The sequence below is a fragment of the Kitasatospora sp. NPDC059817 genome (assembly GCF_042731835.1).
Classification (GTDB): Bacteria; Actinomycetota; Actinomycetes; order Streptomycetales; family Streptomycetaceae; genus Kitasatospora.
Map to the genome: position 1 here is coordinate 10,622 of NZ_JBHWIR010000030.1, position 42,433 is coordinate 53,054.

36 protein-coding genes are annotated in these 42,433 nt (G+C 73.7%); 15 read left to right on the plus strand and 21 right to left on the minus strand.

What is annotated here, in order from left to right:
• The 5 genes from ACFV61_RS09305 to ACFV61_RS09325 form a co-directional block, all read right to left on the minus strand.
• On the minus strand, nucleotides 1–3,035 hold a 3,035-nt coding region (locus tag ACFV61_RS09305; RefSeq protein WP_380490885.1), incomplete at its 3' end, for an amino acid adenylation domain-containing protein.
• Between the two features lie 172 nt (nucleotides 3,036–3,207).
• Complete coding sequence (locus ACFV61_RS09310) at nucleotides 3,208–4,005, minus strand: SGNH/GDSL hydrolase family protein (RefSeq protein ID WP_063349978.1); 798 nt, start codon at nucleotides 4,003–4,005, stop codon at nucleotides 3,208–3,210.
• A gap of 492 nt (nucleotides 4,006–4,497) precedes the next feature.
• Nucleotides 4,498–5,196, minus strand: a complete 699-nt coding sequence (locus ACFV61_RS09315; protein ID WP_063349977.1) for a hypothetical protein — start codon at nucleotides 5,194–5,196, stop codon at nucleotides 4,498–4,500.
• A 205-nt stretch (nucleotides 5,197–5,401) separates the two neighbouring features.
• On the minus strand, nucleotides 5,402–6,271 hold the full coding sequence (locus ACFV61_RS09320) for a hypothetical protein (RefSeq protein WP_380490887.1): 870 nt from the start codon (nucleotides 6,269–6,271) through the stop codon (nucleotides 5,402–5,404).
• A gap of 668 nt (nucleotides 6,272–6,939) precedes the next feature.
• On the minus strand, nucleotides 6,940–7,221 hold the full coding sequence (locus tag ACFV61_RS09325) for a hypothetical protein (RefSeq protein WP_380490888.1): 282 nt from the start codon (nucleotides 7,219–7,221) through the stop codon (nucleotides 6,940–6,942).
• Between the two features lie 361 nt (nucleotides 7,222–7,582).
• Here ACFV61_RS09325 and ACFV61_RS09330 point away from each other — a divergent pair, with 361 nt between their 5' ends.
• Both ACFV61_RS09330 and ACFV61_RS09335 read left to right on the plus strand, forming a co-directional pair.
• Complete coding sequence (locus tag ACFV61_RS09330) at nucleotides 7,583–8,752, plus strand: exonuclease SbcCD subunit D (protein ID WP_380490890.1); 1,170 nt, start codon at nucleotides 7,583–7,585, stop codon at nucleotides 8,750–8,752.
• Nucleotides 8,749–11,802, plus strand: coding sequence for an AAA family ATPase (locus ACFV61_RS09335; RefSeq protein WP_380490892.1), 3,054 nt, complete (start codon nucleotides 8,749–8,751; stop codon nucleotides 11,800–11,802). Before ACFV61_RS09330 ends, ACFV61_RS09335 begins: the two co-directional genes overlap by 4 nt.
• A 131-nt stretch (nucleotides 11,803–11,933) precedes the next feature.
• Here the strand turns inward: ACFV61_RS09335 and ACFV61_RS09340 are convergent, their stop codons facing one another.
• Complete coding sequence (locus ACFV61_RS09340; protein ID WP_363367075.1) at nucleotides 11,934–12,152, minus strand: hypothetical protein; 219 nt, start codon at nucleotides 12,150–12,152, stop codon at nucleotides 11,934–11,936.
• Nucleotides 12,153–12,302: 150 nt separating this feature from the next.
• Here ACFV61_RS09340 and ACFV61_RS09345 point away from each other — a divergent pair, with 150 nt between their 5' ends.
• On the plus strand, nucleotides 12,303–12,899 hold the full coding sequence (locus tag ACFV61_RS09345; protein WP_380346237.1) for a DUF1990 family protein: 597 nt from the start codon (nucleotides 12,303–12,305) through the stop codon (nucleotides 12,897–12,899).
• A 72-nt stretch (nucleotides 12,900–12,971) separates the two neighbouring features.
• Here ACFV61_RS09345 and ACFV61_RS09350 read toward each other — a convergent pair whose 3' ends face one another.
• On the minus strand, nucleotides 12,972–13,418 hold the full coding sequence (locus ACFV61_RS09350) for a YjbQ family protein (RefSeq protein ID WP_363367071.1): 447 nt from the start codon (nucleotides 13,416–13,418) through the stop codon (nucleotides 12,972–12,974).
• Nucleotides 13,419–13,658: 240 nt separating this feature from the next.
• Nucleotides 13,659–13,925, minus strand: a complete 267-nt coding sequence (locus ACFV61_RS09355; protein WP_063349971.1) for a hypothetical protein — start codon at nucleotides 13,923–13,925, stop codon at nucleotides 13,659–13,661.
• 775 nt (nucleotides 13,926–14,700) lie between these two features.
• On the opposite strand from ACFV61_RS09355, the gene ACFV61_RS09360 reads away from it, so the two are divergent.
• Nucleotides 14,701–16,911 (plus strand): CDP-glycerol glycerophosphotransferase family protein, encoded by a 2,211-nt coding sequence (locus ACFV61_RS09360; RefSeq protein ID WP_380490894.1) that lies wholly within the window; start codon nucleotides 14,701–14,703, stop codon nucleotides 16,909–16,911.
• A gap of 128 nt (nucleotides 16,912–17,039) precedes the next feature.
• Here the strand turns inward: ACFV61_RS09360 and ACFV61_RS09365 are convergent, their stop codons facing one another.
• Nucleotides 17,040–17,252 (minus strand): EF-hand domain-containing protein, encoded by a 213-nt coding sequence (locus ACFV61_RS09365; protein ID WP_063349969.1) that lies wholly within the window; start codon nucleotides 17,250–17,252, stop codon nucleotides 17,040–17,042.
• Nucleotides 17,253–17,426: 174 nt separating this feature from the next.
• Between ACFV61_RS09365 and ACFV61_RS09370 the strand changes: the two genes are divergently transcribed.
• Nucleotides 17,427–18,095, plus strand: coding sequence for a 1-acyl-sn-glycerol-3-phosphate acyltransferase (locus ACFV61_RS09370; protein ID WP_063349968.1), 669 nt, complete (start codon nucleotides 17,427–17,429; stop codon nucleotides 18,093–18,095).
• An 87-nt stretch (nucleotides 18,096–18,182) separates the two neighbouring features.
• On the opposite strand, the gene ACFV61_RS09375 is transcribed toward ACFV61_RS09370, so the two are convergent.
• Both ACFV61_RS09375 and ACFV61_RS09380 read right to left on the minus strand, forming a co-directional pair.
• Nucleotides 18,183–20,024: an ABC transporter ATP-binding protein gene (locus ACFV61_RS09375; RefSeq protein WP_380490896.1), complete on the minus strand. Its 1,842-nt coding sequence runs from the start codon at nucleotides 20,022–20,024 to the stop codon at nucleotides 18,183–18,185.
• A gap of 163 nt (nucleotides 20,025–20,187) precedes the next feature.
• Nucleotides 20,188–20,961, minus strand: coding sequence for an SDR family oxidoreductase (locus tag ACFV61_RS09380; protein WP_063349966.1), 774 nt, complete (start codon nucleotides 20,959–20,961; stop codon nucleotides 20,188–20,190).
• Nucleotides 20,962–21,117: 156 nt separating this feature from the next.
• Here ACFV61_RS09380 and ACFV61_RS09385 point away from each other — a divergent pair, with 156 nt between their 5' ends.
• The 4 genes from ACFV61_RS09385 to ACFV61_RS09400 all read left to right on the plus strand — a co-directional run bounded on the left by ACFV61_RS09385 (nucleotide 21,118) and on the right by ACFV61_RS09400 (nucleotide 24,307).
• The gene (locus ACFV61_RS09385) at nucleotides 21,118–21,318 is read left to right on the plus strand and encodes a hypothetical protein (protein WP_380490898.1); all 201 of its coding nucleotides are present in this window, start codon (nucleotides 21,118–21,120) and stop codon (nucleotides 21,316–21,318) included.
• A gap of 204 nt (nucleotides 21,319–21,522) precedes the next feature.
• Entirely contained in the window at nucleotides 21,523–22,290 is a 768-nt protein-coding gene (locus tag ACFV61_RS09390) for a hypothetical protein (RefSeq protein ID WP_380490900.1), read from the plus strand.
• Complete coding sequence (locus ACFV61_RS09395; protein ID WP_380425463.1) at nucleotides 22,287–23,219, plus strand: DUF6895 family protein; 933 nt, start codon at nucleotides 22,287–22,289, stop codon at nucleotides 23,217–23,219. The genes ACFV61_RS09390 and ACFV61_RS09395 overlap by 4 nt, the downstream gene beginning before the upstream one ends.
• Nucleotides 23,216–24,307, plus strand: coding sequence for a serine hydrolase domain-containing protein (locus ACFV61_RS09400; RefSeq protein WP_380490902.1), 1,092 nt, complete (start codon nucleotides 23,216–23,218; stop codon nucleotides 24,305–24,307). The genes ACFV61_RS09395 and ACFV61_RS09400 overlap by 4 nt, the downstream gene beginning before the upstream one ends.
• A 68-nt stretch (nucleotides 24,308–24,375) precedes the next feature.
• On the opposite strand, the gene ACFV61_RS09405 is transcribed toward ACFV61_RS09400, so the two are convergent.
• Nucleotides 24,376–24,972 carry a LysE family translocator gene (locus tag ACFV61_RS09405; RefSeq protein WP_063351529.1) on the minus strand — a complete coding sequence of 199 codons (597 nt, stop codon included), beginning with the start codon at nucleotides 24,970–24,972 and terminating at the stop codon, nucleotides 24,376–24,378.
• A gap of 231 nt (nucleotides 24,973–25,203) precedes the next feature.
• Between ACFV61_RS09405 and ACFV61_RS09410 the strand changes: the two genes are divergently transcribed.
• Complete coding sequence (locus tag ACFV61_RS09410) at nucleotides 25,204–26,703, plus strand: PLP-dependent aminotransferase family protein (RefSeq protein ID WP_380490904.1); 1,500 nt, start codon at nucleotides 25,204–25,206, stop codon at nucleotides 26,701–26,703.
• 111 nt (nucleotides 26,704–26,814) lie between these two features.
• On the opposite strand, the gene ACFV61_RS09415 is transcribed toward ACFV61_RS09410, so the two are convergent.
• From ACFV61_RS09415 to ACFV61_RS09425, 3 genes are read right to left on the minus strand one after another with little or no spacing between them, the layout of a single operon-like run.
• On the minus strand, nucleotides 26,815–27,720 hold the full coding sequence (locus ACFV61_RS09415; RefSeq protein ID WP_380425469.1) for an SDR family oxidoreductase: 906 nt from the start codon (nucleotides 27,718–27,720) through the stop codon (nucleotides 26,815–26,817).
• Nucleotides 27,717–28,715 (minus strand): alpha/beta fold hydrolase, encoded by a 999-nt coding sequence (locus tag ACFV61_RS09420; RefSeq protein ID WP_380425471.1) that lies wholly within the window; start codon nucleotides 28,713–28,715, stop codon nucleotides 27,717–27,719. Before ACFV61_RS09420 ends, ACFV61_RS09415 begins: the two co-directional genes overlap by 4 nt.
• Complete coding sequence (locus ACFV61_RS09425; RefSeq protein WP_380490906.1) at nucleotides 28,712–30,274, minus strand: flavin-containing monooxygenase; 1,563 nt, start codon at nucleotides 30,272–30,274, stop codon at nucleotides 28,712–28,714. Before ACFV61_RS09425 ends, ACFV61_RS09420 begins: the two co-directional genes overlap by 4 nt.
• Before the next feature lie 436 nt (nucleotides 30,275–30,710).
• Here ACFV61_RS09425 and ACFV61_RS09430 point away from each other — a divergent pair, with 436 nt between their 5' ends.
• From ACFV61_RS09430 to ACFV61_RS09445, 4 genes are all read left to right on the plus strand, one after another.
• On the plus strand, nucleotides 30,711–31,499 hold the full coding sequence (locus ACFV61_RS09430; RefSeq protein ID WP_063349958.1) for a MerR family transcriptional regulator: 789 nt from the start codon (nucleotides 30,711–30,713) through the stop codon (nucleotides 31,497–31,499).
• Between the two features lie 59 nt (nucleotides 31,500–31,558).
• Entirely contained in the window at nucleotides 31,559–32,563 is a 1,005-nt protein-coding gene (locus tag ACFV61_RS09435) for an ABC transporter substrate-binding protein (protein ID WP_380490908.1), read from the plus strand.
• Between the two features lie 336 nt (nucleotides 32,564–32,899).
• Nucleotides 32,900–33,610, plus strand: coding sequence for an MFS transporter (locus tag ACFV61_RS09440; RefSeq protein WP_380490910.1), 711 nt, complete (start codon nucleotides 32,900–32,902; stop codon nucleotides 33,608–33,610).
• Complete coding sequence (locus ACFV61_RS09445) at nucleotides 33,538–34,227, plus strand: MFS transporter (protein ID WP_380490911.1); 690 nt, start codon at nucleotides 33,538–33,540, stop codon at nucleotides 34,225–34,227. Before ACFV61_RS09440 ends, ACFV61_RS09445 begins: the two co-directional genes overlap by 73 nt.
• Before the next feature lie 94 nt (nucleotides 34,228–34,321).
• Here the strand turns inward: ACFV61_RS09445 and ACFV61_RS09450 are convergent, their stop codons facing one another.
• The 5 genes from ACFV61_RS09450 to ACFV61_RS09470 all read right to left on the minus strand — a co-directional run bounded on the left by ACFV61_RS09450 (nucleotide 34,322) and on the right by ACFV61_RS09470 (nucleotide 41,485).
• Nucleotides 34,322–35,959, minus strand: a complete 1,638-nt coding sequence (locus ACFV61_RS09450; RefSeq protein WP_380490913.1) for a M4 family metallopeptidase — start codon at nucleotides 35,957–35,959, stop codon at nucleotides 34,322–34,324.
• Nucleotides 35,960–36,771: 812 nt separating this feature from the next.
• Nucleotides 36,772–37,074 (minus strand): glutaredoxin domain-containing protein, encoded by a 303-nt coding sequence (locus ACFV61_RS09455; RefSeq protein WP_279634944.1) that lies wholly within the window; start codon nucleotides 37,072–37,074, stop codon nucleotides 36,772–36,774.
• A complete protein-coding gene (locus ACFV61_RS09460) occupies nucleotides 37,071–39,338 on the minus strand; it encodes a serine/threonine-protein kinase (RefSeq protein WP_380490915.1) in 2,268 nt (755 codons plus the stop codon). The genes ACFV61_RS09455 and ACFV61_RS09460 overlap by 4 nt, the downstream gene beginning before the upstream one ends.
• Nucleotides 39,339–39,415: 77 nt before the next feature.
• On the minus strand, nucleotides 39,416–40,405 hold the full coding sequence (locus tag ACFV61_RS09465) for an alpha/beta fold hydrolase (RefSeq protein ID WP_380490917.1): 990 nt from the start codon (nucleotides 40,403–40,405) through the stop codon (nucleotides 39,416–39,418).
• Between the two features lie 321 nt (nucleotides 40,406–40,726).
• Entirely contained in the window at nucleotides 40,727–41,485 is a 759-nt protein-coding gene (locus ACFV61_RS09470; RefSeq protein WP_380490919.1) for a dienelactone hydrolase family protein, read from the minus strand.
• Nucleotides 41,486–41,590: 105 nt separating this feature from the next.
• Here ACFV61_RS09470 and ACFV61_RS09475 point away from each other — a divergent pair, with 105 nt between their 5' ends.
• Nucleotides 41,591–41,965 carry a DUF6191 domain-containing protein gene (locus ACFV61_RS09475; RefSeq protein ID WP_380490921.1) on the plus strand — a complete coding sequence of 125 codons (375 nt, stop codon included), beginning with the start codon at nucleotides 41,591–41,593 and terminating at the stop codon, nucleotides 41,963–41,965.
• On the opposite strand, the gene ACFV61_RS09480 is transcribed toward ACFV61_RS09475, so the two are convergent.
• On the minus strand, nucleotides 41,926–42,327 hold the full coding sequence (locus ACFV61_RS09480; RefSeq protein ID WP_380426634.1) for a VOC family protein: 402 nt from the start codon (nucleotides 42,325–42,327) through the stop codon (nucleotides 41,926–41,928). The genes ACFV61_RS09475 and ACFV61_RS09480 overlap by 40 nt on opposite strands.
• Between the last annotated feature and the right edge of the window lie 106 nt (nucleotides 42,328–42,433).

The window sequence follows — 42,433 nt, forward strand, 5'->3', positions numbered from 1 at the left end:
GGCTTCACGTTGGCTCGGTGCTCGGCCCCCGGGCTCGGGGGGTGGGGGGCGTCGCCGAGCAGCTCGCGCTGCCACAGCGTGTAGTCCGCGTACTGCACCGGCAGGGCCGCCCGGCTCGACGTCCGGCCCTCGCAGCGGGCCGCGTACGCCTCGGCCAGGTCACGGGCCAGCGGGCCGGTGGACCAGCCGTCACCGGCGATGTGGTGCATGACCAGCAGCAGCACGTGCTCGTCCGGCGCCAGCTCGAACAGCTCCGCCCGCAGCGGCGGCTCCGCCGCCAAATCGAAGGGCCGCCGGGCGAACTCGGCGAGCCGGTCGTGCAGTTCGGCCTGTGAGACCTCGGTCAGCCCGGCCCGGAGCCGGGCCTCGGCCGGGTCCAGGACCCGCTGGCACGGGACGCCGTCGACCTCCGGGAACACCGTCCGCAGGCTCTCGTGCCGGGCCACCACGTCGGCCAGTGCCTCGTCCAGCGCCGCCCGGTCGAGCGTTCCGGTCAGTTGCAGCGCCAGCGGGATGTGGTAGGTCGCGGCGCTGCCGTCCATGCGGTGCATGAACCAGAGCCGACGCTGGGCGAAGGAGAGCGGCACCGCCTCCGGCCGCTCGTGAACGGTCAGCGCCGGACGGACGCGGCCAGCCCCGGCCAACGCCTCGGCCAGCCCCGCAGCGGTGGGCGCCTGGAAGAGCGCGCGCAGCCCGAGCTCCACACCGAGCACCGAGCGCACCCGCGCGGTCAGCCGGGTGGCGAGCAGGGAGTGCCCGCCCAGGTCGAAGAAGTCGTCGTCGACACCGACCTGCGCCCGGCCCAACACCTCGGCGAACAGCTCGCAGAGGATCTGCTCCTGCGGCGTGCGCGGCGCCCTCCCGACCTCGGCCGAACCGAGGTCGGGAGCGGGCAGCGCGGCGCGGTCCAACTTGCCGTTGGGCGTCAGCGGCAGCACGTCCAGCACCGTGAACACGGCCGGCACCAGGTAGTCCGGCAGCCGGTCGCGCAGGTGCGCCGCCAGCTCCACCGGACGGACGGCCACGTCGGGACGGGCCGCCACGTAGCCGACGAGCCGGTCCTCCCGGGCCACGACGGCGACCTGGGCGACCCCGGGATGCTCGGCCAGGGCCGCCTCGATCTCGCCGAGTTCGACCCGGAAGCCGCGCACCTTCACCTGCTGGTCCGCCCGGCCGACGTACTCCAACTCGCCGTCGGCCCGGCGGCGCACCACGTCCCCGGTACGGTACATCTGGCCGCCCGCCTCGAACGGGCAGGCGACGAAACGACCCGCCGTCAGGCCAGGCCGGTTCAGGTACCCGCGCGCCAGCCCCGGCCCCACGACGTACAACTCCCCCGCGACGCCCGGCGGCACCAGGCACAGCCGCTCGTCCAGCACGTACACCCGGAAGCCCGCGACCGCACGGCCGATCGGCGGCACGCCGGAGCCCGCCGCCAGCGGGGCGCTCATCGTCGCGCACACCGTCGTCTCCGTCGGGCCGTACGCGTTGACCATCCGGCGCCCCGGGGCCCAGCGCGCCACCAGCTCCGGCGGGCACGCCTCACCCGCCACCACCAGGGTGCCGGCCGCGAGGTCGGCGCCGTCCAGCGCGGCCAGGGCCGAGGGCGGCAGCGTCACATGGGTGACGTCGAGCCGGCGGTCCGTCAGGGCCTCCAGCGGGGCCCCGGACGGGGCGAGCACGAGGGCGGCACCGGTCAGCAGGGCGCTGCACAGGTCCCAGAACGACGCGTCGAAGCTGGGCGAGGCGAACTGGAGGACCCGGCTGCCCGGCGCCAGGCCGAGCCGATCGACCTGCGCCGCCACCAGACCCGACACCCCGCCGTGGGCGACCACGACGCCCTTGGGGCGGCCGGTCGAACCCGAGGTGTAGATCACGTACGCCGGATGCCGGACATCGAGCGCGACCACCGGATCCGTGTCCGGCCGGCCTCCGTCGCCCACCATCGCCGGGTCGTCGACCACCACCGAAGGACGGGCGTCCGCCAACATGAAGTCGATCCGCGCCCGCGGGTACGCCAGATCCACCGGCAGGTACGCCGCCCCGGCCTTCAGCACGCCCAGGACCGCCACCACCGACTCCACCGAGCGCGGCAACGCCACCGCCACCAGCTGCTCAGGCCCCACACCCCGCGCGATCAACGCATGCGCGAACCGGTTCGCGCGAGCGCTCAACTGCCGGTATGTCAACTCCTGATCACCGCACGCGAGCGCGACCGCATCCGGCGTTGCCACCACCTGCGCCGCGAAGAGCTCCGGCAGGCTCACCGCTGCCGCCCCGCCCTCGGCGACGGGCAGCAGCTCGCGGCGCTCCTCGGCCGACAGCAGCTCGATCCCGCCGATCGGCTGGTCGGGCGCGGCGGCAACCGCGGCCAGCAGCCTGGTCCACCGGTCGGCCAGGGCCTCGACCGTCGAACGGTCGAACAGGTCGGTGCTGTACTCGACCGCACCGCTGAGCCCGGCCGGCGCGCCGTCGGGCCCGTGCTCCTCCGCGAACCCGAAGGTCAGGTCGAGCCGCGCGGTCCCGGTGAGCACGGTCACCCCGGAGACCCGGAGGCCCGGCAGCTCGAAGTCACCGCCCGGCGCGTTCTGCACGACCAGCCCGGTCTGGTACAGCGGGTGGTGGGAGAGCGAGCGGGACGGGTTCAGCGCCTCCACCAGGTGCTCGAACGGCACGTCCTGGTGCGCGTACGCCGACAGCGCCGTCTCCCGCACCCGCCCCAGCAGCTCCGTGAAGCTCGGGTCGCCGCTGGTGTCCGTCCGCAGCACCAGGGTGTTGATGAAGAACCCGACCAGCTCGTCCAGCGCCTCGTCGGTGCGGCCCGCGATCGGGCTGCCGATCGGGATGTCCGTGCCCGCGCCCAGCCGGGTGTACAGCGCCGCGAGCGCGGCCTGCAGCACCATGAACAGGGTCGCACCCGAGCGCCGCGCCAACTCCACCAGCGCCGCGTGCAGTTCGGCGTCGATCCGGAGCTCCAGCAGGTCGCCGCCGTACGACATGGTGGCCGGGCGCGGCCCGGCCGCAAGCCCCAGCACCGGCGCGGGGCGCCCCGGCCGCCCCCCCCGGCCCCGCGTGCCGGGTTCGGCGGGCGCCCTGGAGCGACGGCCTACCGATGCGACGGTCCCACCTATGTGACAGGCCTGCCTCTGTGACAGGCCTGCCGATGCGACGGGCCTGCCGATGCGATGGCCTACCGGCGCGAAGCCGTTACGACTGGCTGAAGACCGGGAGGTAGCCACCGGACTGGCCGGCGGCCTTCGGGTGGTAGCTCTCGTCGACCGGCAGGGTGGCGCTGTTGAGCCAGGTGGTCAGCGAGCCGCAGATCTCGTGCTCGGTGAAGATGCTGCGCACGTCGCCGAAGCTGAAGCCGGCGTTGGCGACCCGCTTGGCGATGACCTCGTCCAGCGTGTCGGCGGCGCCGTTGATCGCGGCACGCTTGGTGTCACTGATGCCGAGGATGCAGCTGCCGCCGATCTTGTAGAGGTGCGGGTAGCCCAGCACCACCACGTGGGCGTTCGGCGCCTTGGTGTGGATCGTCGAGTACACCTTGTCCAGCTGGGCGGGCAGGGTGTTGCGGGCGTAGTTCTGGGCCGCGCTGACGGCGCTGAGGCAGGTGCTGTCCGACTCCAGCACGCAGGTCTTCATGGTGTCGGCGAAGCCGGCGTCGTTGCCGCCGACCGACAGGCTGACCAGCGTGGTGCTGGAGCTCAGCGCGGAGATCTGGTTGCTGAGGACGTCTCCGGTTCTGGCGCCGGAACACGCGACGAACGAGAAGGACGACGGCGAGTGCGCGTTCTTCCACAGGTACGGGTAGGCGTTGGTGCTTCGCTTGCAGTTGCCGCTGTCGCTCAGGTAGCTGCCGGCACCGACACCGGCGGAGTAGGAGTCCCCGAGGGCGACGTAGTTGACGCTCGCCGCATTCGCGGATGAAGCGGTGAACAACGTGGTCAGAGTGAGCAGAGCCGCTATCGCGGCAACGGACATGGCGCGCGCTGGACGGAGCATGGCACCTCCTGGTGTGGTATGGGTCACAGAAGTGATACCAGGCAGTAGGTGAACCGGGAAGCGGTCATGCCAAGGACATTGACGGGCAGTCCGACAACGCAGAAGTGAACCATCGGCCACAGGGCGTGAGTTGGCGCTGGTCAGCGCCGGTGTACGCCGACCGGCGTCGGTCATCGCGCGTAGACAGTGGTCGGTGAAAAAGTCAGCGAGTGGTCAGTTGGTAGTCAGGGCACGGCCAGGACACCGTCACGACACGGCCATCGCCAGGCCACCCCGCCGTACGACGCGTCGCGTCGCGCCGGTGCTCGCCAGGCACAGCGCGGCGCGAACCGGCACGACACGACCCGACTCCGCGCGAACCGACTTCTCACGCAAGGGCGTCAGCGCACGCGGGCTCCGGCACACGCGGACTCCGGCGCACGCGGACTCCAGCTCGAAGCCCTGACCGTGGATCAGGCGGACGGCGCCGTCACCCGGCAGCCCCTCCTCCGGCTACGTGAGGCCCGGGTGAGGCTCGCTAGGGCACACCGCATCCGGGTGGACGGCCTCCGGGTAACCGGCGTCCGGACACGCGGCATCCGGGTAGACGGCGCCGGGGAAGACCACGCAGCCCTCCACCGGCAGCTCCTCGATCGCCTCGTTCGCGGCGACCGGCACGCCGAGCCGGCGGGCGGCGGTGGCGACCGCCACCCGGGCCTGGCGCAGCCCGGGCGCGCCCCAGCCGAGCAGTTCGACGGCGAGTCCGGGCGCGACCAGCAGCCGCCGGTAGTGCCGGCCGGAGGCCGGGTCGGCCGCGCTCGGGCCGACCGCGCGCAGCGCCGCCGCCATCCGGACCCGCGCGCACTCGTGCCCGCCGTTGGCCGAGCCGACCCGGTCGTAGAGGTAACCGAGGTAGTACGGTCGGCCGATCACGGCCTGGGCCTCCTCGGCCGCCTCCCGGGCCAGCGCGGAGGCCGGATCCCCGGCGTCCTCCGGTTCCAGCGAGCCGCCGGGGAGCGAGCAGATCCCGTCCCTGGGGTTGACCAGGGTCAGCACCCGCCCGTCCGGAGCGAACAGCCACCCCCAGGACTGCTTCACCGGCAGCCCCTCGGGCACCTGCTCGCCCGGCCGCCACGGCCACCCCGCCGTGGGACGCCGGCGCACCCTGCCGAGCAGCTCGGCGATCTCCGCGCTGTACTCGATCCGGCTCATGCGTCCCCCTCTCGCTGTCGGGCTCGCCGGACCGGCAGTGCGCGGGACGGACCTGCGGAGCACGGTACGGAGCGGAGCGGCCGGAGCGGCGGCGTGGGGCACCGCGCGCTCCTGCTGTTGATCTTCTCCGAATCTTCCCCGAACAGGCGGTCGATGAACAGTCCCCAGCGCCGCATGGTGGATGGCAGGAGTGGAAACCCCCTGATCACCCCAGCGGCCCACCCCCCTCCTCCGACGGGGAAGCGGGCTCCGAAAAGCCCGGCAGCGGGAAGCCCGGTCGCGGGACCACCCCGGGCGGGAACGGCAGCCCGCGCGCGGCGTCGTCGGCCAGCTCGTCGAACACCTCGTGCACCGTCATCGGCCGCAACCGCCCGCCGGCCAGCGCCCAACCGCGCACCCACGGCCCGTCCGAGGCCGAGGCCCCGTGCGCCGGGACGCCCGGATCGCCGTGCAGCAGCAGCGCCCCCGCCCCGCCGCCGGCGACCCCCGCCGCCAGCGTCACGCAGAACGCCTCGGTGTCCCGCCCGGCGGGGTAGAGGCCGCCCGCCTCCACGCAGACCTCCACCGCCGAGCTGAGCTGCTCGCCGTCCTCCGGGCCGTGGCAGCGCAGCGTCAGCAGGTGGCAGCCCTCCCCCGCGCCCTCGGCCAGCGCGAGGTAGGCCGACGTCACGTACCCCATCACCGCCGCCAGCCGCCGCTGCCCGTCCGGGTCGTCGCCGACCGCCTCCAGCAGGGCCACGCCCGCGACGGACATCCGCACCCGCGCCCGGTGGTCGTCCAGCAGGACCGGGAGCAGTTCGGCCAGCCGCTCCCCCGCGTAGACGAAGGGCTCCCCGGCCAGCTCCGGATCGCCCGCGTACGCGACCCGGGCGGCGGGCGTCCGGGGGTCGAGGCCGAGCGCCGTGCAGTAGTCCTCGTAGTCACCCGCCTCCAGGACCCGCAGGTGCACCTCCAGGCCCTGCGCGTGCAGGGCCCTCAGCTGCTCCTCCGAGCGCCGCAGGTACTCCTGGTGGGCGAGCCGGCCGAACAGCCCGTACCGCGTGAGGCCGGCGAAGTCGGACGCAGCCGCCGCCACCGCGACCGCCACCGGCTGCGGCGGCGGAGCGCCCCGGGCCCGCCCGCCACGGCGCCCCCGCGCACCGGCCCCGCCCGCACGCCCTCCCGGCGGCCGGTCACCACCGGACGGCCGGGCCCCGCCGGGAGCACCCGGTCCGCCGTCCGCCCCGGCCCGCCGCCCGGCGCGCAGCAGCACCCGCCGGCGGACCCGCGACCGCCCGAAGACATCGACGGCCCCGGAACCCCGGCAGCCTCCACAACGCCCCGCACAACGCTCCGCAACCCCGGAGCCCTCACGACCCAACGACCACACCCGCATGGTTCCTCCCACCGACTAGCCCAGCACCGGACACCGCCGACCGCTCCGACCCTGGAGCCGCCGACGTCGAGGAACATACACAGAGCCACTGACAATCCACCCCAAGTAATCGAACACGCGCGCCCCAGGACCCCTGGGCTCCCGATCCGGACGGGATTGTCAGTACCGGACGTTAGGGTCGGGAACCATGCGACTGCCGCATGGAGACACAGCCCAATAGGCGGCAGCTTTGGGCGCACCAGCAGATCTGGCCGCAAAAGCAGCGAGTTGGATGGACCACTTCTGGACGACGATCCAGCTGTGACCGGGTGCGCCGTACAACGGCGAATGCCCGCCGGTGCAGGGCACCAGCGGGCAATCCCGAAATATCATTCCTCGAAGCGCTTGCCGTTCCAGCCCGCCGGAGTCACAACGGTGTTGCGTGCTCCGCCGTTGACCCAGTGCCAGTTGGCGGTGCTGGCCTCGCCGGTCCGTCCGGGCACGGAGGCCTGAGCGTGGGCCTCCTCGGTGCCGACCGGAACGGCCGCACCCGTCGCAGGGAAAGCCGTGACGACTGCCGTGCTTTCCGCACCCGTCTGGGCAAGCGCCACACCGGCACCGAGGCTGAACAGCGCAGTTGCCGCTACGCCAACTACTACACGCTTGATCACTATGGTTGTCCAAGGACTCGAAGGGGTCAGTTCTCACAGTGGACCAGCGGCCAGTAGACATTCGATCAACGCCAGTTGTGCGGCGAATCTCGGGGGCCTCGTGAAACAAGGAAAGCGGGCCCCACCCGAGAAGGCGGGGCCCGACCCATTTTCCTTGGGATCCACGATCCGGATCACCGCCGACGTCTGCGGCCGCCTGTCCCCTGATGCGGGTGAGAGGCTGAGGGCTGTGATGGACGGGGCTCTGTCGGTGGGTCCTGTGATACTCGGTACTGACCAGGCGCCGGCCGCGTGACCGGTGCTGACTCGGTGCTGACTCGGAGGACATGGAAGTGGCAAACATGCAGGTAGGGGCGCTGTAGTGCGACTGCTGCATACCTCCGACTGGCATCTGGGCCGTTCCTTCCACCGGGAGAGCCTGCACGACGCCCAGCGCGCCTTCCTGGACTACCTGGTGGACGTGGTCCGGGCCGAGCGCGTGGACGCCGTGCTCGTCGCCGGGGACGTGTACGACCGGGCGCTGCCGGGCCTGGACGCGGTCGCCCTGTTCGACGACGTGCTGCACCGGCTGGCCGGGCTGGGCGTGCCGACGGTGTTCATCAGCGGCAACCACGACTCGGCCCGCCGCCTCGGCGTCGGCGCCGGGCTGATCGGCCGGGCCGGCATCCACCTGCGCACCGACCCGGGCGAGTGCGCCGCCCCGGTGCTGCTGGCGGACGAGCACGGGCCGGTGGCGGTGTACGGGCTGCCGTACCTGGAGCCGACGCTGGTGCGCGAGCGGTTCGGGCTGGAGCGCGGCGGGCACGCGGCAGTACTCGGCGCGGCGATGGACCTGGTCCGGGCCGATCTCGCGGCCCGCCCGGCCGGCACCCGCGCGGTGGTGCTGGCGCACGCCTTCGTCACCGGCGGCACGGCGAGCGACAGCGAGCGGGACATCGCGGTCGGTGGCGTCGCCTCGGTGCCCGCCTCCGTCTTCGACGGCGTGCACTACGCCGCGCTCGGCCACCTGCACGGCTGCCAGACCCTCGCCCCGCACCTGCGCTACAGCGGCTCGCCGCTCGCCTACTCCTTCTCCGAGGTGGACCAGCGCAAGACCATGTGGCTGGTCGACCTCGCGGCCGACGGCTCGGTCGCCGCCGAGCGCGTCGACTGCCCGCGCCCGCGCCCGCTCGCCACCCTGCGCGACAGCCTCGACGCGCTGCTCACCAAGGACGAGTACGCGCCGTACGAGCAGGCCTGGGTGCAGGCGACGCTCACCGACGCGGCCCGCCCGAGCGAGCCGATGGAGAAGCTGCGCCGCCGCTTCCCGCACACCCTCCAGCTGCTCTTCGACCCCGAGGAGAGCGAGGCCGAGCCCTCCCGGTCGTACGCGGCCCGGGTCAGCGGCCGGGCCGACCTGGAGATCGCGGAGGGCTTCCTGCGGCACGTGCGCCCGGGTGCCGAGCCGGAGCCGGACGAGCTGGGCTGGCTGCGCGCCGGGTTCGAGAGCGTCCGGGAGACCACCGACCGGAAGGCGGACCTGCCCCGATGAGGCTGCACCGGCTCACCGTCAGCGCGTTCGGCCCGTTCGCGGGCAGCGAGAGCGTCGACTTCGACGCGCTCGCCGCCGGCGGCCTGTTCCTGCTGCGCGGCGCCACCGGCGCGGGCAAGAGCAGCGTGCTGGACGCGGTCTGCTTCGCCCTCTACGGCGACGTCCCCGGCACCCGGCGGGCCAACCGGCTGCGCAGCGACCACGCCGAGGCGCGCAGGCTGACCGAGGTCCGGCTGGAGCTGACGCTCGGCGGGCGGCGGCTGCAGATCACCCGGCTGCCGGAGCAGCGGCGGCCGAAGAAGATCGGCACCGGCACCACCGTCGAGCGGCCGCAGACCCTGCTGCGCGAGTGGGCCGCCGACGCGGGGGACGGCACGCCCGGCTGGCGGGCGGTGAGCAAGTCGCACCAGGAGGCCGGGGAGGAGATCCACCGGCTGATCGGCATGAACCGGGAGCAGTTCTGCCAGGTGGTGCTGCTGCCGCAGGGCGACTTCGCCCGCTTCCTCAAGGGCGACTCGGAGGAGCGCGGCAAGCTGCTGCGGCGGCTGTTCGACACCGAGCGGTTCCAGCACGTCGAGGGGTGGCTCGCGGAGCAGCGGCGCGTCCAGGAGGCCGCCGTCCAGGCCGGCCGTCGCCGTCTGCGGGATCTCGCCAGCAAGGCCGAGCAGGCGGCCGGCCCGGGCGCCGAGCCCGCCGAGGGCTGGGTGCCGGCCGAGGAGGACGCCGCCGACCTGACCGCCGGGGTGCTCGGCTGGGCGGCGATCCTGCGCAGCGGCGCAGCCGAACAGCGCACCGTCGCCGGGGCCGCGCTGGCAGGCGCCGAGGAGGCGCAACGCGCCGCCCAGGGCGAGCGCGCGGCCGCCGAGGAGCTGGCCGGGCGGCAGCGCCGCCACCGGCAGGCGCTGCTCCAGGCCGACCGGCTGGCCGCGTTCGAGCCCGAGGCGGCCCGGGACGGCCGGCGGCTGGCGGCGGCGCAGGCGGCCGTCGGGGTGGAGTCCGCGCTGCGGCTGCACGAGGGCGCGACCGAGGCGCACCGGCGGGCCCGGGAGGCCGAGCGACGGCACCGCGAGGTGCTGGCCGGCGACGGCGGCGCGGGCAGCGCTGCCGCCGGGGGTCCGGCACTCGCCGAAGCGGGGGCCGCCGAGCTGGCCGAGGCCGAACGCGAACTGCGGGCCGGGCTGGTCCGGCTGGAGGCCGCCGGGGCGGAGGAGCAGCGCTGCGCCGAACTCGCCCGCGAGCAGCGGAGCCTGGACGAGGAGCGCCGGCGGGCCGACGAGCTCGCCGAGGAGGCCGAGGACTGGCTGGCCGAGTACGACGCGCGGCTCGGCGGCCTCCAGGAGCAGCAGGACCGGGCCCGGGCGGCGGGCGCGCTGGTCGAGCAACTAGACGGCCGACGTGCCGAGTTGAGCACCCGCCTGGACGCCGCCCGGGAGCGCGACGGCCTGCGGGCCGAGATCGCCGCCGCCGAGCCGCGCGCTGCCGCCCTGCGCACCGCCGCGCTGGACGCCCGCGAGTACGGCCTCGGCCTGCGCGAGCGGCGGCTGGCTGGCATGGCCGCCGAGCTGGCCGAGCAACTGCGCACGGGCGAAGCGTGCCGGGTCTGCGGCTCACCCGAACACCCGGCACCCGCCGAGACCGCCGACGGCCGGGTCGGCGCCGACGACGAGGAGCGTGCCCGCCGGGCCCAGGCCACCGCCGAACAGGCCTGGACGGCAGCGGACCAGACCCTCACCGCGCTGCGGGTCCGCGAGGCCACCGCCACCGGCGCAGCCGGGCCGGAGGGCTCCGACGCGCTCGCGCAGGCCCTCGCCGAGCTGGACCGCGAGCACCGCGAGGCACTGCACTCGGCGGAGGCGCTCGGCCGGGTCGAGCAGGAGATCGCCCGTTTGTCGGCCGACCGGGACCGCCGGCTCGCCGAGCTGCGCGAGGCCCGGGAGCGCGCCGCCGTCCGTACCGACCGGCTCCAGGCGCTCCGGTACGAACAGCGCGAGCTCGCCGCACGGGTGGCCGCGGCCCGGGGCGAGGCGGCCTCCGTCGCCGCGCGGGCGGCCGCGCTGGAGCGGCTGGTCGAGCGGGTCGCCGCCGCGGCCGAGGCCTCGCGCGCCTGCGCGCAGGCGCTGGCCCGGCTCGGGGACGCCGAGGGCGAGCTCGCCGAGGCCGCCGCCGCAGCGGGCTTCCCGAGCCCCGAGGAGGCCCTGGCCGTGCTGCTCCCCCGCGCGGAGCGCGAGCGGCTGGCAGCCCGACTGGAGCGGCACCGGACGGAGTCCGCCGCCGTCCGGCACGAACTCGCGCTGCCCGATCTGGCCGAGGCCGCGGCCCGTCCGCCGGTCGACCTGCCCGCCGCCGCGGCCGCGCTCGGCGCCGCCACCGACCGGCTGGGCCGGGCCCACGCCGACCGCTCGGCGGCCGACGAACGGTGCGCGGCACTGGCCTCGATCGGTCGGCAACTGGCCGACCTCGCGGACGAGCTGGCCCCGGCGCTGGCCCGGTACGGGCGGATCAACCGGCTCGCGGCGCTGGCCGCCGGCACCTCCACCGAGAACCGGCTCCGGATGCGCCTGGAGTCCTACGTCCTGGCGGCCCGGCTGGAGCAGGTCGCGGCGGCGGCCAGCGACCGGCTGGTCCGGATGTCCGGCGGCCGCTACACCCTGGTGCACAGCGACGACCGGGGCACCGGCAACAAGCGCTCGGGCCTGGCCCTGCGGGTGGTCGACGCCTGGACGGGCACCGAGCGGGACACCGCGACGCTCTCCGGGGGCGAAAGCTTCTTCGCCTCCCTCGCCCTGGCCCTGGGCCTGGCCGACGTGGTCACCGACGAGGCCGGCGGCATGCCGCTGGACACCCTGTTCATCGACGAGGGCTTCGGCACGCTCGACGAGCAGTCCCTGGAGGAGGTGATGGACGTCCTCGACGGCCTGCGTGAACGCGACCGGGCGGTCGGCATCGTCAGTCACGTCGCCGACCTGCGCACCCGCATCCCCGCCCAGCTCCTGGTCCGCAAGGGGCGACGCGGCTCGACCCTGGCCCTGGCCGGGAGGGAGGACGCCTAGGGGCCGCTCAGGGACACTGCCAGCGGCTTTGAGGCGGCCTTCCCGGGCCTTCTCACCCCAGATCACCGCAGGTCAGCGACTTTCGGGCGCTGTCAAGCCGGTGGCATCGCGGCTAGGGGCTCTCTTTCGGATCAGCCCGAACAGGCCACCCGCTGGGCCTGCTGCCAGGCGCAGACCGGGCACAGCGTGCTGCCCGGGTGGTCGGCGGGCAGTTCGGTCGGCTCCCCGCACAGGACGCAGTCGGCCCGCGGCCCGGTCGACGCCGGATCGCGCACCAGCGCCGCCTGCGCCCCGCCGTCGGGGGCGAACTCGCAGACCGCCGTGTCCTCGTTCCTCGCGCTGTCGCTCATGCCGCCTTCCTACTCCGCCCCCGGCCCCCGCCGCAAGGCGCCGCCGACCCGAGCCCGAACCGAGCGCCGGCCCGGCCCCGCCCGACCCGACCCAGCTCCCCCGGGCGACCCGCCGACGGCGGGCCCACGACGCCCGGCTACGGTGACCGCATGGCCACCGACCTCCAGCGGCGCCTGCTCGCCGCCCGCGCCAGCGCACCCTCCTACCCCGAGGTCGGCGCCACCCGCGGCGGCCCGCTGCCGGACGGCTACGCGCACCTGCGGCGGCGCGTGCACCTGGGCCGAGGGCCTCAGGTGCTGGCCCGGGCCGGGCGGTACGTACTCGGCTGGGGCAGCCAGCTGGGCACCGGTTTCGCCGTGTACCCGCACGCGCCGGCCGAGCCGGGGTCGACGGTGCTGCTGCGGCTGAGCCTGCCGGGCAGCCGGTGGCCCCGGCTGGTGATCCCGTGCCGGGTGGTGTGGACGGTCGAGGAGCCGGACCGGATCGGCTTCGCGTACGGCACGCTCCCCGGGCACCCGGAGTGCGGCGAGGAGGCGTTCCTGGTGTCCATGGACGCCGCCGGCGAGGTGTGGTTCGAGGTGTCGGCGTTCTCCCGGCTGACCGCCTGGTACGCGCGGCTGGGCCGGCCGGTCGCGCTGCTCTGCCAGTACCTGGCGATCGAGCGCTACCTGGCCGCGGTGGCCGCCGCCATGGCCGTGGCCGAGCCGGCCGGGCCCGCGGGCCCGGCCGATCCCGCCGTCGAGTAGCGCGTCGAGTCGGCCTAAGGAATGTCGGCCGAAGGAGTCCCGCCCGAGCGAGTCCCGGCCGCAGAAGTCGGGTCAGCCGAAGAAGGAGAGCCGCACCGTCCGGCGCGGATTGTCGCCGTTGGTGTCGATCAGCACCACGGACTGCCAGATGCCGAGCGCCAGCTGGCCGCCGATCACCGGCAGGGTGGCGTGCGGGGCGACCAGGCCGGGCACCACGTGGTCCCGCCCGTGGCCGGGGCTGCCGTGCCGGTGGCGCCAGCGGTCGTCGGCGGGGAGCAGTTCGCGCAGGGTGGCGAGGAAGTCGTCGTCGCTGCCGGAGCCGGTCTCCAGCACCGCGATTCCGGCGGTGGCGTGCGGGACGAAGACGTTGAGCAGGCCGTCGCGGCCGGCGGCCCGCTCGGTGAGGAACGCGGCACAGCGGTCGGTGATGTCGAGCGCGACCTCTCGGCTGCCGGTGGTGATCTCGATGGTGGTGGTCTGGAAGAGGCCCTGGTGGGTGGAGTGGATGTTGTCCGCCATGGCGCCATCCTGACCCACCTCGGCGGGCCTCGCGCAGCACCTCGCCGACTCCGCCTGTGGGGGCGGTGAGGTGCACTAGGCTGAAAGGTTTAGACCACATCGGCCCGGCCGGGGCGTACCCGGATCCGGGCACGACGAAGACCCGACGGTCCGTGTGGTCCGCCGGGTCGGGGTCCCGATCCGCACCGGGTGGCCCGGGAGGCCCGGGCCGCGGAGCCGTAGGCCCCGGGCCGACGGGCGCTAGCCGCGCCCGCCGAAGAGGCTTCGCCGCAGCCGGCGCAGTGGCGTCAGCAGCGAGATCCGCGCGTGACGACGCTTGGCCGTCGGGGCGTCCGCGCCGCGCGGCGTCAGCTCCCTTATCAACCCGAGCGCCTCGGCGGTGTCCACCGCCGGGAGCGCGGGCGCGCCGAGCACGGCCAGGTGTCGGTCGATCCGACGGCCGGTCGTGCCGACACCGCACTGGATCGCCGGCACGCGGGGCCGAGTCCGCACTTGCATGTGTTCCATCAGTTTTCCCACCCCTACGAGGCGCCAGGGCCGTGAGGCGAAGACTATCCGCGATGGACGGCCTTCGCGCAACCGTCCTTGGTGTTGTGCCACCGTACCGTGCGGCGTCAACTGACGATGCACCAGGGGCCACCAGGGCGATCACGACTAGGCATCAATGATGGTGCACGACCGGCCATCTGTCAGCAGTACCCGGGGCACAGGTCCGGCGCCCGGCCGCACGGCGCACGCCGGGCGCACGCGACCCCGCACGCGTCCCTGCGGGCGGCCCGGCGGCCATGAGGGATGCCGCGGCGGATGCGGCGGTGAACACGACGCGGATACCGCAGTGGATATAGGGGACAGCCGGGGCCGTCGACAAAGCGACCGGTCGACACCTCCAGGCTTCATGAAGTGAACACATTCGAGGGATTGACTCCGGGGAATCCTCCAAGCAATATCTGTGAGAACGCGTCCGCGCCCGCATCGCACCCGGGTGCGTGTTCGAGTGATGAAGAACTCCGGCTCCCGCGAGCCACTGCCCGGCCGCCTCGACGCTGCGGTGGCCAGGCTCGCGAGGTGCCCGGAAAGGCGGTCGGCCGTAGAGGGTCGGCCGGGCCGCCGCCAGGCTGCCGGTGCCGCCCCGTTCAGGGCCCGGCACCGGCGGTTCCGGGCCCAGCGGCGATCGTGGCCACGGTTCCACCGCGGCCGGTCAGCCCGGCCGGTCACCTCGGCCGATCACCCCGGTCGGACGTCCCCGCAGGTCGCACCCGGTCGATCGGTAGACTCGGCCAGCGTGCCCCTCCTCCTCAGCATCGTGCTCCCGGTCCACGGCGTGGAGCGGTTCCTGCCGCGCTGCCTCGACTCGATCCTCGGCGACACCCCCGCCACGGAGTCCCGTTTCGAGGTGATCGCGGTCGACGACCTCTCCCCCGACGGCTCCGGCGCGATCCTGGACGCCTACGCGGCCCGCGACCCCCGACTGCGGGTCCTGCACCTCACCGAGAACCAGGGCCTCGGCGGCGCCCGCACCGCCGCCCTGGCGCAGGTGCGCGGCGAGTACGTCTGGTTCGTGGACAGCGACGACTGGCTGCCCGAGCGAACGGTGGGCGCGATCCTGGACGAACTGGAGCTGGAGCAGGAGCGGGAGCGCGGGCCCGGGACGCCCGCCGACGTCCTGCTCACCGGCTTCACCCACGTCTACCCGGACGGCGAGACCGAGCCGAACCCCTGGCGCCACGTACTGGCCGACTCCCCGCTGGTCGAGGGGTGCACGCTGGCCGAACACCCGGCGCTGTTCCAGACCGTGATGTCGGTCTGGAACAAGGTGTTCCGCCGCGCCTTCCTGGAGGGCCTCGGCGTCTCCTTCGGCCGCGGCTACTACGAGGACATCTCGGTCACCTACCCCGCGCTGCTGGCCGCCGGGCGGCTGCGCTACCTCGACCGCCCCTGCTACTTCTACCGGCGCGGCCGGGACGGCGCGATCACCGCCACCGCCTCCCCCAAGCACGCCGACGTGTTCGCCCAGTACGACGCGATCTTCGCCTTCCTGGACCGCCCGGACCGCCCCGGCCGACCCGTCCCCGACGCACTGCGCACCCTGGTCTTCGACCGGACCGTCCGGCAGGCGCTGAACGTCTACGACACCCCCGGGCTGGTCCCCGCCGACCGGCGCAAGGACTTCTTCCGCCAGATCGCCCGGCACTTCGCCCGGCACCGCCCGACCGGCTACCGCTACCCCGGCGGCGTGCGCGGCGTGCAGTACCGGCTGGCCGCGCGCGGCGCCCGGATCGCGTACGCGGAGCTGCGCCGCACCGGGCAGCTGCCGCGCGAACTCAAGCGCGGGGCAAGGGCGGTGGCCCCGGCCGTGAAGAAGGGCGTGCGCAGCGGCGCGCGGTTCACCGCGTACAACGCCTTCCGCCGGCTGCCGCTGGACGAGCACCTGGCGGTCTACGCGGCGTACTGGCACCGGGGTTACGCGTGCAGCCCGGCGGCGATCTACGAGAAGGCCAGGGAACTGGCGCCGCAGATCCGGGGCGTGTGGGTGGTGGAGAACCGCAGGCAGGCCGCGGCCATGCCGCCCGGCGTGCCGTACGTGATCGTCAACACCCCCGCCTACCTCAAGGCGATGGCGACCGCCAAGTACTTCGTCAACAACGTCAACTTCCCGCGCACGATGGCGAAGCGGGCGGGCACCGTGCATGTGCAGACCCAACACGGCACCCCGCTCAAGGCGATGGGCATGGACCTGCGCGAACGCCCCGAGGCCGCGGAGGGGATGGACTTCGAGCGGCTCCAGGAGGCCGTCGACCGCTGGGACTTCCTGGTCTCCTCCAACCCGCACACCAGCGAGCACTTCACCCGCGCCTTCCCCGGCCGGTACGAGATGCTGGACACCGGCTACCCGCGCAACGACCGGCTGGCCAACACCACACCGGACGAAGTGCGGGCCATGCGCGAGCGGTTCGGGCTGCGGCCGGACACCACGGCCGTGCTGTACGCCCCGACCCACCGCGGCGACCAGGGCGGCTACGTGCCGCTGCTGGACGTCCGGGAGCTGGCCCGGCGGCTGGGCCCTGACTTCACCCTGCTGGTGCGCACGCACTACTTCCACACTGGCGGCCCGGGCGACTTGGCGGCGGGCGAGGGTTCGGCCGCGATCGTCGACGTCTCGGCCCACCCGACCGTGGAGGACCTCTACCTCGCGGCGGACGCGCTGGTGACGGACTACTCGTCGATGATGTTCGACTACGCGGTGCTGGACCGGCCGGTCGTGATCTTCGCGCCGGACTGGGAGGAGTACCAGCGGGTGCGCGGCGTCTACTTCGACCTGTTCGAGCAGCCGCCGGGGGCCGTCACGGTGGACCCGGACGGGCTGGCGAAGGCGCTGCTGGCGGGCGATCCGGAGCCGGCCGCGCGGGCCCGCTTCCGGGCGCGGTTCTGCCCGTGGGACGACGGCGGTGCGGCGGAGCGGGTGGTGCGCCGGGTGTTCCCGGTGGAGTCCTGAGGCGCCCCGCGGCGCTCCCGGAGCCTTGAGGATCCGTGAGGAGCCGTGAGGAGCCGTGAGGAGCCGTGAGGAGCCGTGCGGCACCGGGCCCGGCGCCGCCGGTACGGCGACCGGACCCGTCGGCACGCTCAGCGCTGGCGGGCGGCCAGGAACTCGTCGAAGGTCAGGAAGCCCTGGTGACGGGTGTCCATGGCGTGGATCAGGGCCTCGGCCATCGACAGCGTCACGGCGTGGTCGCCCATCTCGTTCGCGACCAGCGCGTATTCGGCCGGAGTGATCTTGCCATCGCCGTTCTTGTCGAAACGGTCGAACATGGCCTTGATCGCCTCGGTGGTCTCCATCGTGCCCTCCTGGTACTGCGGGGTTGCGCTCTGTTCGGACGGGCGTACCCTACCCGGCCGTGGTGCGCGCCACGGTCGCCGGGAGTGGACGGCCGCGGGGGTGGTTGTCGTAGTCTGCGGATCTGATTGCAGGCCCGGGCTCCTCCCGGGCGATCGTTCGTCCAGGGAGGGACCATGCTCGATCTCGCCACCAGGCTGGTGCTGAAACCCGTCTCACGCGGCATCTGGCGGCCGACCATCGAGGGCATCGAGAACGTGCCGCGCAAGGGCGGGGTCATCCTGGCCAGCAACCACCTGTCCTTCATCGACAGCGTGGTGATCCCGCTCACCGCCCCGCGCCGGGTCCACTTCCTCGCCAAGGCCGAGTACTTCACCGGGACGGGGCTCAAGGGCCGACTGTCCAAGGACTTCTTCGAGGCGATCGGCGCGGTGCCGGTCGAGCGCGGCACCTACCGTTCCGCTCAGGCCTCGCTGGAGTCTGCGCTGGAGATCCTGGAGGACGGCAAGGCCTTCGGCATCTACCCCGAGGGCACCCGGTCGCTGGACGGCCGGCTCTACCGGGGCAAGACGGGCGTCGCCTGGCTGGCGCTGACCGCGGGCGTGCCGGTGGTGCCGGTGGCGCTGGAGGGACCGGAGCAGATCCTGCCGGTGGGCAAGCGGGTGCCGCGGATCAAGAAGGTGACCGTCAGGTTCGGCGAGCCGCTGCACTTCGACGAGCTGCACGGGCAGGCCCGCTCGCTGAAGGCCCGTCGGCAGGTGACCGACGAGGTGATGGCGGCGATCCAGCGGCTCTCCGGCCAGGAGGTCGCGGAGCGCTACAACGAGGCGCCGAAGGCCGCGTAGGCCCCGGCCGCGCACCGCGCCACACCTCGCCGCGCCACATCACACCCGCCGCATCACGCCTCGCCGCGCCGCACCGGGGCGAGCCGTTCACACGTGTCCGAGCGCGGCCGCCTCCGGTACGACGGCGGCCGGCTCCGGCGCCTCCCGGCGCAGCAGTGCCGCGTAGCGGCCGTCCAGCTCCACCAGTTCCTCGTGGGTGCCGAGTTCGACCACCTCACCACGGTCGAGGACGGCGATCTGGTCGGCGGCCCGGACGGTGGAGAGCCGGTGCGCGATGGTGATGGTGGTGCGGCCGGCGGCCAGGGTGTCCACCGCCTGCTGGACGGCCTGTTCGGTGCGGTTGTCGAGCGCACTGGTGGCCTCGTCGAGGATCAGCACCGGCGGGTTGCGCAGGATCGTCCGGGCGAGCGCGAGGCGCTGCTTCTCGCCGCCGGAGAAGCGGTAGCCGCGCTCGCCGACCAGGGTGTCGTAGCCGTCCGGCAGGGCGGCGATGGTCTCGTGGACCTGCGCGGCCCGGGCGGCTTCGACCAGTTCGGCGTCGGTGGCCTCCGGCTTGGCGAAGCGCAGGTTCTCGGCGACCGAGGCGTGGAAGAGGTAGGTCTCCTGGGAGACCACGCCGACCGCGCGGGCCAGCGTGTCGAAGGACAGCTCGCGCACGTCCACGCCGTCGATGGTGACCCGGCCACCGGTGACGTCGTACAGCCGCGGGACGAGGTAGCTGAGCGTGGTCTTGCCGGAGCCCGTCTCACCGACCACGGCCAGTGAGCTCCCGGCCGGGACCTTGAGTTCGACCCCGGAGAGCGTCGGCCGTTCCTGCGCGGGGTCGTAGCGGAAGTCGACGTCCTCGAAGCGGACCTCGCCGCGGATGTCGGTCAGGTTCCGCGGCTTCGGCGGCTCGGCGATCTCCACCGGCAGGTCGAGGTACTCGAAGATGCGCTGGAAGAGCGCGAGCGAGGTCTGCACGTCCACGCCGGTGGAGAGCAGGCTGACGGTCGGGCGGAACAGGCCCTGCTGGAGGGTGACGAAGGCGACCAGGGTGCCGACCGAGACGATCGGTGCGCCGCCCGCCGCGGACAGCCCCGCCGCCCAGTAGATGACCGCGGGCATCGCGGCCATGACGATCTGGATGGTGTTCATCCGCCAGCGCCCGGCCATGCTGGCCCGCACTTCGAGGTCGGCCAGCTGGTCGGACTGCCCGGTGAACTCACGGGCGAGCGAGTCGGAGCGGCCCATCGTGCGGCCGAGCAGGATGCCGCTGACCGACAGCGACTCCTGGACCGCCGAACTCATCGCGGCCAGCTGCTTCTGCCGCTCGGTGGTGATCTTCTTGCGCTCGTTGCCGACCCGCCGGCTGATCCAGACGAACAGCGGGAGCAGCAGCAGCGAGACGACGGTGAGCCGCCAGTCGAGCGCGACCATGGCGACCACGGAGGCGATCACCGCGGTGAAGTTGGAGACCAGGCTGGTCGCGGTGGACGTCACGGTGGACTGCATGCCACCGATGTCGTTGGCGATCCGGGACTGCACCTCGCCGGTGCGGGTGCGGGTGAAGAAGGCCAGCGACTGCCGTTGCAGGTGGCTGTAGACGGCGGTGCGCAGGTCGTGCATGACGCGCTGGCCGACGGTGGTGGAGATCAGCGTCTGCAGGACGTTGAAGATGCTGTTCACCACGGCCGCGAGAACCATGCCGAGCGCGAGCAGGCTGAGCAGCCCGGTGCGGCCTTGCGGGATCGCGGTGTCCAGGACGGCCTTGAGCAGGAACGGCGAGGCCACCGACACCACGGCGGAGGCCGCCACCAGCAGCCCGACGACCGTGAGGCGGCCCGTGTACGGGCGGAAGAGGGCGAGGATGCGCCGCCACTGGGCCGGCGGGCGGGGCTCGCCCTGGGCGCGTTCGGGCGGGGTCCAGTTGATGGTGGTGGGTCTCAAGGGCAAACCTCCGTGGGTGGGGCGGTCGGACGGCCGCCAGCATAGCGAGAATAGCTCATAGTTAGACTAGCTAATAGTGAGGCTGGATCTATTCCCATGGCGACCGCTCCTCCGACCGCCCGACCGCTCGGCCACTCCGGCCGCCCCGACCGCCCCGACCGCGTCAGTTCGTCCGGTAGCTGCGCGCCGCCTTCGAGGACAGGCCGCCCAGCCGACCGGAGGGCAACAGGCGGGCGAGGGCCACCACCGCCTTGTAGCGCTTGCCCGGCACGGACACCGACCGACCCCGGGCCAGGTCGCGCATCGCCTCCGCCACCACCCGCTCGGCCGAGAGCCAGGACCAGGCCGGGATGTTGCCGGTGCCCATGCCCGCCCGCTGGTGGAACTCGGTACGGGTGAAGCCCGGGCAGAGCGCCATCATCCGCACCCCGGTGCCGCCGAGGTCGCGCAGCACGCCCTGGGTGAAGCTCACCACCCACGCCTTGCTCGCCCCGTACGTGCCGCGCGGCAGGAACGCCGCCACCGAGGCGACGTTCACGACCGCGCCGCGACCGCGCTCGCGCATCCCCGGCAGGGCCGCCGTGGTCAGCCGCAGGATCGCCTCGATGTGCACCTTCAGCATGTCCAGCTCGTCCTGGAGCGGGACGGTCCCGAACGCGCCCTTGTTGCCGAAACCGGCGTTGTTGACGAGCAGGTCCACCGGGCGGGCGGAGTCGGCGAGCCGGGCTTCGACGGCCGCGATGCCCTCGTCGGTGGCGAGGTCGGCGGTCAGCGTCTCCACCTCGACTCCGTACTCGGCGTGCAGGTCGGCGCTCGCGCGCTCCAGGCGCTCGGTGTCCCGGGCCACCAGGACGAGCCGGTAGCCGCTGCGGGCGAGCCGGCGGGCGAACGCGGCTCCGATGCCGGCGGTCGCGCCGGTGATCAAGGCTGTGGTCATGCCCCCGACGGTACCGACTCACCGCGGCCGCGCCCACTCCGAATGGACTATCCCGGCCCGGCCATCTGCGGATGCAGGTACCGGACCGCGCCCTTACCGTTCGGACGGGGGCATCGCCCGACCGGGTGGTGACGCTCAACTGAGGAGGCACTTCTGATGCTTACTCACTGCCGGACCCACCAGACGACGACCACGCCGACCGCTACGCGCGCCGAGGCGGACACACTCGCGAGCCTGATGGTGGAGGACGAGGCCGTCGTGTCCGACGCGCCCACGCACTCGCCCGAAGCCCTCGGACTCCTGCTGCTGGCGCTGTTGCTGTCGCCGAAGCCGCCGAAGGAGAAGTCGACCCGCTAGCAGCCGGGCGACCCGATCACCGACCCGGTAGCCGGGCGGCCCGATCGCGGGGCCGGTCCACCGACGTGGACCGGCCCACCCCTTCCCCGGCTCCTCGGCGGGCCTGACGAGGGCTCGTGAGCCCGTTCTCGTGAACCCGCGCCCGCGAGCCCACTCCCGCGAGGCCGCCCGCCGGGGGCTCCCCGACCAGGAGGAACACCGCCGATGCCCTTCGCCGAGACGCCACTGCGCGACGAGTACGCCGCAGCCGTCGAACGGGTGGCGCGCCGGACCCTCGACGCCCTCCGGGGTGACGGGGGCGCAGCCGCGCTCGCGGACCCGGACGGCGCCGTACCGCGCCCGACCCTGGCCGCACTGCGGGTGCTCGGCGCAGACCTCTTCGCCCCGCAACTACTCACCGGGGCCGCGCCCGACGGGCCCACCGCCGTATTGCTGGCCGAGGCCCGGCAGGCCTTTCCGGCACCGGACCCGGCACCGGACTCGGCACTGGACTCGGCAGCGTTCTCGGCCGACGCCGCGCTGGTGATCGCATGGCAGGACTGGGCGGCCGAGCAGGTGCTCGCCCGCACGCCGTACGGAACCGGTGCCCCACCGCCCGTGCCGCCTCCGGGCCCGGAGGCCGTCGGCTGGCAGACCTGGTCGGTACGGATGGCGCAGCTGTCCGTCCTGGCGCTGCCCGGGCTCGACGGCCCGGTGCACGACACCGCCCGCGCGCACACCCTGGCCCTTGCCCGCGGCACCGTCCGCTCCATGCTGCGTCGCGACCTCCCCACCGCCGCCCGGCTCGCCCGCTGGCTCGCCTGGGCCGGTGCCGAAGGCCGGCCGCTGCGGCTGGAGGTCGAGCCCGTCCTGGAACGCATCCGGCTGGCCGGTAACGGCAGCGCCCGCACCGGACTTGAGCTGGCCGTCGCCCGTCGGATGCTCGACCGTTCCTCCCGTCCGCCGACCGACCGACGGAGCCGGGTCCGATGACCGACACCCACGTCCTCGCCACCGCGCAGCGGCTCGCCTCCCGCGCGCTGGCCTGGCTGCACGCCTCCCACGCCGACGGCCTCGGCCGGATCCCGGACAACACCGTGGTCGACCTCTCCGACCCCGACGACGCCTACAAGCCGCTCGGCGAGATCGCGCTGGCCGCTTCGCTGATCCTGCGCGACGGCGTCACCGGGCCCACCGAGGCCCGCACCGCACGCGCGCTGCTCGACCACGCCTGGGAGCAACTGCGCGAGGGCGACCTGCTGTACGAGCGGCAGCTGCGCCACTTCACCATGACCGACCCGCTGGAGACCTACGCCCACTTCGCCCGGGCCGGCTACCGCCACCCCGCGCTGGAGGAACTGCTCGATTCGCTCAGCCGGCTGCGGGCCGCGCACGCCGAGGAGATCCACCCCAACCGGCGCCTGGGGGTCGCCAACGCCCGACGGGTCGTCGGGCTCGCCCACCAGCCTGACTGGACCGCACTCGCCGCCGGTACCTGGCTGGGCGCCACGCCCGAACCGTGGGCCGTCAACTGGATGACCGGCTACGACATCACCCACACCGTCTTCCACCTCACGGACTGGGGCGCCCGCCCGGACGGCCTGCCGGAGCCGATGCGCGACCACGTGCGCGACTGGCTGCCGGCCTGGCTCGACGTCTGGCTGGAGATCGGCCAGTGGGATCTCGCCGCCGAACTCCTCGTGGTCGACGCCTGCATCGGCGAACCGGCCACCGGACGGCAGGGCTGGGACGCGCTGGCCGCCGCCCAGCACGAGGACGGCCTGCTGCCGCGCGACACCGACCCGGTCGACGAGGACCGCGAGCGGGCGTTCCAGGACCACCAGCACACCGCCGTCGTCGCGGTGGTGGCCGGTGGCATCACGCTCGCCCGGGCACTCGGGGCCACCGCGGCGCTCGCGTGAACGGGCTGGGTCCGGCGGTCGCGGAGGCGGTGCGCGCGGCCGGACCGTACGCCACCGCCGTCACCGTGGCCGTCACGCGCGGGGACGCGGAGGAGGTGCGCTGCCACGGGCGGCTCGGGCACGGGCGGACGGCCGCATGCTCGCCGGACACCGTCTTCGAACTCGGTTCCGTCAGCAAGACCTTCACCGCGCTGCTGCTGGCACAGATGGCCGCGCGCGGAGACGTCTCCCTGCACGACACGGTCGAACACCGCCTGCCGGACTGCTGGCGCCCGGTGACCGTCCGCTCCCCCGAGCCGATCCGGCTACTACACCTGGCCACCCACACCTCGGGCCTGCCCCGACTGCCACCCGGACTGGCCGCGCGCGCCGTGCCGATCCGGCTACTACACCTGGCCACCCACACCTCGGGCCTGCCCCGACTGCCACCCGGACTGGCCGCGCGCGCCGTGCCGACCTGGTTCAGCAATCCGTACGCCGCCTTCGGGGACGAGCAGTTGAGGGCCGGATTGGCCCGAACCACCGTACGGTGCAGGCCCGGCAGTCGGTACCGGTACTCCAACTACGGCGTCGCGCTGCTCGGGCGGGCACTCGCCGAGACTGGCGGGTTGCCCTACGGGGAACTGCTCTCCGAACGGGTCCTCCGACCGCTGGGCCTCGGTGCCACCACCTGTACGGCGGACCCGCCGGGGCGGGCGGTCGGGTACCGGCGCGGACAGGAACTTCCGCCCTGGCGCATCCCCGGACTGCCGGGGGCCGGCGCGCTCCGGGCGAGCGGGGCCGACCTGCTGCGCTACCTGAGGGCGCATCTCGACGGCGGCCACGGCGAGTTGGCGGCCGCGCTGCGCGAGGTCCAGCGGCCGCGGCTGCGGCTGCCGCGCTCGACGGACGAGCTGTGCCTGGTGTGGAACCACCGCCGCCCGGGCGGGCGCGACCTGTACTTCCACGCCGGGGCGACCCGGGGGTTCACCGCCTTCGTCGGCTTCTCGCCCCAGGCGTCGGCCGCGGTGGCGGCCCTGGCCAACACCGGGCCGTCGTTGGACGGGCGGTTCCTACAGGCGGCGTACGAGGTGCTGCGGACGGCTTAGGAGCCGACCTGGGGGGTGCGGCGCTGCGGCCCAGGCGGCGGGCGGCGGGCGGCGGGCGGCGGGCGGCCCTAGGCTGCCACGGCTTTGGCGCGGTCGGCGGCGATGTGGACGGCGAGGCCGCCGAGGACCGTCCCCATCGCATAGCGCTGGAACCGCAGCCAGGCGGGACGGCGGTTGAGGAAGGACGCGATGCCGCCCGCGCTCACCGCGATCAGCCCGTTGACGGTGACCGCCACCACGATCTGGGTCAGCCCCAGCACCAGGCTCTGCACCGCGACGTGACCGCGCTCGGGCGCCACGAACTGGGGCAGCAGCGAGATGTACATGATGGCGATCTTGGGGTTGAGCAGGCAGGTCAGGAAGCCCATGGCGAACAGTCGGCGCGGCGGGTCCGGCGGCAGCTCCTGCGGGGCGAACACCGCCGTACCGCCCGGCCGGACGGCCTTCCAGGCCAGCCACAGCAGGTAGCCGGCGCCGGCCAGCTTGATCGCGGTGTAGAGGGCGGGCACCACCGAGAACACGGCGGCCACGCCCGCCGTTACCGCGGCCAGGTAGACCAGGAAGCCGGCCGCGACCCCGATCAGCGACAGCAGCCCGGCGCGGCGGCCCTGGGCGATCGACCGGGAGACCAGGTAGATCATGTTGGGCCCCGGTGTCAGCACCATCCCGAGCGCCACGGCGGCGATCCCGAGCACGGCGTGCCCGCCCACGGCGGACAGGGCGGATGCGGCGGGCAGGTCGAACGAGGCGGATACGACGGGAGCGGCGGGGGTCAGTGCTTCCATGCGAGGAGGCTAGGCCCGGCGTCGATCTCAATGCAATGATGACTTTGCACTCGGTGCAATGCCGATGCGATGCCGTGCAATGCCATCACCTTGCGTGGAGGGGTCCCGCCGATGGACGACTACCGCCTGATCGCCGACGAGATCGCCGACGCCATCACCGGCGGGCGGCTGCGACCCGGCCAGCAACTGCCCACCCAGCGCGCCTTCGCCCGCAGCCGGGGCATCGCCAACTCCACGGCGGGGCGCGTCTACCGGGAACTGACCCTGCGCGGACTGACCACCGGGGAGGTCGGGCGCGGCACCTTCGTCCGGGCCGGACAGGGGGCCGGCGGCGGGGCAACCGGCGGGCAGGTGGCACTCGCCGAACCGGCCGGCGCGCCGGTGGACCTGGAACTCAACTACCCCGCCGTCCCCGAGCAGGCCGCACTCCTGGCCGCCGGACTGGCACCGCTGCTCCGGGCGGACGCGCTGGGTGCCGCACTCGCGCCGGTGGGCGCGGCCGGGACGGGCGCGGCCCGGCAGGCGTTCGCGGCACTGCTGTCCGACGAACGCCGGACGGGCGGGGACCGGGCGGGCGGGGACCCGTCGGCCGGGGATCGGACGGCCGGGGATCAGACGGCTGGGGATCGGACGGCCGGGGATCAGACGGCTGGGGATCGGACGGCCGGGGATCGGACGGGCGGGTCCCGGGAGGTCACCCCGGAGATCGCCGGGGAGGAGCTGCTGTTCGCGGGCAACGGACGGCAGGCCATCGCCGCGGCACTGTCCGCGCTGGTGCCGCCCGGCCACCGGCTGGGGGTGGAGGCGCTGACCTATCCGGTGGTCAAGGCCGTCGCCCAGCGACTGGGCATCACGCTCGTGCCACTGGCCGTCGACGAGCACGGACTGCTGCCCGACGCCGTGGCCGCCGCCCACCGGGCCGCGCCGCTGCGCGCCGTCTACGTCCAGCCGAGGCTGCAGAACCCGCTCGGCGGGAGCCTGCCGTACGAGCGGACGGCCGCCCTCGCCGAGGAGCTGCGCCGCCTCGACCTGCCGGCCGTCGAGGACGCGATCTGGTCCTTCCTCCGCCCGGAGCGGACCGCCCTCGCCAGCCTCGCACCGGAACGCACCGTCCTCGTCGACAGCCTCTCCAAGCGGCTCGCGCCCGGGCTGACCACCGGGTTCGCGGTCGTCCCCGCCGCGCTGCGCGAACGGATCGCGGGCGCACTGCGCTCGGGCGGCTGGACGCCCAGCGGGTTCGCCCTGGAGGCGGCCGTGCGCTGGATCGGGGACGGCACCGTGGCCGAGGTCGCGGCGGCCAAGCGCGCCGACGCCGTCGCGCGTCAGCTGCTGGCGCGCGAGGCGCTGGCGGGGCAGCGCGTCCGGGCCGACCCCTGCTCGTACTACCTGTGGTGGGAGCTGCCGGCGGCCTGGCGGGCGGAGACCTTCGTCGCGGTGGCGGCGCGGGCGAGCATCGCCGTCACACCCGCGGCGGCGTTCGCCGCCGACCCCCGGCGTTCCCCGTCCGCCGTCCGGGTCGCCCTGGCCTCGCCGCCGCTGCCCGTGCTGGCGCAAGCACTGGAGACGCTGGCGCGGATCGCGCGGGGGACGGCGGAGGAGTGGATGGAGTGACGGGCGGGCGGACGGACGGCCAGGCGGACGAACAACTGACAGATAACAGCTGTTGAAATCTGTTATCTGTTATCTGTCAGTTGAAATCTGTCAGCTGTCAGTCGACGGCCGTCAGTCGACGGCGCCGCTCCGACCGCCTCGCACCGCCGTGTCCGCAGCCCCGCCGGCACCGACTGCGCGCAACCGGGAGGCGGCGGTGGCGGCGAGCTGGGGCGCGATCCGGGCGACGTCGCGCGAACCAACAGCCGCGATCAGGCTCGGCAGCAGCCAGCGGACCGGCTGCATGCCGCGCAGCCAGGCCTGCGCGTAGACGTGGGCGGACCGCCGGGCAATGCCGGCGGTGATCCGCTCCACCGCGGGCTCCAGCGGGTAGGTCTTGTTGGCCGGCCACGGCAGCCTGGTCCGCATCTGCTTGAGCACGGTGTCCTCGTCGGCGCCGCGCACCATGTCGGTGTCGGTCCAACTCAGGTACCCCACACCGACCTTGACCCCCTGGTAGGCGACCTCGGCGCGGAGCGAGTGGGCGAAGGCCTCCACCCCGGACTTGCTGGCGCAGTACGCGCTCATCAGCGGCGCGGGAGTGAGCGCGGCGAGCGAGGCGATCTGCAGCAGGTAGCCCCGGCTCTCGACGAGGGCGGGCAGGAAGGCCCTGGCCGTGGCGACGCTGCCGAGCAGGTTGACCTCGATCACCCGGCTGAACGCCCGGTGATCGCTGTCCGCCACCGGCCCGCCGATGGCGATGCCGGCGTTGGCGACCACGGTGTCGATCCGGCCGTAGTGCTCCTTGATCCGGCGGGCGGCGTCGCCGAGCGCGTCGAGGTCGGTGACGTCCACCTCCCAACTGGTCGCGGCCGCGCCGCACTGCGCCGCGACGGCCTTGAGCTCGTCCGGCTCCAGCCCCAGGAGGGCGACCTTGGCCCCGCGCCGGGCGAGCGTGCGAGCGAGCGAAGCCCCGACCCCGCGGGCGGCCCCGGTGACGACGACGACCTGCGCGGACAACGGCGGGATGGCGTTCATGCGGCGGCGGTCCTCTCGGAAACGGGCGCAGAGGTGGAGGAGGCAGAGGTGGAGGAGGCAGGAGCGGAGACGGAAGCGGGCGCGGCGGACAGGTACGCGGCGGCCAAGCGGTGGATCTCGGCCGCGACCTCCACCGGCCGCTCCAGCGGCGCCATGTGCCCAACCCCAGGAAGCAGCAACAGCCCCTGCGGGTCGGCGAGTTCGGCAACGATCCGGTGTGCGTGCACCGGCGGGGTCAGCCGGTCCGCGGTGCCGACCACGACGGCGGTCGGTGCGGCGAGCCGGGCGAGCCCGGCGTGGACGTCCAGACGGTCGAGGACGCCCGCCCAGTTGGCGCGGACGGCGGTCGGGCAGGCGTGCACGATCCGGGCCGTCGCCTCCACCTGCCCGGCGGACGAACCCGGGCCCATGGTCGCGTACTTGAGCGCGACACGGCTGACCGGCGAGACCGGTCCGAGCGGCAGCCGGGAGCGCAGCAGCTGGCGGTTCAGGAAGCGGCGCAGCCCCGGGGAACGCACCGCCTCGGGCAGCACGGTGAGTTCGGCCACCAGCTCCCCCGGCCCGGTGGAGACCAGGACGGCGGCGGCGGTCCGGTCGGCGATCTCCGGGCGGCCGCCGGCGGCCATGATGGTCATCCCGCCCATGCTGTGCCCGGCGAGCACGGCCTTCTCCCCCGCCGGGACGGTCCGGGCGAGGACGGCGGAGAGGTCCTCGGCCAACGCCCTGGTGGAGTAGCGAACCCGGCTCGGCGGGATCTCGCTGTGCCCGTGGCCGCGCTGGTCGTACGCCACCACTCGGTAACGGTCGGCGAGTTGGCGGATCACCGGTGCCCAGAAGGCGGTTGAGCAGGTCCAGCCGTGGGCGAGCACGACGGTGGGCGCCCCGGGCTGGCCGTGCACCTCGGCGTGCAGCCGGATCCCGTCCGCCGATCGGATGCTCAACTCCTCGACAGGCGTCGGCGGGACGTACTCGGCGGGCAGCTCGGCGGCGCTCATGCGGACACCTCCTGCACGGCAGGGGCGGCGTCCTGACCGGCGCGCATGATCAGTTCGTACTCGCCGAGGTCGACCTTGCGGGTGGCGCGGCGGAACGCGGTGGTGGAGCCGGGCCAGAGCACGGTGTTCTTGCCGTTCGGATCCAGGTACCAGCTGCGGCAGCCGCCGGTGGTCCAGACGGTGCGGTCCATCCGGTGCTGGAGTTCGAGGTTCCACTGCCGCTGGGCCCGGGCGGTGGGCTGCATCGCGGTGGCACCGATCGACCCGAGTGTGGTCAACGCGTCGATCAGGTAGTTAAGTTGGGACTCGATCATCAGGATCATCGAGCTGTTGCCGAGGCCGGTGTTGGGGCCGATCACGAAGAACAGGTTCGGGAAGCCGTGCACGGCCGAGCCGCGCAGCGCCTCCATGCCGTCCTTCCACTCCTCCGCCAGGCTGGTGCCGTTGGCGCCGAACACCCGGGCCCCGATGGGCATGTCGGTGACGTGGAAGCCGGTGCCGAAGACGATGGCGTCGACCTCGTGCTCACTGCCGTCGGCGGCGAGCAGGGTGGAGCCGCGCAGTTCGCGCAGGCCGGAGGCGACCACCTCGGTGTTGGCCGCGGCGAGCGCCGGGTAGTAGGTGTTGCTGAGCAGGATGCGCTTGCAGCCGATCCGGTAGTCCGGGGTGAGCTTGGCGCGCAGGGCCGGGTCGGGAACGCCCTGGGCGAGGTGGCGTTCGGCGAGTTGCTGGACCACCCGCAGCATTCCCGGGCGGCGCACGAAGGCGTCCACCTGGAGCTCCCGGAGGGCGAACAGGGTGCCGCGGCGGATCTTCCCGGTGACCGGTACGCGGTCGTGCAGCCACTTCTCCAGCTGGCTGATCTCGCGGTCCCGGCGCGGCAGGACCCAGGCGGGCGTGCGCTGGAAGACCGTCAACTTGCCGACCTTCGGCTGGATCGACGGGATGATCTGGGCGGCGGAGGCTCCGGTGCCGACGATCGCGACCCGCTTGCCGGTCAGGTCGTAGTCGTGGTCCCAGCGGGAGGAGTGGAACACCTTGCCGGGGAAGGCGCCGAGCCCCGGCAGGTCGGGGATCTGCGGGTCGGCCAGCGGTCCGGCGGCGGAGACCACGGCGTCCGCAGTCCACTGGCCGGCCGAGGTGGTGATCCGCCAGCGGACCTGATCGACCTCCCAACGCGCCTCCAGAAATTCGGTGTTGAACCGAAGATGCGGACGGAGGCCGAAGACGGTGGCGACCTTCTCCAGGTAGGCGCGGATGTCCGGCTGGCCGGAGAAGCTGCGCGGCCACGCGGGGTTGGGCGCGAAGGAGAAGGAGTAGAGGTGCGAGGGCACGTCGCAGGCGCAGCCGGGGTAGCTGTTGTCGCGCCAGGTGCCGCCGACCGAGTCCGCGCGCTCCAGGACGACGAAGTCGGTGATCCCGGCGCGGCGCAGCCGGACCGCGGCGCCGAGACCGCCGAAGCCGGAACCGATCACCGCCACCCGCACGTGCGGGACGGCCTCGTCCGCCGCGGGGGCACCGGACGTGCCGGAGCGGGGGCGCTTGCTGCTGGATGCCATGCGGCCTCCTCCTGAGGGTGGGGCGATGATCTTCGCGCTGCCGTACCGTGGCGCCCGCTCGTGCCGCGCCTCCTGGCACGGACCCTGGCGCGCCGACGGCGCCGTGCTCGTACTGTGCTCGACTGCTCTCGTACCGCCCTGGCGCTGCCCTGATGTTGCCCTGACGCGCCCGGGTGACGCCGCGGTATCGCTCTGGTGCTGCCCTGCATGATGCTCTGCGCACTGCCCTGCGCGCCGCCTTGCCGTCCTGCCTTGCGTACTTGCCCTGCCGTACTGCCTTGCCGTACTGCCGAGAGAGCTCCCCCGACAACTGGCATCGAAGCCTCGCCAATCGCGCCAGTAATCACTGGCATGATTGGCAGGGTAGCCCTTGCTGACACCGGATGGAAGAAGCGCGGCCACCCGGATTCCGGGAGCCTTCGGAGGTGGCGGACCTATGCTGATCGCCGTGGACAAGGTCAGAGCTGCTGCGGGTGACGGAAAACGCGAGTACCGGGTGGAGGAACTGGCCGAGGCGGCCGGCATCACCAGCCGGACGCTGCGCTTCTACCGCGAGCGCAAACTGCTCCAGCCACCGCGCAAGGAGGGCCGGATCGCCTGGTACGGCGAGGAGCACCTGGCCCGGCTGCGGATGATCGGCGAACTGCTGGACCGCGGCCACACCCTGGGCGGCATCGCCGAACTGATCGGCGCCGGCGAGAGCGGGCGGGACGTCGCCGAGCTGATCGGGCTGGAGGCCGCGATCGTCGCCCCCTGGTCGGACGAGACCCCGGTGCGCCTGGACTGGGACGAACTCAAGACCGTCTTCAACGACCAGCTCACCGAGGAGAACACCGCCGAGTCGATCGCCCAGGGCTACATCACGATCGACGACGACGGGATCACCCACATCAGCCGCCGCCTGATGGACGCCACCACCGCACTCGTCGCCGAGGGCGTACCGCTCTCCGTGGTGCTGGACGCCAGCCGGCGCACCCAGGAGCACGTGGAAGCCATCGCCGAGATCTTCATCGACGTGGTCGGCGAGCACCTGCTCGGCGCCCTCGCCGCCGACGCCCCGCTGCCGCCCGGCGAGGCGGCCCGGCTCACCGAACGCATCCTGCGGGTGCGGCCGCTGGCCCGTACGGTCATCGACGCGCAGTTCGCCCTCGCGATGGACCGGCGGGTGCCCGCCGAGTACGACGAACTGCTGCGCCAGCGACGGGAGAACGACACCGAGGCGTAACCCCTCCAACGGGAGGGCAGGGATTCCCGCGCCCTGCACGCCCGTTGGAGGAACCGCCGATGCCCAGACCGCTCAGTCGCCGCGCCGCGCTCGGCCTCGCCGCCGGGCTCGCCCCTGGCCTCACACTCGCCGCCTGCGGCCCGAACTCGCCAGCACCGTCCGCCGGTTCGACCGGCGGGTCCGGCGAGCCAGGCAGTTCCGGCAGATCCAGCGGGGCTGGCCCACGGACCGTCCGGCACGCTCGCGGCGAGAGCACCGTACCGGCCCGGGCCACCCGGGTGGTGGCGCTGGACACCGATGCGTTGGACTCGGTGGTCACTCTCGGGCTCACGCCGGTCGGCGCGACCACCGTCACCGAGGGTGCGCCCTTCCCCGCCTACCTGCCCGCCGAACGGCTGGCCGCGACGAAGGCCGTCGGCGCCATCGGGCAGCCCAACCTGGAGGCGATCGCGGCGCTGCGGCCGGACCTCATCCTGAGCAACCAGGTGCGCGACGACAAGCGGTACGACGAACTGGCGAAGATCGCGCCGACCGTACTGTCCAAGACCACCGGGCCCACCTGGAAGGAGAACGTCCGGCTGCACGCCGAGGCGATGGGCCGGCAGGCCGAAGCCGAAGCGGCCGACGCGGCGTACCGGACGAAGGCTCGGGACCTCGTCACCGCACTCGGCGGCCCGGCCAAGGCCGCCGCCACCCGGGTCGAGATGGCTCGTTTCCTCGCGGGCGCGCCGACCAGGCTGTACCTCAACGGCACCTTCGTCGGCTCGCTGTTCAAAGACCTCGGGCTCGGCCGGCCCGCCAACCAGGACAAGCCCGGGTTCTCGGTCGAGATCAGCCCCGAGCAGGTGGACCAGGCGGCGGCCGACGTCATCTTCTACTCGGTCTACGGGGACGCGGCCAAGTCCGACCAGGGCAGGATCACCGATGGCGCACTGTGGAAGAACCTGGACGCCGTCCGCACCGGCCGGGTGTTCCGGGTCGACGACAACCTGTGGATGCTCGGGATCGGCTACACCGGGGCCGGCTTGATCCTGGACCAGATCCGGAAGGACCTCGCGACCTGAGCGCGCTCGGCAGCGCACGGACCGACGGCGGCGCACGGACCGACGGCGGCGGACACCCGACAGACGACGGCGAACAGATGACGGCCGACAGATAACAGATAACAGATGTTGAAATCTGTTATCTGTCATCTGTTCGCCGCGGCCTCTCACGCCTCGCCCGCTGTCCACTCCTCCAACCCCGCCCCGCCCCCGCCCCCGCCGCCACTGGTCGATCGACCGATTACCCACCCCCCGGACGCGCCCCTACCGTCGAGGCTCACCCGCAGGTCGCTGTCGCCTGGTCGGGCCGGTGGCGGGAGGCGGGCGCCCGCACCGGCTCCGTGTGGGGGCGTACCGATGTCCGTGGTCGTGAAGTTCCGTACAGCAGCGCAACTGACCGGCGGCCGGGTGCTGCTGTGGTCGCTGCTCGGTCGGCTGCCGAACGCGATGAGCCCGATCGGCACCCTGCTGCTGGTGAGCCGGAACACCGACAGCGTGTGGCGCGGCTCCCTGGTCGCCGGTGCGCTGGCGGTCGGCCAAGCGGTCGGCGGTCCGCTGGTGGGTCGACTGGCGGACCGCCGCGGGCAGCGGACGGTCGGGCTGGTCGCCGCGCTGGTCAACGCGACGGCACTGGTGGCGCTGGTGGCCGCCTCGCAACGCGGGTCGGCCCTCGGCTGGCAGCTCGCGCCTGCCGCCGTGGTCGGCCTGTCCGTCCCGCTGGTCGGCCCGCTGTCGCGCAGCCGGTGGGTCCGATTGGCCGCTGGTGAAACGGAGTTGACCTCCGTCATGCTGTCGCTGGACGGGATCGTCGACGAGGTCGGTTTCACCGCCGGGCCCGCACTGGTCGGAGTCCTCGCCACCGTCTCCTCCCCCGCCGTCGGCCTGCTCGTGGCGGCCGTGCTGTCCGGCGTCTGCGCGACCCTGTTCGCGCTGCACCCGACGGCCTCCCCGGCATCCCGAAGTCCCCGGCCCGCTCCGCCGAGCGGCTGCTCACCGTGCCCTACGTCCTGCTGCTGGCCGGGATGGCGCTGCTGGGCGCGTGTTTCGGCTCGGTGCAGGTCGGGGTGACCGCCACCACGGAGGCCCTGGGCCGGCCGGGCGCCGCCGGACTGCTGTACGGCTTCATCGGGTTCACCAGTTCCCTGGCCGGGATCGCCGCCGCGGGCCTGCCCGCCCGGTGGGAGTTGGCGTCCCGGTTGCGGGCGGGCACGGTGCTGCCGTTCGCCGCCACCTGCGTCCTGCTCGTCTCCGCCGGGAGCCTGTGGAGCCTGACCGCCGCCGTGGGCCTCCTCGGGGTGGCGGTCGCACCGCAGATGATCACGATGTTCGGCCTGGTCGAGCGGACGGTGCCGGCCGTCCGGCTGGGCGAGGCGATGGCGGCGCTGGTCAGCGCGCTGATCCTGGCTCAGTCGGCCGGCACCTTCCTGGGCGGCTGGGCGACCACGCACTTCGCGGCCGCCGCGCCGTTCGCGATCACCGCGGCCGCGGCGGCGGCCGCCCTGCTGCTCGCCGCGTGCACCGCGACCGAACAGCGCTACCGCCGCCGTATTCCGACCGCTCCAACCGCTCCGACCGCTCCGACCGCTCCAACCGCTCCAACCAAAGGTCGGTCCGACGGTCGGCCTGGCGGTTCCGGCGCCCAACCCCGCATCGCCGCGCCCGTGCGCCGCGCCCCGCGCACATGACGGCGGGGGCGACGGTGGTCCGCACACCGTCGCCTCCGCCGTGCGGCCCTGCCGGCCGGCACCCACGATTCGGCAGGGCCCACTCAGGCGGTTGTCAGTTGACGTTGACCGCCGTCCAGGTGGCCGCGACCGCGTTGTACTCGGCGCTGCCGTTGCCGTACAGGTCCGCCGCCGCGCTGAGGGTGCCCGCCCGGGCGCCCGCGTAGTCGGTGGTGGAGGTGAAGTAGACGGTCAGCGCGCGGTACCAGATCTGCGCGGCCTTGTCCCGGCCGATGCCCGCGAGCGAGGAGCCGTCGGCCGTCGGGCTGTTGTAGTCGAACCCGTTGATGCTCTTCGCGCCGCTGCCCTCCGACAGCAGGTAGAAGAAGTGGTTCGCCACGCCCGACGAGTAGTGCACGTCGAGGTTGCCCACGTCGGCGGACCAGGAGTCGGCGGACTGGCCGTCCTTGCTGGGCTGGTCCATGTAGCGCAGCGGGGTGCCGTTGCCGTTCAGGTTGATCAGCTCGCCGATCCAGTAGTTCGGCGGGTTGGAGGGCAGGTTGGCGTACCACTCGACCATCGTGCCCATGATGTCGGAGGTGGCCTCGTTGAGGCCGCCGGACTCGCCCGCGTAGTTGAGGTTCGCCGTGGCGGCGGTGACGCCGTGGCTCATCTCGTGGCCGGCCACGTCGATCTCGGTGAGCGGGGCGGCGTCGCCGTTGCCGTCGCCGTAGGACATGCAGAAGCAGCTGTCGTCCCAGAAGGCGTTGACGTAGTTGGAGCCGTAGTGGACGCGGCTCGCGGCGCCGACACCGTCGTTGCGGATGCCGTTGCGGCCGAAGGTGTTCTTGTAGAAGTCCCACGTGGTGGCCGCGCCGAACTGGGCGTCCACCGCGGCGGATTCGCGGTTACTGGCAGTGCCGTCGCCGAAGTTGTTGGAGGTGTTGGCGAACAGCGAGCCGTTGCCGGCGGTTCCGTTGCTCATGTCGGTGGTGGACTGGCCGCCGCGGCTGTCGTCCTTCAGCGAGTAGCTGGAGCCGCTCTGCGCGGTGGTGAGCGGCACCTGGCCGACGAAGACGCCCTTGCCGGTGCCGGCGGCGGTCTGGATCTTCTCGTGGGTGGACAGCACCTTGCCGGTGGCGGCGTCGGTGACGAGCACCTGGTTGCTCGGAGTGCCGTCGGCGCGCACGCCCTCGACGGTGGTCCGGTAGGCCAGGCGCGGGTTGCCGTCGGTCGCCCAGACGACCAGTTCGGCCTTGCCGGTCTGGTGCACGTCGGCCAGCGGGGACTCGTCGGCGTCGAGGGTGACCCCGACGGTGGCCTTGACCGCGCCGGTGGCCTGCGTGGCGGCCTGGTCGGCCGGGATCTGCGGGGTCAGGCTCGGCAGCGCGAGCTTGGCGGAGACCGCCTTGTCGACCGACTTGACCGAGCCGTTGGCCTTCTGGTGGACGACCAGGTCACCGCCGAGCACCGGCAGGCCGGCGTAGGTGCGCTCGAAGCGCAGGTGCCGGGTGCCGTCCTTGTCGACCACGGCGTCCTTGGCGACGAGCCGCTCCTTCTCGCCGAGGGCGAGGGCCTTGGCGAGCGGGCCGGACTGGCCGCCGGCCAGCGCGAGCACGGCCGCGTGCTGGTGGTCGGCCTGGGCCTGGAGGCCGGCGACGGGGCTGGCCTGGGCGGCGGTGCTCACCTGGATCACACCGGTCAGCAGGGCGGTGGCCGACAGTACGGCGACAGCTGCGAGCTTTCGCTTCACGTGCGAGTCCTTCCGGGAAACCGCGTGTGGACGCGGTCGCGCCGCGTTCCGGGGGCCGGGGTCGGCACCTGTGGGGCGGAATGGGCGCTGACGTGCTGAAACCCCGGGCGGTCGAGCGGCGAGCCACCAAGGGGTGGGGGTGGGGGCTACCGCCGGGGCTGTCCAAAAGCATGACAATCCAGCAGGTGAATTGACAGGTCTACTTCAGCGATTGGCCAGGTCCCGCCAGCTCGCCGGGGCTCTCAAGTGGTGGGCAAAACGGGGTAATTCACCGCGCCTTGCAGTGGGTTCCCACCCGAACCACGGCCGACCGCCTGCGCCGATGTCCGATCGACCGTCGAACGTCGATTCGGTGCGCGGAGCCGAGCGGGCCGGAATCGACTTTTACATCCCTGTAGAACTTCCCATACGGAATCTTGACATCCGCTTGGCGAGGTCCCGCCACCTGCCACCCTTGCCCGCCGCCGGGCCATCTGCTAGCGCCACCGAACCTTGTGTTCGCCCGACTCCTCAGTGCAGTCGGTGAGTTGAGCGCGATGCCCGGGGGTGCACCGGAGCCGACAAGGCCCCGTGTCCCACAACTGCCCCTGCTCCACCGGCGGCTGCGATGGCGCCCGGCTCCCGCGGCGCCCCGCTCGCCCGCCCCGACTCCCGGGCGACCTGCCCGTACGGACACCCGGGCCGGGTCGGCACACGCGCTCAACCGCCGCCGGCGCCGGGCCCGTCCGGTCGCAGAAGCGGCAGCGGCAACGGCAACGGCAACGAGGTCGGGGTTGGGAGGGCGCAGGGGTGCCGCTCCTCGCCCGGACCGGTCAGCGAGGCCTCCCCGGGAGCACGTCCGGCGCGTACTCCCGGACCGCCGCGAGCAGTTGGCGGATCGACGGGTTCACCATCGGTCGCCCGGCCACGGTGACGGTCGGCACGGTCTCGTTGCCGTCCGCGACCGAGCGGACGAAGGCGGCGGCGTCCGGGTCCTTCCAAATGTTCACCATGGTGAACCGCCGGCTGTAGCGCAGGCGCGTGAAGAGCAGCGCCAGGCGCAGGTTCATGCAGAACGTGCACAGCGGACGCCAGTAGAGGACCACGCCGTCGTCGGCTCCGTCGGTCGCTGTCACTGGAACCGCCATTCCTGGGCCGTGTTGCCAGGGGTGCAGGTCACCATGGTGACCGCGTTCCCCGGGCCGTTGTCGGTCATGCAGCTGTGGTTCTGGTAGTCGGCCAGCGTGTAGGAGCCCTGGGCGGACCCGCTGCGCACCGTCCAGTTGGTCAGGAAGCTGAAGCCTCCGCTCAGGGTGACCTTGCCGTCCATGGTCTGGACGAGCAGCGGCCCGCCGCTGTTGCAGGCGTTGAAACTGATCCAGGAGCCGGGGTTGGTCGCCCGCACCCAGCCGTACTGGGACGCGCCGCCGACCACGATCGGGTTGTCGCCGCTCAGTTCGTCGCGGGCCATCCCGATCGGGCGGCCGTCCTTCACGTTGACGATGGTGGTCCAGGAGGTGCCGCCGCACGACGGCGGCCGGGTGGGGGTCTGCGGGGCCGGCGGGTTGCCGCCGCCCGAGGGAGAACCGCCGCCTGACGGGGAGCCGCCCCCGGCGGGGGAGCCACCGGCCGCGTTCTGGGCCGGGGGCTGCGGGTTGGGATTGGGGTTGGCGGGCTGGTTTGCCGCGCCGCCCCCACCCCCGCCCCCGCCGCCGGACTGGTTGGACTGACCGCCCGAAGCCCCGCCGGCGGAACCGCCCGAGACACCTCCCGCAGAACCGCCGGCGGACTGGTTGGACTGACCGCCCGAAGCCCCGCCGGCGGAACCGCCCGAGACACCTCCCGCAGAACCGCCGGCGGAACCGCCTGAGGCACCGCCCGAAGCCCCGCCGCCACCAGCCGCGTTGCCGCCGCCTGCCGCGCCCGCGCCGGTGCCCCGGCTCGCCGCGCCTCCGTTGCCGCCCGGCGCGGGGGCCTGGACGGGCGCGCCCGGCTGGTTCTGGGTGCTCGGCTGCTGGTCGGCGGCCGGGGCCGCGACCGGGGTGTCGGAAGGTGTCGGCGTGGCGGGCGGCGTCGTGGCCGGGGCCGCCGGGGTGCCCGTGCCCGGGGTCACCGGGGCCGTCACGACGACGGTCGGCTGGGCGGCGGGCGGCTCGGCCGCGTCCGACCGGCCGGGGCCGCGGTCCACCAGCAGGACGGTCGCCGTGCCCATCGAGATGACCACGGGGACGATCACCGGCACCAGCAGTGCGCGACGTGACCGGCGCTTGCCCGGCTCGGTCACCGGCTGCGGCCCCACCTTCGCGACCTCGTCCGACACGGGGCCGTCACCCGACGCCGGGCGCTCGCCCGACGCGGGCTGGTCGGCGCCGTCCGCGACCGGCACCACGGCACCGGCCTTCGCCCCGCCGGCACCCCCGGGCGCTCCGCCCCCGGCCTCTTCACCCGCAGCCGCTCCCCCGGCCGCCGCAGCTCTGAGGTCGACCGTCCCGGTGTCGGCCGGGGCTCCGGCCGCACCCGCCGCAGCGCCCGCGTCCTCCGCGCCGATCGCCGCCCGGGCCGCGGCCGCCATCTCGGCGGCGTCGGCGAACCGGTCCTCCGGCTTCTTCTCCAGCGCCTTCGCGACCAGCTCTCGAACCGCCGCCGGGAAGGCCCCCGGCAGCTCCGGCGCCGGCTGGCGGACGTGCTTGAGCGCGACCTCCAACACGCTCTCGCCGACGAACGGCGGCTTCCCGGTGAGCAGTTCGAAGCAGACCACGCCGATCGAGTAGAGGTCGGAGGCCGGCCCGGTGCCCGTCCCCTCGGCCTGCTCGGGGGCCATGTAGAGGGCGGTGCCTACGATCGCGTGCGAGGCGGTGATCTTGGTGCTGGCGATCGCCCGGGCGATGCCGAAGTCGGTGATGGTCACCCGGCCGTCCATACGCACCATCAGGTTGGACGGCTTGAGGTCCCGGTGCACGATCTCCCGGCGGTGGGCGGCGTGCAGGCCGTCCAGCGCGGCGGCGACCAGACCGAGGGCGCGCTCGGGAGGCATCGGGCCCTCCTCGGCGAGCACCCGGTCCAACGGCCGGCCGTCGACCAGTTCCATGACGATGTAGGCGCAGCGGTCCCCGGCACCACCGCCTTCGCCGCCCTCCCGGCCCTCGGCACCGCCGCCGCTCTCACCGTAGTCGTGGACGTCCACGACGGCCGGGTGGTCGATCGCGGCGACCAGTTGGGCCTCCCGGCGGAAGCGCTGGATGAAGGTGTCGTCCTCGAACAGCGCCGAGTGCAGGATCTTGACGGCCACCGGCCGCGCCAGCACCGTGTCGTCGGCCCGCCAGACCGTACCCATCCCCCCGCCGCCGATCCGCTCGACCAGCGTGTACCGCCCGCCGAGCACGGCGCCCGGACCCCTCATACTCCCGCCCCCATGTGTGTCATGACCCTCCCCAGCGGGCCGTTCGGCCCCCCAGTGTGCCAGAGGGGGTCGAACGGTCAGCAGGCACTGTCCGGCCAGGGGTTGAGGGCCCCGCCGTCAGCTGTCCCGGCCCTGCCGGGCGTGCTCGACCACCTCCAGGACGGCGGCGGCGACGGCCTGCGGGTGGTCGGCGTGGACGTGGTGGCCGGCGCCGCGCACGACGATGTGCGACCCTTGGCGGCGCTGGCGACGACGTGTGACTGGAGGACGGTCCAGCGGGCACGCATCGCCCCCGGCAGGCCGTCGGTCGCGCTCAGCACGGTCACCGGCACGTCGGGCAGCCGCGCGGCCGCGCGCCGCTGCCGGAGCTCGGAGACCGCGAGGGCCGTCAGCCGGTTCTCGTCGAGGACGGTCAGCCGCTGGTGGCGGTGTGCCTCGACGGCGGCCTCGGCCCTCGCGACAGTTCCCCCGGCACGGCGGGCGGCGGGCGTCAAGGCCGCCCGGAGTAGCCCCACCCGCAACAGGACGGCCTCGGCGGCGCGGATGGCCGGTGGCTGGAACTCCTCGTGCGCCGGGTCCACCAGGACCAGGCCTGCCACCAGTTCCGGGCGCCGCCAGGCGAGGAGTTGGGCCAGCTGGCCGCCCCAGCTGTGCCCGACCAGGACGGCCGGGCCGGCGCCGAGGTGCTCCACCAGGGCCGCCAGGTCCCCGGTCGGGGACTCCAGCGACGGGCCGGAGACGCGATCGGGGTCACTGGCACCGAGCCCGGCCCGGTCGTACGCCACGACCCGGCTGTGCGCGGCCAGTTCGGGCAACACCGGCGCCCAGGTCAGCGACGAGGTGCCGCAGCCCGCGAGCAGGACCACCGGCGGACCGCCGCGCCCCGCCTCCACCCAGCGCAATGCCCGCCCGCCACGGTCGAGTTCGCCCTGCCGGACCCCGCCGGGGACGCGCTCGGCCAGCGCCTGCCCGATGGCGTCCTGCACGTCCCGCATGGCCCGCGTGTCCTGCGTGTCCTGCGTGCCCCACGGTTCCTGCGCGTTCTGCTTGTTCTCTGTCTTCTGCACGTTCGGCTCCCCCCTGGATCCGTCCGCCCGGTCCCGGCCTGTGGTGCCGGGTGACGCGGGTTCGTTACTCACCACTGCCACGAGTCCCGGGCGCCTCCCCGACGCCCGGCGGCCTAGCCGACGGCCGGGCCCGGACTCGCTGTCAGGCACCAGACCCTGACCGCCCGGCTCCACGCCGACCCGAACACCTCGCGTCCGTTGCGCGACCGGAGGACGAAGAGGAGGTGCTGTGGCGCAAGGCCGTCACCGGCCCGCGCCTGCACGGACCAGGCCGGGGCGGACCGGGCCACGCCGCGCCCGCCGCCCCGGCCCTCCGGTGGCTCAGGCCGACAGGGTCCGCTTGAACAGGTCGAGCACCGCCTCCCAGTGGCGCGCGTCGGCGACGGCGTCGTAGCGGGTGGTGTCGGCCTGGGTGTAGCCGTGCGCGGCGCCCGGGTAGACCTCCTCCCGGTGGCGGACACCGGCGGCGGTGAAGGCCTCGGCGAGCCGTTCGATCTGCTCGGCGGGCATGGACGGATCCTCGTCGGCGTGGCCGAAGTACACCTCGGCGGTGATCCGGGAGGCGCCCAGGTGCGGGCTGTCCGGCGCATCGGTGGCGAGGTTGCCGCCGTGGAACCCGGCGATGGCGGCGATCCGGTCGGGGTGGCTGGCGGCCGTCCACAGGGCGAGCAACGCACCGCGGCAGTAGCCGGTGAGGCCGACCGGGCCGTCCGAGACGAGCGGGGAGTCGGCGAGCCAACGCAGATAGGCGTCCGCGTCGCGGGTGGTCACCTCGGGGGTGAGGCTGAGGAGCAGCGGGCCGATCCGTTCGAAGATCGTCGGGTCCTTCTCCAGGTCGATCAGCGGCGGCAGTTCGACGACCGGCGCGCGGCCGTTCCGGTAGTAGGCGTTGGGGACCAGCACGGCGTACCCGGCCTGGGCGAGCCGGTCGGCCATGTCCTTCAGCTGGGGTCGGAGCCCGAAGGCGTCCATGTAGAGGATGACGCCGGGGTGGGCCCGCCCGTCGTCGGGGTGGGCGAGGTAGGCGTCGGCGGTGCCGTCCGCCGTCGGGATGTCCACGGTGGTTCCGCGCACGGTCATGGTGAGGGGTCTCCTTCGGTTCGCGCGGCAGGTTAGCGGGTGGACGCCGCCACCGACGCGGCGCCCGCGGGGAACGCAGGTGCGACCGCCCGGCGTTGGGCGTACATGGGTGTGATCGTAGATGTGGCGTGCGTGGCGGCGGCGGTGATCGGGCTGGTGCTCCTGATCACGTGGCAGATCCGGGGCGAGTCGTCGGGGCGTTGGCGGCGGGGCGGCGGGAGCACCGGGGTGGGCCTGGGCGGTGGGCTGGAGGAGTTGCAGGCGCTGTTCAGCCCGGGCAAGCGGGTGCAGGTCGAACAGCGGCGGGAACAGCTGACGCTGCGGGACGACGCCCAGGTCGGAGCGCCGCCGCACTTCGGCGTGGACCTGGACCGGGGCGTGGCGGTGCTGCACGGCAAGGGCGGGACGGGCGGTGAGACCGGACGGGGCCGGACAGGCGCTCAGGCCCCCCAGCCACGGGAGCAGAGCACCAGCCGGTAGCCGTCCGGGTCGGATATCGTCACGCCGAACTCCTCCCAGTAGGGGTTGTGGGACCGGACCGGGGTGCCACCGGCGGCCTCCAGCCGGGCGACCAGGGCGTCGTCCACCGGCGCACCGAGGTAGACGACGAAAAGGTCGTCGACCGTCGGGGTGGGCTCCAGCGGGTTCTCCGGGTCGTGGGTGAGTTCGAAGTGCCAGGCTCCGCCGGGCGGACCGACCATCAGCAGGTCGTGCTCGCCGGACACCCGCTCGGTGGTGCGCCACAGCACGTCCAGGCCGAGGCCGCCGACGTAGAAGCGCTCGGCCGCCGCGAGGTCGCGCGAGGGCCGGGCGATACGGACCCGCGTCGTCGAATCGATCATGGCCGCGACCCTAGCCGATACCACTGACACTGATAGTTCTAACCGGGTCCCTGGTGGTCGTGGCTCTGCCACTGACTGACGCCCTGCTGGGCTGTCCTCCGGTTGT

Excerpts from the sequence above, each read along its gene's own strand:
- ACFV61_RS09310 (WP_063349978.1), bottom strand. The coding sequence starts at position 4,005 with ATGCTCCGTCCAGCGCGCGCCATGTCCGTTGCCGCGATAGCGGCTCTG.
- ACFV61_RS09315 (WP_063349977.1), bottom strand. The coding sequence starts at position 5,196 with ATGAGCCGGATCGAGTACAGCGCGGAGATCGCCGAGCTGCTCGGCAGG.
- ACFV61_RS09335 (WP_380490892.1), top strand. The coding sequence starts at position 8,749 with ATGAGGCTGCACCGGCTCACCGTCAGCGCGTTCGGCCCGTTCGCGGGC.
- ACFV61_RS09340 (WP_363367075.1), bottom strand. The coding sequence starts at position 12,152 with ATGAGCGACAGCGCGAGGAACGAGGACACGGCGGTCTGCGAGTTCGCC.
- ACFV61_RS09345 (WP_380346237.1), top strand. The coding sequence starts at position 12,303 with ATGGCCACCGACCTCCAGCGGCGCCTGCTCGCCGCCCGCGCCAGCGCA.
- ACFV61_RS09350 (WP_363367071.1), bottom strand. The coding sequence starts at position 13,418 with ATGGCGGACAACATCCACTCCACCCACCAGGGCCTCTTCCAGACCACC.
- ACFV61_RS09355 (WP_063349971.1), bottom strand. The coding sequence starts at position 13,925 with ATGGAACACATGCAAGTGCGGACTCGGCCCCGCGTGCCGGCGATCCAG.
- ACFV61_RS09365 (WP_063349969.1), bottom strand. The coding sequence starts at position 17,252 with ATGGAGACCACCGAGGCGATCAAGGCCATGTTCGACCGTTTCGACAAG.
- ACFV61_RS09370 (WP_063349968.1), top strand. The coding sequence starts at position 17,427 with ATGCTCGATCTCGCCACCAGGCTGGTGCTGAAACCCGTCTCACGCGGC.
- ACFV61_RS09380 (WP_063349966.1), bottom strand. The coding sequence starts at position 20,961 with ATGACCACAGCCTTGATCACCGGCGCGACCGCCGGCATCGGAGCCGCG.
- ACFV61_RS09385 (WP_380490898.1), top strand. The coding sequence starts at position 21,118 with ATGCTTACTCACTGCCGGACCCACCAGACGACGACCACGCCGACCGCT.
- ACFV61_RS09390 (WP_380490900.1), top strand. The coding sequence starts at position 21,523 with ATGCCCTTCGCCGAGACGCCACTGCGCGACGAGTACGCCGCAGCCGTC.
- ACFV61_RS09395 (WP_380425463.1), top strand. The coding sequence starts at position 22,287 with ATGACCGACACCCACGTCCTCGCCACCGCGCAGCGGCTCGCCTCCCGC.
- ACFV61_RS09405 (WP_063351529.1), bottom strand. The coding sequence starts at position 24,972 with ATGGTGCTGACACCGGGGCCCAACATGATCTACCTGGTCTCCCGGTCG.
- ACFV61_RS09410 (WP_380490904.1), top strand. The coding sequence starts at position 25,204 with ATGGACGACTACCGCCTGATCGCCGACGAGATCGCCGACGCCATCACC.
- ACFV61_RS09415 (WP_380425469.1), bottom strand. The coding sequence starts at position 27,720 with ATGAACGCCATCCCGCCGTTGTCCGCGCAGGTCGTCGTCGTCACCGGG.
- ACFV61_RS09420 (WP_380425471.1), bottom strand. The coding sequence starts at position 28,715 with ATGAGCGCCGCCGAGCTGCCCGCCGAGTACGTCCCGCCGACGCCTGTC.
- ACFV61_RS09425 (WP_380490906.1), bottom strand. The coding sequence starts at position 30,274 with ATGGCATCCAGCAGCAAGCGCCCCCGCTCCGGCACGTCCGGTGCCCCC.
- ACFV61_RS09430 (WP_063349958.1), top strand. The coding sequence starts at position 30,711 with ATGCTGATCGCCGTGGACAAGGTCAGAGCTGCTGCGGGTGACGGAAAA.
- ACFV61_RS09435 (WP_380490908.1), top strand. The coding sequence starts at position 31,559 with ATGCCCAGACCGCTCAGTCGCCGCGCCGCGCTCGGCCTCGCCGCCGGG.
- ACFV61_RS09440 (WP_380490910.1), top strand. The coding sequence starts at position 32,900 with ATGTCCGTGGTCGTGAAGTTCCGTACAGCAGCGCAACTGACCGGCGGC.
- ACFV61_RS09460 (WP_380490915.1), bottom strand. The coding sequence starts at position 39,338 with ATGAGGGGTCCGGGCGCCGTGCTCGGCGGGCGGTACACGCTGGTCGAG.
- ACFV61_RS09470 (WP_380490919.1), bottom strand. The coding sequence starts at position 41,485 with ATGACCGTGCGCGGAACCACCGTGGACATCCCGACGGCGGACGGCACC.
- ACFV61_RS09475 (WP_380490921.1), top strand. The coding sequence starts at position 41,591 with ATGGGTGTGATCGTAGATGTGGCGTGCGTGGCGGCGGCGGTGATCGGG.
- ACFV61_RS09480 (WP_380426634.1), bottom strand. The coding sequence starts at position 42,327 with ATGATCGATTCGACGACGCGGGTCCGTATCGCCCGGCCCTCGCGCGAC.